General features: G+C 67.4%; 58 protein-coding genes (2 of these 58 running past the window's edge). 27 read left to right on the forward strand and 31 right to left on the reverse strand.

What is annotated here, in order from left to right:
* Positions 1-584, forward strand: the 3' portion of a protein-coding gene (locus LRH25_RS26165; protein WP_141289361.1) for a hypothetical protein. 451 nt of this gene lie to the left of the window's left edge; only the last 584 of its 1035 coding nucleotides appear in the window; the start codon falls outside the window, past its left edge; its stop codon occupies positions 582-584.
* Positions 585-760: 176 nt separating this feature from the next.
* Entirely contained in the window at positions 761-1105 is a 345-nt protein-coding gene (locus LRH25_RS26170) for a hypothetical protein (protein ID WP_141289362.1), read from the forward strand.
* 22 nt (positions 1106-1127) lie between these two features.
* On the opposite strand, the gene LRH25_RS26175 is transcribed toward LRH25_RS26170, so the two are convergent.
* From LRH25_RS26175 to LRH25_RS26210, 8 genes are all read right to left on the reverse strand, one after another.
* Positions 1128-2411 (reverse strand): MSMEG_0569 family flavin-dependent oxidoreductase, encoded by a 1284-nt coding sequence (locus LRH25_RS26175; RefSeq protein WP_141289363.1) that lies wholly within the window; start codon positions 2409-2411, stop codon positions 1128-1130.
* Between the two features lie 182 nt (positions 2412-2593).
* A complete protein-coding gene (locus LRH25_RS26180) occupies positions 2594-2878 on the reverse strand; it encodes an MSMEG_0570 family nitrogen starvation response protein (RefSeq protein WP_375140600.1) in 285 nt (94 codons plus the stop codon).
* Positions 2879-2909: 31 nt separating this feature from the next.
* A complete protein-coding gene (locus tag LRH25_RS26185; protein WP_231012831.1) occupies positions 2910-4145 on the reverse strand; it encodes an MSMEG_0565 family glycosyltransferase in 1236 nt (411 codons plus the stop codon).
* The gene (locus tag LRH25_RS26190) at positions 4142-5149 is read right to left on the reverse strand and encodes a sll0787 family AIR synthase-like protein (protein ID WP_231012832.1); all 1008 of its coding nucleotides are present in this window, start codon (positions 5147-5149) and stop codon (positions 4142-4144) included. The genes LRH25_RS26185 and LRH25_RS26190 overlap by 4 nt, the downstream gene beginning before the upstream one ends.
* Positions 5142-5738 (reverse strand): MSMEG_0567/Sll0786 family nitrogen starvation N-acetyltransferase, encoded by a 597-nt coding sequence (locus tag LRH25_RS26195; RefSeq protein WP_141290018.1) that lies wholly within the window; start codon positions 5736-5738, stop codon positions 5142-5144. The genes LRH25_RS26190 and LRH25_RS26195 overlap by 8 nt, the downstream gene beginning before the upstream one ends.
* 10 nt (positions 5739-5748) lie before the next feature.
* Positions 5749-6840, reverse strand: a complete 1092-nt coding sequence (locus LRH25_RS26200; protein WP_141290019.1) for an MSMEG_0568 family radical SAM protein — start codon at positions 6838-6840, stop codon at positions 5749-5751.
* 31 nt (positions 6841-6871) lie between these two features.
* Positions 6872-7864 carry a Nit6803 family nitrilase gene (locus LRH25_RS26205; RefSeq protein WP_141290017.1) on the reverse strand — a complete coding sequence of 331 codons (993 nt, stop codon included), beginning with the start codon at positions 7862-7864 and terminating at the stop codon, positions 6872-6874.
* Between the two features lie 115 nt (positions 7865-7979).
* On the reverse strand, positions 7980-8462 hold the full coding sequence (locus LRH25_RS26210) for an MSMEG_0572/Sll0783 family nitrogen starvation response protein (RefSeq protein ID WP_141290016.1): 483 nt from the start codon (positions 8460-8462) through the stop codon (positions 7980-7982).
* 311 nt (positions 8463-8773) lie between these two features.
* Between LRH25_RS26210 and LRH25_RS26215 the strand changes: the two genes are divergently transcribed.
* From LRH25_RS26215 to LRH25_RS26225, 3 genes are all read left to right on the forward strand, one after another.
* The gene (locus tag LRH25_RS26215; protein WP_231012833.1) at positions 8774-10153 is read left to right on the forward strand and encodes an aminotransferase-like domain-containing protein; all 1380 of its coding nucleotides are present in this window, start codon (positions 8774-8776) and stop codon (positions 10151-10153) included.
* Between the two features lie 52 nt (positions 10154-10205).
* A complete protein-coding gene (locus tag LRH25_RS26220; protein WP_211361540.1) occupies positions 10206-11303 on the forward strand; it encodes a proline iminopeptidase-family hydrolase in 1098 nt (365 codons plus the stop codon).
* A 114-nt stretch (positions 11304-11417) separates the two neighbouring features.
* Complete coding sequence (locus LRH25_RS26225; protein ID WP_211361541.1) at positions 11418-13469, forward strand: beta-galactosidase; 2052 nt, start codon at positions 11418-11420, stop codon at positions 13467-13469.
* A gap of 489 nt (positions 13470-13958) precedes the next feature.
* Here LRH25_RS26225 and LRH25_RS26230 read toward each other — a convergent pair whose 3' ends face one another.
* From LRH25_RS26230 to LRH25_RS26240, 3 genes are read right to left on the reverse strand one after another with little or no spacing between them, the layout of a single operon-like run.
* On the reverse strand, positions 13959-15344 hold the full coding sequence (locus LRH25_RS26230; protein WP_231012834.1) for an FUSC family protein: 1386 nt from the start codon (positions 15342-15344) through the stop codon (positions 13959-13961).
* 25 nt (positions 15345-15369) lie between these two features.
* Positions 15370-16017 carry an RES family NAD+ phosphorylase gene (locus LRH25_RS26235; RefSeq protein ID WP_141288423.1) on the reverse strand — a complete coding sequence of 216 codons (648 nt, stop codon included), beginning with the start codon at positions 16015-16017 and terminating at the stop codon, positions 15370-15372.
* Positions 16017-16661 carry a hypothetical protein gene (locus LRH25_RS26240; RefSeq protein WP_141288424.1) on the reverse strand — a complete coding sequence of 215 codons (645 nt, stop codon included), beginning with the start codon at positions 16659-16661 and terminating at the stop codon, positions 16017-16019. Before LRH25_RS26240 ends, LRH25_RS26235 begins: the two co-directional genes overlap by 1 nt.
* A gap of 389 nt (positions 16662-17050) precedes the next feature.
* On the opposite strand from LRH25_RS26240, the gene LRH25_RS26245 reads away from it, so the two are divergent.
* From LRH25_RS26245 to LRH25_RS26265, 5 genes are all read left to right on the forward strand, one after another.
* Complete coding sequence (locus LRH25_RS26245) at positions 17051-17509, forward strand: hypothetical protein (RefSeq protein ID WP_141288425.1); 459 nt, start codon at positions 17051-17053, stop codon at positions 17507-17509.
* Between the two features lie 122 nt (positions 17510-17631).
* Positions 17632-18261 carry a hypothetical protein gene (locus tag LRH25_RS26250; protein ID WP_141288426.1) on the forward strand — a complete coding sequence of 210 codons (630 nt, stop codon included), beginning with the start codon at positions 17632-17634 and terminating at the stop codon, positions 18259-18261.
* A gap of 157 nt (positions 18262-18418) precedes the next feature.
* Positions 18419-18583, forward strand: a complete 165-nt coding sequence (locus LRH25_RS26255) for a hypothetical protein (RefSeq protein WP_170200923.1) — start codon at positions 18419-18421, stop codon at positions 18581-18583.
* Positions 18584-19296: 713 nt separating this feature from the next.
* On the forward strand, positions 19297-20898 hold the full coding sequence (locus LRH25_RS26260) for a DUF2326 domain-containing protein (protein WP_141288427.1): 1602 nt from the start codon (positions 19297-19299) through the stop codon (positions 20896-20898).
* A gap of 292 nt (positions 20899-21190) precedes the next feature.
* Entirely contained in the window at positions 21191-21694 is a 504-nt protein-coding gene (locus LRH25_RS26265) for a DUF4124 domain-containing protein (RefSeq protein WP_231012835.1), read from the forward strand.
* 148 nt (positions 21695-21842) lie between these two features.
* Here LRH25_RS26265 and LRH25_RS26270 read toward each other — a convergent pair whose 3' ends face one another.
* The gene (locus LRH25_RS26270) at positions 21843-22730 is read right to left on the reverse strand and encodes an AraC family transcriptional regulator (RefSeq protein ID WP_141291084.1); all 888 of its coding nucleotides are present in this window, start codon (positions 22728-22730) and stop codon (positions 21843-21845) included.
* Between the two features lie 321 nt (positions 22731-23051).
* On the opposite strand from LRH25_RS26270, the gene LRH25_RS26275 reads away from it, so the two are divergent.
* The 4 genes from LRH25_RS26275 to LRH25_RS26290 all read left to right on the forward strand — a co-directional run bounded on the left by LRH25_RS26275 (position 23052) and on the right by LRH25_RS26290 (position 27593).
* Positions 23052-23525, forward strand: a complete 474-nt coding sequence (locus LRH25_RS26275) for a (2Fe-2S)-binding protein (protein WP_141291083.1) — start codon at positions 23052-23054, stop codon at positions 23523-23525.
* 13 nt (positions 23526-23538) lie between these two features.
* Positions 23539-25779 carry a xanthine dehydrogenase family protein molybdopterin-binding subunit gene (locus LRH25_RS26280; RefSeq protein ID WP_231012836.1) on the forward strand — a complete coding sequence of 747 codons (2241 nt, stop codon included), beginning with the start codon at positions 23539-23541 and terminating at the stop codon, positions 25777-25779.
* A gap of 8 nt (positions 25780-25787) precedes the next feature.
* Positions 25788-26864 carry an XdhC family protein gene (locus tag LRH25_RS26285; protein WP_141287328.1) on the forward strand — a complete coding sequence of 359 codons (1077 nt, stop codon included), beginning with the start codon at positions 25788-25790 and terminating at the stop codon, positions 26862-26864.
* A 273-nt stretch (positions 26865-27137) separates the two neighbouring features.
* Positions 27138-27593 carry a TerB family tellurite resistance protein gene (locus LRH25_RS26290; protein WP_141287329.1) on the forward strand — a complete coding sequence of 152 codons (456 nt, stop codon included), beginning with the start codon at positions 27138-27140 and terminating at the stop codon, positions 27591-27593.
* Between the two features lie 53 nt (positions 27594-27646).
* On the opposite strand, the gene LRH25_RS26295 is transcribed toward LRH25_RS26290, so the two are convergent.
* Positions 27647-28531, reverse strand: a complete 885-nt coding sequence (locus LRH25_RS26295) for a LysR family transcriptional regulator (RefSeq protein WP_141287330.1) — start codon at positions 28529-28531, stop codon at positions 27647-27649.
* Positions 28532-28703: 172 nt separating this feature from the next.
* On the opposite strand from LRH25_RS26295, the gene LRH25_RS26300 reads away from it, so the two are divergent.
* Positions 28704-29663, forward strand: coding sequence for a TerC family protein (locus tag LRH25_RS26300; RefSeq protein ID WP_141287331.1), 960 nt, complete (start codon positions 28704-28706; stop codon positions 29661-29663).
* A 39-nt stretch (positions 29664-29702) separates the two neighbouring features.
* On the opposite strand, the gene LRH25_RS26305 is transcribed toward LRH25_RS26300, so the two are convergent.
* The 10 genes from LRH25_RS26305 to LRH25_RS26350 form a co-directional block, all read right to left on the reverse strand.
* Positions 29703-30704: a branched-chain amino acid ABC transporter permease gene (locus LRH25_RS26305; protein WP_141287332.1), complete on the reverse strand. Its 1002-nt coding sequence runs from the start codon at positions 30702-30704 to the stop codon at positions 29703-29705.
* 166 nt (positions 30705-30870) lie between these two features.
* Positions 30871-31755, reverse strand: a complete 885-nt coding sequence (locus tag LRH25_RS26310; RefSeq protein ID WP_141287333.1) for a branched-chain amino acid ABC transporter permease — start codon at positions 31753-31755, stop codon at positions 30871-30873.
* A 195-nt stretch (positions 31756-31950) separates the two neighbouring features.
* Positions 31951-33153, reverse strand: a complete 1203-nt coding sequence (locus LRH25_RS26315; protein WP_141287334.1) for an ABC transporter substrate-binding protein — start codon at positions 33151-33153, stop codon at positions 31951-31953.
* A gap of 38 nt (positions 33154-33191) precedes the next feature.
* Positions 33192-33899 carry an ABC transporter ATP-binding protein gene (locus tag LRH25_RS26320; protein ID WP_141287335.1) on the reverse strand — a complete coding sequence of 236 codons (708 nt, stop codon included), beginning with the start codon at positions 33897-33899 and terminating at the stop codon, positions 33192-33194.
* 1 nt (position 33900) lies between these two features.
* Positions 33901-34668, reverse strand: a complete 768-nt coding sequence (locus LRH25_RS26325; protein WP_141287336.1) for an ABC transporter ATP-binding protein — start codon at positions 34666-34668, stop codon at positions 33901-33903.
* A gap of 129 nt (positions 34669-34797) precedes the next feature.
* Positions 34798-35127 carry a type II toxin-antitoxin system RelE/ParE family toxin gene (locus LRH25_RS26330; RefSeq protein WP_141287337.1) on the reverse strand — a complete coding sequence of 110 codons (330 nt, stop codon included), beginning with the start codon at positions 35125-35127 and terminating at the stop codon, positions 34798-34800.
* 85 nt (positions 35128-35212) lie between these two features.
* Positions 35213-35500 (reverse strand): YlcI/YnfO family protein, encoded by a 288-nt coding sequence (locus LRH25_RS26335; RefSeq protein ID WP_141287338.1) that lies wholly within the window; start codon positions 35498-35500, stop codon positions 35213-35215.
* A 40-nt stretch (positions 35501-35540) separates the two neighbouring features.
* The gene (locus LRH25_RS26340; RefSeq protein ID WP_375142187.1) at positions 35541-35984 is read right to left on the reverse strand and encodes a DUF6691 family protein; all 444 of its coding nucleotides are present in this window, start codon (positions 35982-35984) and stop codon (positions 35541-35543) included.
* Entirely contained in the window at positions 35981-36415 is a 435-nt protein-coding gene (locus tag LRH25_RS26345; protein WP_141291714.1) for a YeeE/YedE family protein, read from the reverse strand. Before LRH25_RS26345 ends, LRH25_RS26340 begins: the two co-directional genes overlap by 4 nt.
* 5 nt (positions 36416-36420) lie before the next feature.
* Positions 36421-36738, reverse strand: a complete 318-nt coding sequence (locus LRH25_RS26350) for an ArsR/SmtB family transcription factor (RefSeq protein WP_141291711.1) — start codon at positions 36736-36738, stop codon at positions 36421-36423.
* Positions 36739-36838: 100 nt separating this feature from the next.
* Between LRH25_RS26350 and LRH25_RS26355 the strand changes: the two genes are divergently transcribed.
* Positions 36839-37717 (forward strand): MBL fold metallo-hydrolase, encoded by an 879-nt coding sequence (locus tag LRH25_RS26355; protein WP_231012837.1) that lies wholly within the window; start codon positions 36839-36841, stop codon positions 37715-37717.
* A gap of 12 nt (positions 37718-37729) precedes the next feature.
* Here the strand turns inward: LRH25_RS26355 and LRH25_RS26360 are convergent, their stop codons facing one another.
* From LRH25_RS26360 to LRH25_RS26375, 4 genes are all read right to left on the reverse strand, one after another.
* Positions 37730-38440 (reverse strand): RES family NAD+ phosphorylase, encoded by a 711-nt coding sequence (locus LRH25_RS26360; RefSeq protein WP_231012838.1) that lies wholly within the window; start codon positions 38438-38440, stop codon positions 37730-37732.
* Complete coding sequence (locus LRH25_RS26365) at positions 38440-38874, reverse strand: MbcA/ParS/Xre antitoxin family protein (RefSeq protein WP_231012839.1); 435 nt, start codon at positions 38872-38874, stop codon at positions 38440-38442. Before LRH25_RS26365 ends, LRH25_RS26360 begins: the two co-directional genes overlap by 1 nt.
* Before the next feature lie 65 nt (positions 38875-38939).
* The gene (locus LRH25_RS26370) at positions 38940-39200 is read right to left on the reverse strand and encodes an oxidoreductase-like domain-containing protein (RefSeq protein WP_375142188.1); all 261 of its coding nucleotides are present in this window, start codon (positions 39198-39200) and stop codon (positions 38940-38942) included.
* The gene (locus LRH25_RS26375) at positions 39197-41020 is read right to left on the reverse strand and encodes a M14 family metallopeptidase (protein WP_231012840.1); all 1824 of its coding nucleotides are present in this window, start codon (positions 41018-41020) and stop codon (positions 39197-39199) included. Before LRH25_RS26375 ends, LRH25_RS26370 begins: the two co-directional genes overlap by 4 nt.
* 154 nt (positions 41021-41174) lie before the next feature.
* On the opposite strand from LRH25_RS26375, the gene LRH25_RS26380 reads away from it, so the two are divergent.
* Both LRH25_RS26380 and LRH25_RS26385 read left to right on the forward strand, forming a co-directional pair.
* Positions 41175-41864 carry a hypothetical protein gene (locus tag LRH25_RS26380; protein ID WP_141291268.1) on the forward strand — a complete coding sequence of 230 codons (690 nt, stop codon included), beginning with the start codon at positions 41175-41177 and terminating at the stop codon, positions 41862-41864.
* Positions 41865-41877: 13 nt separating this feature from the next.
* Complete coding sequence (locus LRH25_RS26385; RefSeq protein ID WP_231012841.1) at positions 41878-44685, forward strand: ATP-binding protein; 2808 nt, start codon at positions 41878-41880, stop codon at positions 44683-44685.
* On the opposite strand, the gene LRH25_RS26390 is transcribed toward LRH25_RS26385, so the two are convergent.
* Positions 44686-45033 carry a darcynin family protein gene (locus LRH25_RS26390; protein ID WP_141290949.1) on the reverse strand — a complete coding sequence of 116 codons (348 nt, stop codon included), beginning with the start codon at positions 45031-45033 and terminating at the stop codon, positions 44686-44688.
* Between the two features lie 140 nt (positions 45034-45173).
* Here LRH25_RS26390 and LRH25_RS26395 point away from each other — a divergent pair, with 140 nt between their 5' ends.
* Positions 45174-45800, forward strand: a complete 627-nt coding sequence (locus LRH25_RS26395; RefSeq protein WP_141290951.1) for a TetR/AcrR family transcriptional regulator — start codon at positions 45174-45176, stop codon at positions 45798-45800.
* Positions 45801-45830: 30 nt separating this feature from the next.
* The gene (locus LRH25_RS26400) at positions 45831-47021 is read left to right on the forward strand and encodes an ROK family protein (protein ID WP_231012842.1); all 1191 of its coding nucleotides are present in this window, start codon (positions 45831-45833) and stop codon (positions 47019-47021) included.
* Here LRH25_RS26400 and LRH25_RS26405 read toward each other — a convergent pair.
* Positions 47018-47617 (reverse strand): RES family NAD+ phosphorylase, encoded by a 600-nt coding sequence (locus tag LRH25_RS26405; RefSeq protein ID WP_170200895.1) that lies wholly within the window; start codon positions 47615-47617, stop codon positions 47018-47020. The two genes, LRH25_RS26400 and LRH25_RS26405, sit on opposite strands and share 4 nt — an antisense overlap.
* A complete protein-coding gene (locus LRH25_RS26410; RefSeq protein ID WP_231012843.1) occupies positions 47598-48233 on the reverse strand; it encodes a hypothetical protein in 636 nt (211 codons plus the stop codon). Before LRH25_RS26410 ends, LRH25_RS26405 begins: the two co-directional genes overlap by 20 nt.
* A 285-nt stretch (positions 48234-48518) precedes the next feature.
* Between LRH25_RS26410 and LRH25_RS26415 the strand changes: the two genes are divergently transcribed.
* From LRH25_RS26415 to vapC, 7 genes are all read left to right on the forward strand, one after another.
* Positions 48519-50006 carry a sugar ABC transporter ATP-binding protein gene (locus LRH25_RS26415; RefSeq protein WP_141288060.1) on the forward strand — a complete coding sequence of 496 codons (1488 nt, stop codon included), beginning with the start codon at positions 48519-48521 and terminating at the stop codon, positions 50004-50006.
* A 1-nt stretch (position 50007) separates the two neighbouring features.
* Entirely contained in the window at positions 50008-51000 is a 993-nt protein-coding gene (locus LRH25_RS26420) for an ABC transporter permease (RefSeq protein WP_141288059.1), read from the forward strand.
* A 78-nt stretch (positions 51001-51078) separates the two neighbouring features.
* On the forward strand, positions 51079-52056 hold the full coding sequence (locus LRH25_RS26425; protein WP_141288058.1) for a substrate-binding domain-containing protein: 978 nt from the start codon (positions 51079-51081) through the stop codon (positions 52054-52056).
* A 24-nt stretch (positions 52057-52080) separates the two neighbouring features.
* Positions 52081-53103, forward strand: coding sequence for a sugar phosphate isomerase/epimerase family protein (locus tag LRH25_RS26430; RefSeq protein ID WP_141288057.1), 1023 nt, complete (start codon positions 52081-52083; stop codon positions 53101-53103).
* On the forward strand, positions 53103-54296 hold the full coding sequence (locus tag LRH25_RS26435) for a Gfo/Idh/MocA family protein (protein WP_231012844.1): 1194 nt from the start codon (positions 53103-53105) through the stop codon (positions 54294-54296). The genes LRH25_RS26430 and LRH25_RS26435 overlap by 1 nt, the downstream gene beginning before the upstream one ends.
* Positions 54297-54397: 101 nt before the next feature.
* Complete coding sequence (gene vapB, locus LRH25_RS26440) at positions 54398-54631, forward strand: type II toxin-antitoxin system VapB family antitoxin (RefSeq protein ID WP_141289446.1); 234 nt, start codon at positions 54398-54400, stop codon at positions 54629-54631.
* 13 nt (positions 54632-54644) lie between these two features.
* Complete coding sequence (gene vapC / locus LRH25_RS26445) at positions 54645-55061, forward strand: type II toxin-antitoxin system tRNA(fMet)-specific endonuclease VapC (RefSeq protein WP_141289447.1); 417 nt, start codon at positions 54645-54647, stop codon at positions 55059-55061.
* 56 nt (positions 55062-55117) lie between these two features.
* On the opposite strand, the gene LRH25_RS26450 is transcribed toward vapC, so the two are convergent.
* Positions 55118-55242, reverse strand: the 3' end of a protein-coding gene (locus LRH25_RS26450) for a glutathione S-transferase family protein (protein ID WP_141289448.1). The gene runs 529 nt beyond the window's last position; only the last 125 of its 654 coding nucleotides appear in the window; its start codon lies beyond the right edge, outside the window; the stop codon is at positions 55118-55120.

The following is a 55242-nucleotide window of genomic DNA, read 5'->3' on the forward strand; positions in this document are numbered from 1 at the left end:
AGGGGCTGGTACTGGACGTGACCACCGGGAACGTGCAGACCCTGGCGGACTGGGGCGCGCGCATGACGCCCACGGACATCAACGACGAAGGCGTCGTCGTGGGCAGCGGTCATGTGACGGGCCCCCGCGTCGGCCGCGACCTGGCCTTCGTGAGCGAGCCGCCCTACACCCAGAGCGTCCCCTTGCACAACGTGAAGCTGGCCACGCAGAGCACCGCGATGGCGGTCAACCGGCAGGGGCGCATCGTGGGCCGATACCTGCTGCGGGGCACTGGCACCTCCCGGGCTTTCGCGGCCGAGCCGGGGTCGACCCTGCGCGACCTGAACCTGCCGCGGGATGCGCACACCTGGGCCGTGGACATCAACGACGACGGCGTGATCCTCGGCAAGATCGACTATCTCCACACACCCGAAATCGACGGCTTCATCTGTTCCGGCGATTGCAGCGACGTGCTGAAGCTGACGCCGGTGACCGCCCTGCCGGAGGGCGTGCGCATCACCAACGTGCAGCACATCAACAACCGCGGCCAGATCCTGGTCTACGGCAGCGACGAGCTCTACTACCTGCTCACGCGGGTCGACTGAGCCCCGGCGCCGAACTGGTTTCCCAGCGGTTTCGCGCAGACCTCACCCCCACAAAAAGGGCCGCAACAGCCCCGCTCTTCCGCGGAACCCGCGTCTCACCATCAGCCTACCCTGCAGGGGCTGTTCCTGTGCTCCCAGCTGCGGCCTGACCGCGGCGCCACCAGGAGGGTTTGGCGATGACGTCCTGTCTTGTTCTGCTGCTCGCGGCCGGCCTGGTGTGGCGCGTGCTCGCGCTGCAGCATGCCCTGGGGCGCTACGCGCTGGTGCGTCGGGAGCGCCACGGCTGGCGGAGCCAGGAATTGCGGCGCCGTTCGGCCAACGCCCGCATGCCGCATGACTCGCAACCTTACCCGCAGCCACGCGAGTTCCGCGTGCGCTGCCAGCGCTGGGCCGGCATCCCGGTCTGGCACGCGGAATCGGTGGTCAGCCTGCCGCCGAGCACGGCCGGATACGTCGAGCGCGTGGCCGCTGCGGACTACGACCATCTGTTCCCGGCGCCGTTTTCGCTGCGGGGGCACTGACGCAGACCGGCGGGCCCTGGCCTCAGGCAGCCATCGCCAGGTCCTGGGCCGCCCGGCCTGCCTGCGCTGCCGGCTGGAAGGCCTGGATGCGCTCGGCGAGGAAGGCCGCATCGCGCGCGACGCCCGAAAAACGGCCGGAGCCCCAGGTGTGCAGCCACGGCAGGCCCAGCACGTAGAGGCCTGGCACGGCGGTCACACCGCGTTCATGCACCGGGTGACCACGGCCGTTGAAGATCGGCGCGTCCAGCCATCGGAAGTCCGGTGAGAAGCCGATGCACCAGATGACCGAGGTGATGCCGGACGCCGCCAGCGAGAGCGTCTCGCGCTCGCCCTCCGGCTGCCACACCGGCGTGTAGACGCTGGGCGGCGGCGCGTCGAGGCCCTGCCGCGCGATGTGCTGGTCGATGCTGGCGTTGATGCCGTTGTAGGTGCGGTCAGCGCCGTCCAGCGCGGCCCGCAGCGTGGGCGCAAAGCGCAGCGTGTCGCCGTCCAGTGCCTGCAGCGAGCCGTAAAGCTGCATGCCTTCAAGGGCGAAGCGGCGCAGGTCAATGTCGCGCCCGCCGTCGCGGCCGGTCACGTAGTGGTTGGTGTTGTCGCGCACGCCTTCGCGCAGCGGGTGGGCAGTGACAGGCATGTCGTAGTAGCCCATGTCGGCCAGCCAGTCGACCACGTCGCGCCCGCGGTAGAAGCGCGCGCAGCGCGGCGCGTCGCCCACCGCCAGCACGACCTCGCGGCCGGCCAGGTGCAGGTCCTCGGCGATCTGCGCGCCGCTCTGCCCGGCGCCCACCACCAGCATCTTACCCGGCGGCAGCTGATCGGGGTTGCGGTAGTCGGCCGAATGCAGCTGCGTGACCGAGGCCGGCAAGCGCTCGGCCAGCCGCGGCACGATGGGCTGGTGGTAGCCGCCGGAAGCGACCACGACCTGGCCAGCCGTGTACTCGCCGTCACTGCTGCGGACCTGGAAGCCGCCACCGGGCAGCGGCCGAACCGAATCGACCGTCACGCCTTCGCGCAGCGGTGGCTGCAGCTTGGCCCGGAACCCGTCCAGGTAGGCCGCGATCTCGCCTTTGTTCATGAAGCCATGCGGATCGGGCCCGTCATACGGATGCCCCGGCAATGCACACTGCCAATTCGGCGTGACCAGCGTGAAACTGTCCCAGCGCTGCGTGCGCCAGGTGTGCATGGCCTTGTGCTTCTCCAGGATCAGATGGTCCACACCCGCGGCCTGCAGGTGATGGCTGAGCGACAGCCCGGCCTGACCGCCACCAACGATGAGCACGGAATGATGAGGGAGAGATACAGACATGGCGTGGCGCCTTTCCAGTGTGTTGACATGAAGATCTCACATTCCGTGGCAACACACACCGTTCGGGCTGAGCCTGTCGAAGCCGGCGCGCAGCTCGACGCGGGCACTTCGACAGGCTCAGTGCGAACGGGGAGGTCATCGCGGAAGTTGTAGGTCGGGTCGGATTCGATTAAAAAGATGCCTCAACCAGCCGGTCCAAAAGCCAGCAGTCTCACGCTGGCTTCCGGCGTCTGGGCAAACGTCTGGGCGCGACGCTCGGTGTCGCCCAATTGATCGCTGGCGCGCGAGCAGGTGAAGCCGAACTTGGCCTGCACACGTTCGTTGGCAATGGCCGTGGCTTCGCGCAGGCGGCGCAGGAATTCGGGTAGCGGGTAGTCCTGCTGCAGCGTGAAGAAGTCCTGGATCACCAGCGAAGGTGAGTAGCAGGTGGTCTCGCTGGCGTCGGGCCAGCGGACGGTGTAGTGCATGGCGGGCATCGTGGCTCCGGTCGGTTCAAGTTCAGGATGGGATGTCGCAGGACTGCGCGTCGCGCTCGGCCTGGTCGGCGCGGCTCACGCCCGTGCGCAACACGCGCCGCTGCAGCACGCGCTGGTACCAGCCTTGGTGCAGCGCCGCGCTGCGGGCCCAGCTGTGCGCCAGGCACACAGGCGGCGGCTGGTGCAATCGCTGCGCCAGTGCGGCCTGCTGCAGGCCGCGCGCGATGGAGCCGACGTCTTCCGGCTCGCACCAGGCCACCGCAGGCGCGCCAGCCAGGTGCTCGGTGAACGGGGCGCGGCGCGAAACCAGCACGGGCGTGCCGCAAGCCAGCGCCTCCAGCGCCACCAGCCCGAAGCCCTCGACCAGCGAAGGCATGGCCAGCAGGCGGGCGCGGCGCATCAGCGCGGGCAGCGCGGCATCTGCCACCGCGCCCAGGCGCTGCACCGGCTCGCCCGGTCCTTCGCCCAGGCCCAGCGCTGCCAAGGCCGCCTGCCAGCCACGCAAGGCGCTGCTGTGGTCCAGCAGGCTGGCGCCGCCAGCAATGACCAGGCGCGCATCGGCCCAGGCTGGATCGTTGGCGCGCAAAGCCCCGAAGGCCTGCAGCAGGCGCACGCTGTTCTTGCGCTGCTCCACGCCGCCAACGGCCAGGCAGATCGGCGTGTCGTCGAGCAGACCCAGCGCCGCGAGCTGCGCAGCGTCACGCGCGACGGGGCCGGGCCGGAAGCGGTCCAGGTTCACGCCGTTGAACATGCGGGCCGCGCGCAGGCCGTGCTCACGCAGCAGGCACTCGCACCAGGTGTCGCTGACGCAGGCCACCGCGTCGGCCGCCTGCCAGGCGCGGCGCTGCCAGTCCGCCAGCTGCGGCTGGGCGAAGCTGTCGAGGTGATGCACCGTGCGCACCCAGGCCGGCAGGTCAGCGCAGCGGCGGCGCAGCGTGGCCAGCGCGTTGCCGCTGAGGCTGTCCTGCGCATGCAGCAGGTCGAAGCGGCCGCGAAGCAGCGCTGGCAGGCCGCGCTCCAGGCCGGCAATGCGCTGGCCGACCTGCTGCACCAGGTCGCCGGTGACCTCGGGCAGCGGCAGCAATGCGACCTCGCAGCTCGTTCTGCGGAACAGCCGCTGCCCCGGCTCGGCCGGCGCCAGCACCGTCACCGCATGGCCGCGCGCATGCAGCGCCTCGGCCAGTTCCAAGGTGTGCACCACGCCGCCGCGCGGCAGCACGGAATGCGTGAGCAAGGCGATGCGCAAGGAATTGGTCATGCCACGCTCCCACTGCCGATGAACGGCGATTCGGCCAGGTCCCACAGCGTGGCTTCTGCGTCACCCAGGCTGAGCTGCAGCTGGGTGCCCGCCGTGACCTCGCCCACATCGGCACAGGCAATGCCATGCGCCGCAAACCGCGCCATGACTTCGACGGCATGTGCAGGCCGCACGCTGAGCACAAAGCCAAAGCTGGGGAATGCGCCCAGCCAGCGCAGCCGGGCGGCCTCTGCAGCGTCGCCCTCCACACGCCACGCGGGTGTACCGGGCGGCAGCGGCAAGCGGTCAAGCGCGATGCGCGCGCCCACGCCCGAACTCTCCAGCAGCATCAGCGTGGTGCCCAACACGCCGGCCATGCTGATGTCCTTGCCGGCGTCGCACAACCCGGCTTCGGCCAGCGCTGGCAACAGCGCCAGGTCTGCCCGCAGCCTGGCCGCAGGCGCCGAGGTGGACGCATTCCAGAACGGATGCGCGCCCTGCCACTCACCGCGCAGGTCCACCGCCATCAGCAGCCGGTCGCCCGGCTGGGCCGCGAAGCTGCTGATCAGCCGCTGCGCGCGACCCAGCACCGCCACCGCGAGTTGCGCGCTGGCGCTGTGCAGGTTGGTGTGGCCGCCAACCAGCGGCACGCCGTAGCGCTCGCAGGCGGCGCGCATGCCGGCCAGCACTTCGGCCGCGTCGGCCTCGTTGGCGCTCCACAGCGCGTCCACCACAGCCAGCGGCCGGCCACCCATCGCCGCAATGTCGCTGAGGTTGACCATCACTGCGCTGTAGCCGGCGAACCAGGGCATGGCCTCGACGAAGTCGGCCATCAAGCCTTCGATGGCGAACAGCAGGTGGCCGTCGCCCGCCGCATCGGGCAGCACCGCGCAATCGTCGCCATTCGGCACGGCGGTGTGGCCGGTGGTGGACTGCAGCCGGCCCAGGACCGCGGCGATGTCGCGCTTGTGAGCGAAGCCGCGGCTGGTGCGCAAGGCTTCAATGAGGCGATGTAGCTCAGTCATGACGGCACCCCTGCGCCAGCACGTAACCAGCGTACGGCGTCTCGCACGGCGGATAAAACGCCAGGTCCGCGCGCATCAGCGCATGCGGCCTGCCGTGCAGGATTTGCTCGTCCAGCACCCGCCAGTTCAGGCGCTGGAACAGCGGCACGTTCTGCGCCTGCACCTGGGCCAGGAACTCGCGGCAGCCCAGCGCATGCGCGCTGGACACGGCCAGGCGGATCAGCGTGCTGCCCAGGCGCCCATGCTGGCGCCAGCCGCGCTGCACCGCCAGCCGCGAGCCCCACCACAGCCCGGGCGCGGCTTCGTGGATGCGCACGGTGCCCAGCAACTCGTCCGGCTGGCCGCCCCAGCAGGACAGCGCGACCAGCAGCCGCGTGCTGGGATTGTCGCGGTCGATGGCGTCGATGTCGTCACCGTCGAACAGGCCTTGCTCGTCGCAGAACACCTGGCGGCGCAAAGCCAGCGCCTGGGCTTGCATCCACGGGTTGCTGGCCCACTGAACCCGAAACTCCTGCGGTTCAAAAGTCGTGGGCAGTTCACACCAGGGTGCGAGCGGCGGACGGGCGGCCAGGTGCGTCGCGAGGTTCATCGTCGTCTCCTCAGCTGGCGAGCAGCGCCTGGGGCGCTTCGTAGCGGGACAAGGTGGAGCAGGCCGCGCAACGGCCGCAGCCGGCTTTGATGTCGCCCGCCCGCATGTCGGCCACGTCCACCAGCGCACCCAGCGGCGCCAGCACCTCGCGCATGAACTCTGCAGACGGCGCAGGCTGGTCCTCCAGCGGCGTGCCGCTGATGGGCACGAAGGGCACGACAAAGGGGTAGACGCCCAGGGCCAGCAGGCGCTCGCTGGTGGCCAGCAAGGTGTCTGCGCTGTCGCCCAGGCCGGCGAGCAGATAGGTGCTGACCTGGCCGCGCCCAAAGACTTCGACGGCGGCCTCGAAGGCATCCCAGTAGCGGCTCATCGGCACCTCGGCCTTGCCAGGCAACAGGCGCTGGCGCAGGTCTTCGCCAATGACTTCCAGGTGCATGCCCAAGGTGTCCACGCCGCTGTCCTTCAGGCGCTGGAACCAGGCATCCGTGTCCGGCGGTTCGCACTGGGCCTGCAGCGGCAGGTCGACCGCGGCGCGGATGGCGGCGGCGCTTTCGCAGAGGATGGCAGCGCCCCGGTCCGGCGTGGGCGGCGTGCCGGTCGTCATCACCATGTGCTTCACGCCGTCCAGCTCGACGGCGGCCTTGGCCACTTCGGCCAGTTGCGCCGGCGTCTTGCGGGCGATGGTGCGGCCTGCCGCGAGCGACTGGCCGATCGCGCAGAACTTGCAAGCCTTGCGCCGACTCTCGTAGCGGATGCAGGTCTGCAGCACCGTGGTGGCCAGCACGTCGCTGCCGTGCAGCGTGGCAATGTGCGAATACGGCACGCCCTCGGCGGTCTGCCGGCTGTAGAACTTCGGTTGGCGCGGGAACTGGATCTGCGCGATGGGGATGGCGCCGCGGCGCAAGGTGCTGAGGCCGTCCGCGCCTGGCGCGTCGGCCACGAAGGGCGAGCTGAACGCGGTGGCGGTGTGCACCGGCACCATCAGCGTCACGCCGTCCACCGTCACGGCTTTGTGGTCCGACGGGCCGGCACCGCCACGGCGGCTGGCCGCGCCGGCGCTCGGGTCCACCAGGCGCAGACCTTGGGACTGCAGCTCGGTCATCAGGTCGCGGGCGTCTGGGCGGTTGGCGAGTTCAGGCATCGAAAGCTCCCGTCAGCGGTTCGGTGAAGGTGGGGGCGCTGCCTGCCGGCAAGGCCAGCGTGGTGGCCGCCGGTTCGCGGCGGATGGCCAGGCTCAGCAGCTCGGGCCGCGCGTAGTGGCCGACCGAATCCATCATGCGTTTGCGCTTGGCGATCAGCGCCATGTCCAGGTCGGCAATCACCAGGCCTTCGCCTTCGGTCAGCGGCTCGGCCAGGTACTTGCCTTCGGGCGAGACGATGGCCGTGTGGCAGCCGCCGCGCAAAGCGCCCTGCAGCTTCTCGTCCGGCGTGATGCTGCGGATCTGCTCGGGGTGCAACCAGCCGGTGGCGTTGACGACGAAGCAGCCGGCTTCCAGCGCGTGGTGGCGGATGGTCACGCCCATCTGGTCCGCGAAGATGGGGCCAACCAGCGAGCCGGGGAACTGCGCGCAGTGGATCTCCTCGTGCTCGGCCATCAGCGCGTAGCGCGCCAGCGGGTTGTAGTGCTCCCAGCAGGCCAGCGCGCCAACCCGGCCCACGCGCGTGTCCACCGCCGTCAGCCCGGCGCCGTCACCCTGGCCCCAGACCATGCGCTCGTGGTAGGTGGGCGTGATCTTGCGGCGCTTGAGCAGCAGGCGGCCGTCGGCGTCGAAGATCAGCTGGGTGTTGTAGAGGCTACCGTGGTCGCGCTCGTTCAGGCCCAGCACCACGACCATGCCCAGCTCGCGCGCAGCGGCGGCCACCGCATCCGTGGTCGGGCCGGGCACGGTCGGCGCACGGTCCATCAGCAGCAAATGCGGCGGGCCCTGCAGCACCGGGGGCAGCACGAAGGAGAAGTACGGGTAGTAGGGCAGGAAGGTCTCGGGGAAGACGATCAGCGCCACGCCCCGGCGCGCGGCGTCGCGCATGGTTTCGAGCACGCGGGCCAGCGTGCCGTCGGCGCTGTCCAGGTCGGGCGCGATCTGCGCCGCTGCAGCCCTCACCGTCCTCTTGGAAACGTGGTTCATGCGAATCCCCCAACACCACGGCAACCCAACCCAGCGGAGCCCGAGGAGCCGGCTCCGCCGGTCCTCTGGGCTCGCCCCCTCGAGGGGGCGCGCGAAGCGCGTAGGGGGTGGGCCATTACAAGGTCCAGGTGTCGAGGATGAAGGCGCCGGCTTTCCTGTGGAGGAGCACGATGTCAAGCACGTCCAGCGGGTTGATCGGCCGCACGCCTTCGATCAGCGCACCTTCGCCGTGGCCGTAGAGCGCCTGCAACGCAAAACGGCAGGCGTAGACCTTGCCGCCTTCGGCGATGAACTTGGTGATCTGGTTGTTGAAGTTCTGGTGGCCGGGGAAGGCCTCGTCGCCCAGCTTCGGAAAGCCGCGCTTGACGCCCAGCGTCACGCCCGGGCCGTAGAGCAGCACCGAGGTCTCGAAACCCTTGCGCTGCAGGCGCGTGGCCTGCAGCAGGTTGACCAGGCCGATGGAGCCTTCGAAGGCCACCGTGTGGAAGGTCACCAGGGCCTTCTCACCCGGCTCGGCCTTCACGTCCTCGAAGACCTTCTCTTCGTAGTCGACCAGGAAATCGCCCTTGTGGGCAACGGGGTGCGTGACTTTCGGCATGACAGTGTTCCTCGGGTGGTGGAAGGTGCCGGCACAGCGCCGGTCACGCCTTTCCTCTTGCGACGGATGTGCCACCGCGCTGCGCAGGTGGCCGATCAAGATGCGATCAACGGGGCGTCGATGCGCGGCCCGCCTCGCGTCAGCGCCGGCCCAGGTGGCCCGGCCTGCACCAAAGCGCATCGCCCGCCATGCAATCAAGGCACCCGATCAATGGCGCGCATGCACCGGGATGCGACGGGCTTTTCGTCGCACGGCGCATGCAATCAGGCCATGCAGCAGGCAAACTCCGGGCAGCCAAACCACGCCACTCGATGCCATTCACGCACTGGGTCCACCGCCTCAAGGGCAGCGCACTGCCGGCCTATCAGCTCATCCCCGAGCTGATCGCCGAGGACTTGCAGCAGGGCCGGCTCGCGCCGCGCGAACGCCTGCCGCCGCTGCGCGACCTGGCGGGCGTGCTGCAGCTGAACTACACCACCGTCGTGCGCGGCTTCGCGGCAGCGCGCGAGCGCGGGCTGATCGCCTCCCGTCCCGGCCTGGGCTCCTACGTGCGCGGCTCCTTCATCGGCCTGCCACTGCGGGCCGGCACCGGCGCCGAGATGACGATGAACCTGCCGCCGGAAATCGAGGACCACCCCGCGATGCAGGCGCTGCAGGAGCGTGCCGCAGCGCTGGTGACTGCCACGCCACTGCACGACCTGATGCGCTACCAGGACTTCGGCGGCACCGCGCGCGACCGCGAGCTGGCCGCGCAGTGGCTGGCGCCGATGGTGCCGGACGCGAGGGCCGATCGCGTGCTGGTCGCCCCGGGCATCCACAGCGTGCTGCTGGCGCTGGTCTCGCTGCTGGTCAAGCCGGGGCAGAGCCTGTGTGTGGAGGCCATGGTCTACCCCGGGCTGAAGGCGATTGCCGCGCAGCTGAACATTCAGCTGCACCCGCTGGCGATGGACGCCAACGGCCTGCTGCCGGACGAGTTCGAGGCGGCTTGCAAGAGCACCCACGTGGCCGCGCTCTACCTCTGCCCCAACCTGCACAACCCGACCACCGCCACGCTGCCCATCGCCCGCCGCGAGCGCCTGGCCGACATTGCGCTGCGCTACAGCATTCCCATCATCGAGGACGACGCCTACGGCATGTTGCCGGCCGCCGCGCCGCCCGCGCTGGCCGACTACGCACCGGGCCTGACTTACTACGTCAGCGGCATGTCCAAGTGGCTGGGCGCCGGCGTGCGCACCGCCTACGTGCTGGCGCCCAGCATCACCGCCACCCAGCGCCTGGCTGGTGCGTTGCGTGCGACCACTGTGATGGCCTCGCCGTTCATCGCCGCCATCGTCTCCGGCTGGCTGGCGCAAGGTTTGGGTGCGGACGTGCTGGCCGCTGTACGCGCCGAATGCGCCTGGCGCAGCGCGTTGATCCGCGAGCGCCTGGGCCCGCTGGGCGTGCGCACCCACCCGCACGGCTTCCATGCCTGGCTGCCGCTGCCGGTGCCCGACGACGGCCGCGCGCTGGCGCACGACCTGGCGGTGGACCTGCAGGCGCTGGGCGTGGCCGCGGTGGCAGGCAGTGCGTTTTCCACCGACCGCCAGCCGCCCGAGGGGCTGAGGCTGTGCCTGGGCGGTGGCTTGACGAGGGACGACTGCGGCCGCGCATTGCAGGCAGTGGCCGAGGCAGTCAACGCAAGCACGGCGTGAGGCCCGTGCTGGGCTAGCATGCGACGCACCTTGACCCCCATGTCGTTCCGTCATGCCACAACGCCTGCCCACCGCCACCAAACCCTCGCCCGAAATGCAAGCGCCTGATCCGGTCCGCCGCCTGTGTGTCGCCGCCCTGCCGGCCGCAGCGCTGGCCGGGCTGAGCTTGCCGATGGGTGCCAGCGCGGCCACGGCATCCAGCAAGCCCGCAGCACCGGCCGTGAAAACCGGCGGCGTGCAGATGGTGCCGATCCAGACGGCCAAGGGCACGTTCCGCGTCTGGACCAAGCGCGTGGGGCCCAGCACGGGCCATGCTCCGCGCATCCGCCTGCTGCTGCTGCACGGCGGCCCGGGCGCCACGCACGAATACTTCGAGGCCTTCGAGAGTTTCCTGCCGCAGGCCGGCATCGAGTTCATCTACTACGACCAGCTCGGCTCGGCCTACAGCGACCAGCCGGACGACCCTTCGCTGGTGGACCTGCCGCGCTATGTGGACGAGGTCGAACAGGTGCGGCGGGCGCTGGGCCTGGGGCCCAAGGACTTCTACCTGCTGGGCCACTCCTGGGGCGGCCTGCTGGCCGTCGAATACGCACTGCAGCACCAGCAGCACCTCAAGGGCCTGGTGATCTCCAACATGGTCGCCAGCATCCCCGAGTACAACCGCTACGCCCATGAGGTGCTGATGCCCGCGATGGACCAGGGTGCCCTCAAGCAGATCCTGGCGCTGGAGAAAGAAGGCCGCTTCGAGGACCCGCAGTACGAGGAATTGCTGATGAAGCACTTCTACGTGCAGCACGTGCTGCGCATGCCCGAAGACCAGTGGCCCGAGCCGGTGCTGCGCAGCTTCTCGCGCCTGAACCGCAAGATCTACGTGCCCATGCAAGGCCCCAGCGAAATGGGCGCCAGCGGCAAGCTCGAACGCTGGGACCGCATTGCCGACCTGCCCAGGATCCAGGTGCCCACGCTGGCCATTGGCGCCCAGCACGACACTATGGAGCCCGCACAGATGCAGCTCATCGCCAAGCGCGTGCGCCGCGGCCGCTACCTGCACTGCCCGAATGGCGCCCACATGGCGCTGTACGACGACCAGGCCACCTACATGACCGGGCTGATCCGCTTCCTGAAGGACGTGGACGCGGGACGTGCCTGAGCGGCCTGCGTCCAGCACTGCCAACTCCCCAACCCGGAACGCCCCATGCCACGACGTGCCGCCGCCAGTACCCGTTTGTCAAACATCGCTTGGCTGCTCGCAACGACTCTGGCATTGCCCCTCGCGCTGATCCCGCAAGCGCAGGCCCAGGCGACCCGCTACGCAGAAGCGCCGCCACTGCTGCTCGGCGCGGCCTGGTACCCCGAGCAATGGCCCGAAGCGCAATGGGAGCATGACCTCACGCTGATGGAGGCTGCGCACATCAAGCTGGTGCGCATCGGCGAGTTCGCCTGGAGCCGGATGGCGCCGCGCGAGGGCGAATACGACTTCGCCTGGCTGGACCACGCCATCGCCGCTGCGGCGCGCCACCACATGGTCGTGGTGCTGGGCACGCCGACCGCCGCGCCGCCTGCGTGGCTCACCCAGAAATACCCCGACACGCTGCGCATGACCGCGGACGGCGTGCGCGACGAGCACGGCAACCGCCAGCAGTTCTCGTTCGCCAGCCGGCGCTACCGCGGCTTCGCCCATGCCATCGCCGAACAAATGGCGCGGCGCTATGGACACAGCCCGAACGTGGTCGGCTGGCAGCTGGACAACGAATACGCCGAAGACTCGTTCGACCCCGAGGCCAAGCAGCAATTCCACGCCTGGCTGGCACGCAAATACGGCAGCATCGCCGCGCTCAACGAACGCTGGGCAACGGCCTACTGGAGCCAGACCTACAACGACTTCGCGCAGATCCCCGTGCGCGCGGCCGACGAGAACCCTGCCCTGCTGCTGGACTGGAAACGCTTCGTCAGCGAGACCTGGAAGGACTACTCGATCAACCAGGTCGATGCGATCCGCCCGCACGCCGACCCGCGCCAGTTCATCACCACCAACACCATGGGCTGGTTCGCCGGCTTCGATGCCTACACCGTGCACCAGGCGCTGGACATTGCCGCCTGGGACGACTACGTGGCCGGCGAGCGCTACGACTGGGTGGACAACGCGGCGCGCCACGACCTCACCCGAGGCTACAAGCAGCGCAACTTCTGGGTGATGGAAACCCAGCCCGGCTTCGTCAACTGGCGCGCCACCAACGTGGCGCTGCACAAGGGCGAGGTGCGCGCCATGGCCTGGCAGGCGGTCGGCCACGGTGCGGACGCGGTCGCCTACTGGCAGTGGCGCGCGGCACCCAACGGGCAGGAGGAGTACCACGGCACGCTGGTGGGTGCGGACGGCGAGCCCGTGCCGGTGTACAGCGAGATCCAGCAGGTCGGCGCCGAGTTCGCCCAGGCCGGCCAGGCCTTGGCCGGCACCACGCCGCAGGCCGACGTGGCACTGATCAACGACTTCGACAGCCGCTGGGCGCTCGGTTTCCAGAAGCACTCGGCCGAGTTCGATCCGGTGGCCGAAATGAAGGCCTTCTACCGGCCGCTGCGCGCGCAGGCACAGGTGGTCGACGTGGTCTCGGCACTGGCACCGCTGGCGCGCTACAAGCTCGTGGTCGCGCCCTCGCTCAACGTCCTCACCGATGCGCAGGCGGCCCTGCTGAAGGCCTATGTGGCGCAAGGCGGCCACCTGGTGCTCGGCCCGCGCAGCGCGATGAAGAACGCCGACAACGGCCTGCACCCGCAACGCCAGCCTGGCCCCCTGGCCGAGCTGCTCGGCGGCAAGGTGGCGCAGTTCTACGCGCTGGACAAGCCGGTACCGGTGGTCGGCGGCGAAGGTGCCGGCGACATGCCCGCCGGCAGCGCCAGCATCTGGGCCGAGCAACTGCAGGCCAACAACGCGCAAACCGAAGTGCGGCTGCGCTACGGCAAGTCCAACGGCTGGCTGGACGGCCAGCCCACGGTCCTGACCCGCCGTGTCGGCCAGGGCCGCATCACCTACGTGGGCGCCTGGCTGGACGAGGCCCTGCTGGACCGCCTCACGGCCGGATGGCTGCGCGAGGCTGCCGTCTCCGCGCCGATGCCCGGCGTGCCCGCCGAGGTTGAAGTCTGCGTGCGGGGCGACGCGACGCACCGCGTGGTCGTGCTGATCAACCACGGCCAGCAGTCGCAACAGGTGAAGCTACCGACGGCGATGAGCTCGTTGCTGGACCAACACAAGGACGGCGCCGCCACCAGCGAGGTGAACCTGGACGCCGAGGGCGTGGCGGTGCTGCAGGGCCAACGCTGAATCGGGCCCTTCGTCCATTGAGGAACCCTTATTCGAGACAGTTTTGAATCCGCTCTCAGTGAGACAGTTTTGAGTCCGTTCGCGCTGAGCCCATCGAAGTGCCTCTCACCCGTTCGCCCTGAGGGCCCCTTGCCCGTTCGTCCTGAGCTTGTCGAAGGACAGCTGGCTTCGACAAGCTCTGCCCGAACGGGGGGCTCAGCCCGAACGGGGGCTTGTGTCCCGAATTTTGAAGACATCAATTGGCGTGGCTGTACGACAACCAAACCACCGGCATGGCCGACACGCGTCCGCTTCCTGAAGGACGTGGACGCGGGCCGGGTCTGAAGCTCAGAAGCAGTGAATGAATCGGCCGGGCCCGAAGGGGTTGTCAAAACGAGCCCGATCTAGGCGCAAAGCACAGCTGTAGCTCGGGCTACAGCGAGCATTTGCAACGACGAGGGGGCGCGTTTTGGCGGCCCAGGCGGGTTCGGGTGATCCGTTCACAGCTTCTCAGGCCTGAGGCTTGACGGCCGCAGCAGCGTCCAGCGCTTGCAGCAGCGCAACCAGCGCCGGGCCGATCTCCGCCGGCTCGCGCATGGCCTTGCGGGCCGCAGCCAGGGCCTTGCGCACCTGGCCGGGCGCCTCGCCCTGGGCCAGCATCCGGCAAGCGGGAGCCTGGCAGGCGGCCAGTGTGTCGACCCAGTCGGCAGGCTGCAACGGGTGCCAGCGCCGTGTCAGCCGCCTCGTTGCACGGAAGGCCGGCGCCACCTTTTCCACGTTGGCGAGCTGGGCGAGGAAGGGCTGGGCTGAGCGCTCGGTTGCCGCCGGATCACCGGCCTCGGCCAGCGCGGCCAGGGCATCCGCGATGCGTCGCCTCAGCACATCGGTCGAACGCACCGGCAATACGAACCAGGCCGCCGCCACGCCAATCAACGCGCCGATGACGATCTCCGCCAGCCGCAGGCCCAGCACCTCCTGCGCTGGCAGCCCTTCGAAGCCTTGCAGCAGCGCCAGCGCCAGCGTCACGAACAACGCCCACCAGGCGTAGCCCAGCGGCCGCAGCCACAGGCCCAGGAAGACGGCCAGCAGGATCAGCGCCACCGTGCCGCGGTCATGCCCGCCCAGGCCACCGTTCGCGGCCAGCGCGATGACCGTGCCGGCTGCCGCGCCCAGCACGCGCAGCCCGCTCTTGTGGACCACGTCCAGCCGCCCCTGGTTGCCACTGCCGACGATGAACGCAGTCAACACGACCCAGGCCCAGTGCGGCCCGAAAAACAGATGCCCCACTGCGAAGCCCGCCGCCAGCGCCAGCCCCATCTGGATCGCCATCCTGCTGCTGGCAATGAGCCGCAGCCCGCCTGTCTGCGGTGCTGCAGGCAGCTTGGGCTCGGGCGGCACGCTGGGCAGGAAGCGCAGCCGCTGCGCCAGCGCATGCAGCAGGCCGACCCAGAACAGCGCCAGCAGCGCAACGACCACCGTGAGCAACCAGGCCGGCAGCGGGCCGCCTGGCGATGCCGGCAGGTGCGGCGTGATCAGCAGCACCACGAACGGCAGCGCGATCAGCCTTCCAGCCTTGCGCCCTGCATCGCCGAAGCGACGCAGCCAGATGGACGCCGAGATGACCAGCACGAAAGCGGTCGCCCCCCACCAGGGCCGTTCATGCAACAGCATAGCCACGCCAAACGCTGCCAGGCTGACCAGCGGCAAGGCAATGGCTGCTTCGATCCGGCCGCGCCGGTCGCGGTCCAGCTGGCTGCGCGAGAGAGACAGGCACAGCACCACGCCCAGCACCGCCGTGCCAGCCGCCGGCGCAAGGGCCAGCGCACAGCCCAAGGTGGCCAGGGCCGCCAGCATGGTGACGATGGCCTCCTTCAGCGAACGTGAGAGCAGGGTCATGGCGGTTTGCCGGTGTTTTGGCGTTTCACACCTCGTGCAGCTTGAGCGCCCGCACCAGCGCCAGCAACTCGGCGCGTCGCGGGCCCACCGCCAGCGGCTCTTCGGCCAGCACCTCGAAGGGCGGGTCGGGCAGGCGCTGCTTGAACAGCATCAGGCAGCGGCCCGCGTCGTGCCGGCGCGAGCCGTAGGCAATGGCCTGGGCTTGTGGGCATTGGGCGTAGGCGGCCTGGGCCCAGGCGCGCGTCTGGGGGTATTGCGCGGGCAGGCTGTCGACCAGCTGCGCGCGGCTGAGGCCCAGCGCCGGCAGGAACGGGGTGTGGAACTGCACGCAGGCGACGGAGGGCGGCAGCCGCAGCGTCACCAGGTGCAGGTGGCGCAGCGTGTCGACCTCGAACATGCCGGGCGGCTGCAGCACCACGTCGTGCAGCACCGATTCCATGTAGCAGGCTTGGCGGTCGCTGGCAGCGTAATAGGTGTGCACCGGCTCCCCCGGCGCGTGCTCAATCGGCGCGAAACGGGTGTCGCCCCAGCCTTGGGCGAAGCTGCGGGCGTGGGTTTGGGAAAAGCGCTGGGTGCTGTAGACGTGGTACCAGAGCGGCACCTCTTGCCGCGTGACCGGCAGCACGGTGAAAGCAGCCTCTGCAGGCGGCGCCGGCAATGGCAGGGCCGGCATCAAGCGTGGTAGGTGGCTTGGCGTTTTGCGGCCGCACCGAGCACAGCCTGCGCATGGTCCAGCGAATCCTTGGGCGCCTCGGCATTCAGCCAGCCATTCGGGAAGTGGAACCAACTGGCCAGCACCCACGGGTCCGCCGCCTCGCCCAGAGCCTTCAGCACCTCTTTGACGATGGGCAAGGGCTGGTAGAGCGCGTCGAACTGGTAGCGGGCGAAGTACTCCTTGCCGCCGTAGTTGACGCTGAAGATGCGCCCACGCCGCTTCCAGTCGCTGGCCGGGTGCGCCTTGTTGGCAGGCGGATCGAGCTGCAGCGCATTGATCTGCTCGGCCGTCAGCCAGTCACCCTGGCCAAACACCTCGTTGACCGTCTTCATGCGATGAACCCGGTCCTCCACCAGCTCCAGCTGCGGCTCCAGCAACCCGGTGGCCAACTCGGCCAGCCGGTCCGCACGGCTGAGCACCGTGATCTGCTGGCCGGTGTCCACCATCAAATGCAAGGCCTTCTCCAGCGCCGTGGTGAGCGAAGCCGCCATGGCCGGGTCCAGCTCCGCCGGCAAGACCAACGGCCAAGTCAACGCCGGCTGCCCGCCCAGGTGCGCACCCTTGTCGCCCGCCGCCTCAGGGGAAGTAGAACTGATCGCCATGTGCCGCACTCCTTGGGTTGCCAACATTGCCACCATCATAGTCTTCAGGAGCAAAATTGGCAAAACCCACTCACCCACCGCATGCCTTGAGAGGTAAGGCGACGGCGCTTGGCGCAAGACGGATGGCAACATGCACACTCCCTTGGCAATGCGACTGCGAGTCAGCAGAATCTGTAACAGACGCCGCTTTTGTCGCTAAATTTAATCCTGGATGGGCACCCAACCAATATGGAGGAAAAACCAGATGAATCAAGAATTTTCCCCACGCCAACCAAACCTGTTACACAGGCACTTTCAGCGCTGTCAGGCGCTGTGATGCCTGATACAACGCGTTAGGCAGCACCATGCGAGCGACTGCTCGAACTTGGATTTACAGCGTAGGCCCGCTGGTGATCGTGCTGGCCGCGCTCGCCTCGTACGCTTATCGATCTGCTGCGCACGACCGCGACGTAGAAGCAGAAGCAAAAGCAGAAGAATGGCAGTCCTATGAAAGAGCTCGTACTCTGGAAACCACGGGCAGCGTGCAGGGGGCGTATCGCTTATATGACGACTTGTGCCAAGACGGCAGTTTCGTTCACAACAATTTGCCGCGACGGGAGCAGCCTTGCATAAAGGCAACCGAACTCGCCGACGAAATTAGCGTCTCCTACGAGGCGACTATGGCGGCGCTTGAACGCTACCGCGCGATTCACGGGGTCTATCCTGACGATTTGAGTCCGGTGAAGGACGACATCCCGCTCAGTGCGACGCGCGCGTTTGCCGGCATGAAGTTGCACACAATCAGCGACGGGGGGATTGGCGTTGAAACGGGGATGTACAGCGCGGAAACTTTCAGGCTGGAGAAATGATGGTGCCTAACAGGTCGTTCGACATGGACACGCACCGGCAAGGCACCGCGAGTCGTGCGCGAGAGAATACGTCTCGCGGCGCCTTGCCGGTGTGTGCCGGTCAACTCCGACATTGACCTCACATGCCGCTACCCACCCGTCAGCGTATCCTCAAAGCAATGTGCCCCTCTGCATGGGACACTGCGAATCGCGTGCTGTACGATCTTTGTACAGCACATCCTGCGCATCTGCACAGTAGTGGAATACTTGCCAAAGTCTTATTCATCGGGCGCGTCTACGCTGCGGCAATTGAACGTCGCCGCAATAAGAATGATGACCACGACAATGATCGCTTCTACATTGACACTGTGGCTCCATCAATTCTTAAATCATGCATTGACGATTGGATTCATAAAGCCAGAGTCGCCACACCAGCAACTCCGGATGGGCTAAAAACCATGGTCCAAGTTCATGGTTTGGTTACTTCTTTATTTGGCGAAATTTCGGACCTTGAGAAGCGCTCACTTGCCTCAAAGTATCTTCACTTCCATGTGCCCCGCCTGTTCTACATCTATGACTCACGCTCCGTCAAGGCAATCCGGGAATTCTCTGATGTGTTGCCCCGAGCGAGTCGCTCGAAAGGCTGCGGCGACAACGAATACCGGAAGTTTGCAGAAAAGGCTACATCCCTTGTCAAGCACTGCGAAAGTGAATATGGCTTAGCTATGTCACCAAGGCAACTCGACAATCTGCTTCTCAAGATTAACGAATGAGGTCAACTGTCGGTTCAACGCGGACGCCAACACTGGCCATGCCTTCGGCATTCTTATGGTCAGTGTTGGCGCCCTGCGCGCTCCGCGCTCTGGCGCCGGTTAACATAGGCGTTAGCCCCCAGAATCCCGCCCTTCCGCCCTCCAACCAGAGACACCCATGCGCGAAATCCTTTCGATCCTTGCAGACATCGCCACCATAGTCACCGCTATCTGCGCAACCGGCATCTTGGTACGGATAAACATCCACTTGAGCAATAATGCAAGCAAGAACGCAAATCAGCGCGCCAGCGGAACAAGCAATAAGCAGAACATCAAGCAATGAGGCCGATAAAGCAGACAGCCATCGGAACGGGCAATACCCAGGTCACGAATGTTTTCAATCGTCCTTTCGACCCGGTAGACGTATGCGCCAGAAATATCTCACACATCCTGGAAAGGATCGCACACCTGGACTTTCTGAGTGTTTCGGCAAGTCGGCTCAGGCCACCAGATATTCTGACCAAAAACGCCATCAATTCCGTTGATGCCGCGAACTCAATCCAGATTGAACAAACATACGCGCTCTGGGATGAAATCACGGAATCCATAGGATCGGATGCAAGCGGCACAACCGCTGCAGACTACGCAAAGGCTTCGTACGTACTGAATCAGTTGTACTTAGCAAAATTCTAGAAGGACTTCCCAGGTTTCAAGATTCACGCGCTCGGCATCTACTGCGAGAACACAGGCGCCGAACTTGACGAGGCTCACGTTCTTGTTCACCTGATGAACTACATGTACCTAAGCTGTCAAATAGGGCTAGTCCCATGATTCGCATCGGCCAGTTCAGCACTCCTCAGAACAGTTCGCTCTTCCTTGCCAGTCGAATCGGACTGCATCTAAGAAATCAGAAATCAGAGCCCCTTTTGGCACTCCAGAAGAGGTTCTGCTCCGACGCCACACCGGGAATCCGAACCACATTCACCGAGAGCTTGCTACTTCTGTTCGCGCTTAACAAAATATCGTTTGACCTAGAAACTGATCGGGTGGTATTCAATGAAAATTCATGGAATCTCATCTGAAATACCGTTGTTTCGCACGGTTGAATTCAACAAGAACTTCTCTATCGTTCTTGGGGTAGCGAAAAGTCGAGGCGAAGGCAAGAGCCACAACCTCGGCAAAACAACGCTAATTGAACTAATTGATCACATCCTCTTCGGCTCGCGCGACTCAGAGCGCATAAAGGCGATAAAAGAGAATTTTCCAAATCCAGTCTTTACGGTCGAACTGCGCATGGGCAGCGAGACGCGAAAAATCGTTGCTGACTACACTAAAAAGAAGAAGGCCGCATTCTCCACAGAAGTCAAGCAGTCCTACGAGTACTTCATCCGATTCCAGGATGACTACAAGGATGAGTTCAGAAAGGTCTCCATCCGCGGCAAAGATCTGAGTTGGAAGCCCCTGCTCCTCAGACTAATGGGTTTCAACGAACGCCCCTTGGTAGAGAAGTATGAGATTGAATCGACAATTCAGGACTACGACAAATTCATTGAGATTGCCGCGAGTAGCGGCATGAAGAGAGAGGGGCGCGCTGAAGAGATTGCGCGCCTTGAAGCGCGCCGAACAGAGTTGATGAATGCCATCGCAAGTCTCAACTTTGGAAGCATCGAGGACTCAACCTCGGCTCAACTAGCATCCGAGGTGGACTCACGAATCCTCTACGCCAAGCGCGAGCTTTTCGTCCAACGCAAAGAACTCTCTGCCGTTACAGAGGCCCTTCGAAGCACCGCATTTGTACAGTTCACCCCAGAAAGAATAGAGCAGATATATGCAGATCTCAATATCTACTTCGGCGAGCAGGTTAAGCGAGATTTGTCGGACGTTCAGGAGTTCTTTGTTCAGGTCACCGAAAATCGTAGTACGGCTCTGAGCGCTATGAAGAAGCGCATACTAGAAAGTGTCTCGACTTTGGAACAAGAGCTGACGATTCTAAACGAGAAGCGTGCGCAATATCTTCAACTAATTGTGGCACCGGGTTCAATTGACCTTTATAGGCAGCTCTCTCCTCAGCTCGCGGAGACTGAGACGGAGCTCTCCCTCTTGAAGCAGGATGTCTATCGAGAGTCGATTCAAACAGCAACTGCAGAGCGCAATCTACTGAAGACACAGCAGTTGACTCTTGCAGCTCAGGTCGCTTCCGAGATCGATGAACATGACGCGACATTTCGAGAAATCAAGAGCCACTATCACCAGATAATGGCCGATGTAATGGACATTGATTCCGAACTTGTTATTGAGAAGAACTCGACAGGCAACCTCGACTTCAGAACCATTTCCTGGCGTGACCAAAGCCCCTCGCAGGAGCTCAAAGGCGAGATGGCCAAGAAGATCTCGTGCGCCGCATTCGATGTCGCGCTGCGCATTGTCAATAATGACGATTCCGGCTTCATTATTCATGACGGCGTCATTGATAACGCCGATAGGAATATAAAGAAGAAGTTCATCGAAGCGATGAAACGAAGATCGATTCAGTACAACTTTCAGTATATCATGACAGCTATCAGCGATGACTTGCCTGACTCTGTCGAGCATGAGGACATCGTCATAACCCTGAGTGACAAATCCGACAGAGAGCTTCTCCTTGGTCGGACTTTCTAGCATCCAAGCCTGGTCACGCTGGGGGCTAACCCGTCTACAGGGACTTCCCCGATGGACTCGAGGATCAGGGCTCCCATCCCCCCGCGCTTGGAGTGCACTGGCGCGCACTCCCTCAGGAAACACGCGCAAGCCGAGCAGGACCTGTCTCTTTCCGGCGTCTGGCCCGCATTACCGAGCACCGAAGCGAGGCGAAAGGGGAAATGGGAGCCCGGACCCGGATCGGGAGGCGACCGCCCCATCCCTTGCGCGATTACTTGTCTGCCGCCCCGGGCCGACCATCATCGCCCCCTCCATGCACCACCTTCGCGCCGCTTTAGCCGCCCTCACGTCCACGGCCCTGCTGCTGGCCGCAGCCGGCGCCGTGGCGGCGACGGTGTACCGCTGGGTGGATGAGAACGGGCAGGTTCACTATGGCGAAGTGGTGCCGGAGCAGTACCGCCGCACGGCCAAACCTGTGGAGATGTGGGCCAGCCCGCCTTCGGCCGAGCAGCAGCGCGAGGCGCAGGAGCGGGCCCAGAAGGAGAAGGCCAGGGCTGCCGCGCTGGCAGCCGAGCAGGATCGCCGGCAGCCGGCGGCGGGCGCTGCTCCGGCCGCGTCCCAGCCCGCGGGCAAGCGCCCCGCGCAGGTGCCGAACGACCAGACCGACTGCGACACCTGGCAGCGCTTGTATGCCGAAAGCATCGAGTGCTTTGGCCCGTATCGCACCGCGCGCGGCGCCACCAAGCCGGAGGGTTTCGAGGTGTGCAACGTGGTGCCGGAGCCGCCGCCCACGCGCTGCAGGCTCCGCATTCCATAGGGGGTGTTCAGCGTTGCTGTGGGCCACCCCTGCTCGCCGGGGGCCACCGACCAACACGCCATCACCACCAGGCAGGCGGCGCCGAGTCTGCCCAGTTTGCGCAAGCGACACCGAGTAGCCACCCAGCGCCTGGCTTGCCCGACGCTTCTCACGCCACCGGCTGCTCGCGCATGCGCTTGATGTCGCGCTGCGGTGGGGCGCCAAAAAGGCGGCTGTAGTCGCGGCTGAACTGCGAGGCGCTTTCGTAGCCTACGCGCACTGCCGTGCTGCTGGCGTCCAGATCGTGGTTCAGCATCAGTTGCCGCGCCTCTTGCAGGCGCAACTGTTTCTGGTACTGCACCGGGCTCATGCCGGTCAGGCCGCGAAAGTGCTGGCGGAAGGTCGAGGGGCTCATGTGCACGCGGGCAGCGAGCTGGTCGATCAACACGTCGCGGGTGAAGTTCTGCTTGAGCCAGGCCAGTGCGCGGGCGACCTGGTGGCTAGGCGAGCCTGCTGCCACCAGCTGCCGCAGCAAGGGGCCATGCGGGCCGCACAGCAAGCGCACCATGATTTCCTGCTGGACCAGCGGCGCAAGCGGTGCCAGCAGCGCGGGCTCGTGCAGCAGCCGCACCAGGCGGATCAAGGCCTCCAGCAGCGGCGCCTCCAGCGCACAACGCGAGATGGCCAGCGGCGAGTGCTCGCGCGCCACCGGCGGCAGGTCCAGCTCGGCGGCGACCTGCACCAGCGCGCGCGCGTCCAGCGCCAGCCAAAGGCCCAGATAGGGCTCGGCAGCGCCAGCCCGGGTGATGTGCGCCACCACGGGCAAGTCCACCGTGGTCAGCAGCGAATGGCCAGGCCCGTAGGCGATCACTTCCTCGCCCAACGCCACCTGCTTGGCACCCTGCGCCACCACGCCCAGCCCCAGCCCGTAGATGCAGGGCATGGGCTCGGAGTGGAGACTGCGTCGATACAGCGTCAGGCAGGGCAGTGCTGTCGTGCGCTCGCCATCATTTTGGGCAATCCGCCCGATCTCATGGGCCAGGGTATCGATGGACATCGATCGATCAGCACGGGGATGTGCCGGGGTAGAACAGAATGACCACGTCGCGAACATGCCCTGTGGCTGAGGCTGACGACGGGGACGGCCAGTACGCACTCTAATGCCGGCCAGGCGCGGCCTCCCATTCTTGACGACGATGTGTCGGATCAGGCAAGACAAGCGTCGAAAACGGCAATTGCCATCCCGGCCAAACAGGGACACTCTGTTGCGCCGACCCTGGGGCACCACCGCCTTCAGCATGAGGCGGCGGTGAAGCCGCGCCCCCTCACGCAGGTGCCCGCCCCAGCCCTCGCCCCTATACCTCTTGGAGAACCGCTCATGAACACGCTCAACGTCAACGGCCGGGAGCACACGGTCGACATCGACCCCAGCACCCCCATCCTCTGGACGCTGCGTGACACGCTGGGCATGACCGGCACCAAGTTCGGCTGCGGCGCGGCGCTGTGCGGCGCCTGCACGGTGCACCTGGACGGCAACGCCATCCGCTCCTGCATCACGCCCATCTCGGCCGCCGCCAGCGGCAAGATCACCACCATCGAGGCCATCACCGACGGCAGCGACAAGGTCGGCGCCGCCGTGCATGCGGCCTGGGTCAAGCATGACGTGGCCCAGTGCGGCTACTGCCAGAGCGGCCAGATCATGAGCGCCACGGCCTTCCTGAAGTCGCTGCCCAAGGGCAAGCAGCCCACGGCCGCTGAAATCGACGCGGCCATGGCCGGCAACATCTGCCGCTGTGGCACCTACGCGCGCATCCGTTCGGCCGTGGCCGATGCGGCCAAGCACATCGCCTGAAAGAGGATTCCCCATGCTGACCGAAGCTCATCGCCATGAACTGCCGCGTGCGCTGCAGGAAATCCTCAACCGCCAGCAAGCCGACGCGCCCGCCACGCTGCCGCGCCGCAGCTTCCTGAAGCTGGCCGGCGCAAGCGGCTTTGCGCTGGGCGCCTTTCCCACCCTGGGGCTGGCGCAGGCCGACGCCACTGCAGCCAAGCCGCTGGCGCCGACCCAGCAGCCTTCGGCCTTCGTCGAGATCGCCACCGACGGCACGGTCACCGTGATCATCAACCGGCTCGATTTCGGCCAGGGCGTGCAGACGGCGCTGCCGATGATCCTCGCCGAGGAACTTGATGCCGACTGGGCCAAGGTGAGCAGCCGCCACGGCAGCAACAACGGCGCCTATGTGGACCCGGTGATGGGCCTGCACCTGACCGGCGGCTCGAACTCGATCAAGAACAGCTTCACGCAATACCGCGAGCTCGGCGCCCGTGCGCGGGCCATGCTGGTGGCCGCGGCCGCCGCGCGCTGGCAGCTGGACCCGGCCAGCCTGCGCACGGCCGCCGGCGAAGTCATTGCGCCGGACGGGCGCAAGCTGGGCTACGGCGAGCTGGCCCAGGTGGCCATGGCGCAGCCTGTGCCCGAGAAGGTGGTGCTGAAAGACCCGAAGAATTTCCGCCTGATCGGCAAGGCCACCACCCGGCTGGACGCCAAGGCCAAGAGCAGCGGCCACCAGGACTACGGCATTGACATGCACCTGCCCGGCCAGCTCACGGCCGTGGTGCAGCGCCCGCCGGTGTTCGGCGCCAAGATCGCCTCGCTGGACGACAGCGCAGCGCGCGCCATCAAGGGCGTGAAGGCGGTGCTGCGGGTGCCGCTGGACCGAGGCGCCGAGGGCGTGGCCATCGTCGCCGACGGCTACTGGCCGGCCAAGCAGGGGCGCGATGCCCTGAAGGTGACCTGGAACACCGACGGCGTGGAGAAGGTCGACAGCACCAAGCTGCTGGCGCAGTACCGCGAGCTGGCAAACCAACCCGGCCCGCATTTCTACGAAGCAGACATGGCGCCGCTGGCCGGTGCCGCCAGGAAGATCGAGGCCGAGTTCTCGTTTCCGTACCTCGCCCATGCGCCCATGGAGCCGCTGAACTGCACCGTGCGCATCGGCGCAGACGGCGCCGAGCTGTGGGTGGGCAGCCAGATGCCGGGCCTGGACGGCATGAAGGCCGCCAGCGTGCTGGGTTTCAAGCCCGAGCAGGTGAAGGTCAACGTGCAGATGGCCGGCGGCGGCTTCGGCCGGCGGGCGATTGCCACCAGCGACTACGTCTACGAGGCCTGCGTGATCGCCAAGGCCGCGCGCGGCGCGGGGCTGGACGCACCGGTGCGCACGCTGTGGAGCCGCGAAGACGACATCCGCGGTGGCTACTACCGGCCGGCGCAACTGCACCGGGCGCGCATCGGCCTGGATGCGCAGGGCAAGGTGCTGGCCTGGGACCATGTGATCGTCGGCCAGTCCATCGTCACCGGCACGCCGTTTGAAGCCTTCATGGTGAAGAACGGCATCGACAGCACCGGCGTGGAAGGCATGCGCGAGCCCTACGACCTGCCGATGCGCCTCACCGCGCACCATCCCAAGGTCAACGTGCCCGTCCTCTGGTGGCGCAGCGTGGGCTCCACCCACACGGCCTTCGTGATGGAGACGCTGATCGACGAGATTGCCCGCGCCAACAAGCAGGACCCTGTCGCCTACCGCATGCAGCAGTTTGGCGACAAGCACCCGCGCTACCGGGCCGCCTTGCAGCTCGCGGTGGACAAGAGCGGCTACGGCAAGAAGAAGCTCGCCGCCGGCCGCGCCTGGGGCGTGGCGGTGCACGAGTCCTTCCAGACCGTGGTGGCCTATGTCGTCGAGGCTTCGGTCAAGGACGGTCAGCCGGTGCTGCACCGGGCCACGGCCGGCGTTCACTGCAACCTGGCGGTGAACCCGCGCACCGTCGAAACCCAGGTCCAGGGCGCCGCGCTGATGGGCCTGTCCATGTGCCTTCCCGGCGCGGCCATCACGCTGAAGGACGGCGTGGTCGAGCAAAGCAACTTCGGCGACTACGTCGTCCCGCGCATCACCCAGATGCCCGAGATCGCCGTGCACATCGTGCCCAGCGCAGAGCCGCCCACCGGCATGGGCGAACCCGGCCTGCCGCCGCTGGCCCCGGCCTTTGCCAATGCCGTGGCAAAGTTGACCAGCAAGCCGATTCGCGAACTGCCCTTCAAACTGGCCTGAGCCCTCCAGTGGAACCGCACAACACGACCGACGACCTCGACACGCTGGTGCTGCGCGGTGCGCTGCGCTGGCAGTCGGCCGGGCTGGCCGTGGTGCTGGTCACCGTGGCCAGAACCTGGGGTTCCTCGCCGCGTCCGCCCGGCTCGCTGATGGCCATCAACACGCGCGGCGAGACCGTCGGCTCGGTGTCAGGCGGCTGCATCGAGGACGACCTGGTTCAGCGCATCCGCGAAGGCGGGGTGCAGGCCGCATGCGCCAGCAACGTTCCCGCCGTTCTGCGCTACGGCATCTCGGCCGACCAGGCCCACCGCTTCGGCCTGCCCTGCGGCGGCACCGTGGAGCTGGTGCTGGAGCCGGTCACCGCCCGAAGCCGGCTGGCCGAACTGCTGCAGGCCTGCGAGCAGCGCCAGGGCACCGAGCGCGTGCTGGACCTGCAGACCGGCGAGGTGACGCTGCGCGAAGGCCAGCGCGACAGCCTGCCCCGGCTGGACGAACAGCAGCTCATCACCTGCTTTGGCCCGAAAGCGCGGCTCATCCTGATCGGCGCAGGCGACCTGTCCCGCTACATGAGCCAGATCGCGCTGACCGTGGGCTTCGAGGTCATCGTCTGCGACCCGCGCGAGGAGCAGCGCGCCAGCTGGCACCTGAGTGGCATGACAAGCGGCGTGACCCTCAGCCACGAAATGCCGGACGACCTGGTGCTGCGTCTCAAGCCCGACGCCCGCACCGCCGTCGTCGCCCTGACCCACGACCCCAAGCTCGACGACCTGGCCCTGATCGACGCGCTGCAGTCCCAGGCCTTCTACGTCGGCGCCATCGGCTCGCGCCGCAACAGCAGCCAGCGCCGCGAACGCATGCGCGAACACTTCGACCTGCCAGACGCCGCTCTCGACAGCCTGCACGGCCCCGCCGGCCTCTACATCGGCAGCAAAACCCCCGCCGAAATCGCCCTGTCCATCATGGCCGAGGTGGTGGCCGCCAAGAACGGCGTGCTGCTGCCCAAGGTGTCTGCCGAGGAACCACAGGCGGCGCTGCCGGTGGCCCAGGGCAAGCGGCAGCACGAGGATTTGCCGCACGCGGGTTGATGCGGGTCTCGCAGCCGCCCAGCGGCAGACCAGGTATCGCTTCAGCGAGGCCGCTCTGCGGGACACGACCAGCAAGAGGCCAACGCAGTCACGCTCCCGGGTTCTGGGTTCGGCCGAAGCTGCCATTCCAAACCTTCACCGCTGGTTTTCTCGAACACTCACTGCGACTGAACCTGCTTGTCGCCAGGGCGCCCCGGCTCGACAGTTGAACCAAGCTGGCACGGCACTTCGGGCCGCCGGCTCCTGCAACTCTCAGTCCCAGGAGGACATCCCATGCGCTCCCTGCCCCGCAACAGTCCCCAAGCCGCCGCTCGCCTGGTGGCGCTGGTGATCATCTCCGACGGTCACGCCTGCCGCTCGGAGTTTGATGGCCTGGCCGCGCTTCACGCGGAGCGCCGGCTGGGCTTGGCCCCAGGCGCACTGCCCATGGTGCTGCACCAGCTCTGCGAAGACTTGCTGGCCCACGCGCCCGGCAGCGCCGGCTTGGCGCAGGCCGTGGATGAAACCATGCTGCAGGCCCTGCTCGACGAGGTGGACGATCCGGCGCTGCAGCGCTTGGTATTCGAGCTGTCCATGGCCGCCACCCGTGCCGACGGCCATGCGGCCGAGGGTGAACTGTCGGTGCTGGGCTCGATGATCGTGCGCTGGGGCCTGTTCGAAGCGAGCGAGGCGCAGTCGAAGCAGCAGTTGGTCGCCCGGGCCGAGCACCTGGCCCAGGCGCCGGCCTGAGCGCGCGCCACGGGCGCAGCAGCCGCCCACAGGCGCCTGCGTCCACGGGATGGTCAGCCACGCGCCGCTGCAATGACCTGCTTCACCAGCGGGTGATGCAGGCCGCGGCGCGTTCGGATGGCGTGCACCTCTTCGAACACCTCAGGGGCGTCACCCAGCCACTTCAGACCGGGTGTTGCGGCCAGGTCGGCCGCGCCGGCGGCGCTGACCGGGAACACGCCCAAGCCACGTGCCGCGAACAGCGCCAGCAAGGCGCTGTCCTCGAACTCGCCCACCACCTGGGGCACCAGCCCATGGGCGTCAAACCACTGGGCCAGCCGCAGCCGCAACGGCGAATGCGCCGTGGGCAACAGCACTGGCAAATCACCCAGGCACCGGGGAAAGCCGGCCACCTCGCGCCGGCCCACCAGGTGAGCCGGCCCGTACCACTGGACAGGTGAAGACAGCAGGCGCTCGCTGGACAGCCTCAAGTTCGGGTTGGCAGGCGCGGCCTGGCCGGCCAGCACCAGGTCCAGATGGTGCAGCGCCAACTCGGCCAGCAACTGGTCTTGCTCGCCCTCGTGACAGATCAGGCGCAGCTGCGGCTCGGCCAACACCGGCGCCAACAATGCATGCGCGGCCAACTTGGAGATGCCATCGACCAGGCCCACCGCCAGGCGCTGCACCGGTGCGGTGGCAGCGGCCCGCACGTCGTCAACCATGCGCTGGCCAATCTGGAAGATCTCTTCGGCACGCGCGAAGGCGGCCTGCCCAGCTTCGGTGAGCACCACGCCACGGCCCGCGGGCTTGAGCAGTTGGTGGCCGAAGGATTTTTCGAGCTCGCGCACCTGCGCGCTGATGGTCTGCACCGCCATGTCCAGGCGCTCGGCAGCGCGCGTGAAGCCACCTTCCTTGGTGACCAGCCAGAAGTAGTACAGATGGCGGTAGTTCAGGGTCATGGGGGCGACCATTCGGCTTCAGGGCAAGGAGGCCACGGTATCTGGTTTTTTCGATGATTCACAGCGTTTTGATCGATAACAGCATCGACCTCCGTTGCGCAGAATGCGAATCGTCGGTCTTGCCGCAGGCCTGTGCTGGCCTCCCCTCCGTCTTCATTGCCAAGGAATGTCCGTGGACACCATTGCACCAACCTGGTTGTGGGTCTTCTTCATCGCCACCGTGCTGGTGGCTTTGTTCATCGATTTCGTGGTGCTGCGCAAGCAAGGCGCGCACGAGGTGTCCGTGCGGGAAGCGCTGCGCTGGTCCATCGTCTGGGTGGTGGCCAGCCTCGCCTTCAACGCGCTGTTCTGGTGGGCGGTGGCGCAGTCGCACGGTCAAGCGACGGCCAACGCCCGCGCTCTGGAGTTCCTGACGGGCTACCTGATCGAGAAGAGCCTGGCCGTCGACAACATCTTCGTGTTCCTGATGATCTTCACCTACTTCGCGGTGCCGCCGGCCTACCAGAAGCGAGTGCTGATGATCGGTATCGTCGGCGCCATCGTGCTGCGCAGCGTCATGATCCTCGCAGGCGCCTGGCTCATCACTCAGTTCCACTGGGTGCTGTACCTGTTCGGCGCGTTTCTGCTGATCACCGGCATCAAGATGTGGTGGGCGGCCGGCAAAGAGCCCAACCTGGCGGACAACCCCGCCCTCAAGCTGCTCAAGCGCTTGATTCCCGTGAGCCAGGGCTTCGATGGCGAGAAGTTCTTCACCCTGGAGAACAGCCGCCGTCTGGCCACGCCGCTGCTGCTGGTGGTGGCCCTGGTGGGCATCACCGACGTGATCTTCGCGGTCGACTCGATTCCGGCGATCTTCGCCATCACGACCGACCCGTTCATCGTGCTCACGTCGAACATCTTCGCCATCCTGGGCTTGCGGGCGATGTACTTCCTGCTGCAGGCGATGGCCAGCAAATTCCACCTGCTCAGCTACGGTCTGGCAGTGGTGCTGGGCTTCATCGGCAGCAAGATGATGCTGATCGATGTGGTGGAGATTCCGGTGTGGGTGTCGCTGGGCGTGGTCGTGGCCGTGCTTGGCGCCACCATGTGGCTATCCCTGCGAGCAGCGCCAAGGCGGCCGCAAGAGGCCTGAGAAGCTTTGGCGAGCAGAGCGGTTGACGCAGGCGCAGCGTCAGGCTTTGAGGTCCTTCGCCCTGCGCCGTTGCTGCCAAGCCAGCAGCTCGCCCACGAAGCCGCGGCGGAAGGCCACGACGCAGACCACGAAGGTGGCGCCGATGATGACAGTGACCCAGGAGCCGACGCGGTCGGCGAGCATGTCCTGCAGGCCGATCACGGTGATGGCGCCGAGGACCGGGCCGGCGAAGGTGCCCATGCCACCGAGCAAGGTCATCAGGATGACTTCGCCGGAGAGGCTCCAGTGCACGTCGGACAGTGTGGCGAAGCCCAGCACCAGGGTCTTGAGCGAACCGGCCAGGCCGGCCAGCGCACTGGACAGCACGAAGGCGAGCAGCTTGTAGCGGTCCACGTCGTAGCCCAGCGAGATGGCGCGAGGTTCGTTCTCGCGGATGGCCTTGAGCACCTGGCCGTAGGGCGAGTGCACCACGCGCAGCACGAACAGGAAGACGGCGACGAAGACGGCCAGCACGAAGAAGTACATCACCAGGTCATTGCCCAGCGGCAGCAAGCCCAGCAGCTTGCCGCGTGGCACGCCTTGCAGCCCGTCTTCGCCGCCGGTGAACGGCGCCTGCAGGCAGACGAAATAGACCATCTGCGCCATGGCCAGCGTGATCATCGCGAAGTAGATGCCTTGGCGGCGGATGGCGATCAGCCCGACCAGCAGGCCAATGCCGGCGCCCACCGCCATGCCGGCGAGGATGCCCAACTCGGGCGGCCAGCCGGCGCTGGTCACCAGCCAGCCGGTGGCGTAGGCCGCGCTGCCCAGGTAGGCGGCATGGCCGAAGGACAGCAGGCCAGTGAAGCCCAGCAGCAGGTTGAAGGCGCAGGCGAAGATCGCGAAGCACATGGCCTTCATCATGAAGACCGGATACAGGCCGATGAACGGCGCGATGGCCAGCAACAGCAGGCCCAGGCCCCAGGCCAGGCGCGCGGGCGTCCAGCGGGAGATCTCGTGAGAGAAGGTCCTGCTGCGGGTGGTGGGAATTTTGGCTTGCATCAGAGGCTGAGAGTTTTTCGGGCGTGCCAGAGCAGCGCGCCAGAAGGTTTCCGATCTAGGCGCAAAGCACAGCCATGGTTCAGGCCATGGCGAGCATTTGCAACGACGAGCGGGAGACTTATGGTGTGATGAGCGGGCATGTTCGAAAGACTCTCAGCCTCTTGGCTCACTTCTCTTTGCCGAACAGGCCGGCCGGGCGGATCATCAGCATGATGGCCATGATCACGAACACGACGATGTTCGAGGCCTCCGGATAAAACACCTTGGTCAGCCCCTCGACCAGGCCCAGCAGCAGCCCTGTGAGGATGGCGCCCATGATGGAGCCCATGCCGCCGATCACCACCACCGCGAAGACGACGATGATCAGGTTGCTGCCCATCAGCGGGGTGATCTGGATCACCGGCGCGGCCAGCACGCCGGCCACAGCCGCAAGGCCTGCGCCGGCCGCGTAGGTCAGCGCCACCATCATCGGCACGTTGACGCCGAAAGCCTGCACCAGCGCCGGGTTCTCGGTGCCGGCGCGCAGGTAGGCGCCGAGCCGGGTGCGCTCGATGATGAACCAGGTGCCCAGGCAGATGATGAGCGAGGCCAGCACCACGAAGGCGCGGTAGTTCGGCAGCACCATGAAGCCGAGGTTGGTCGCGCCGCGCAGCAATTCAGGTACCGCATATTGCTGGCCCGAAACGCCGAACTGGTCGCGGAACACGCCTTCGGCGATCAGCGCCAGGCCGAAGGTCAGCAGCAGGCCGTAGATCGGGTCGATCTTGTAGAGCCGCTTGAGCAGCGTGCGCTCGATCACCAGGCCGATGGCGCCAACGACGATGGGCGCCAGGATCAGCGCCCACCAGAAGCCGATCTGGAACTTCTCCATCAGCAGCCACGCCACGTACGCGCCCATCATGTAGAGCGCGCCGTGGGCGAAGTTGACGATGCCCAGCAGGCCGAAGATGACCGCCAGGCCCAGGCTGAGCACGGCATAGAACGAGCCGTTGACCAGCCCGAGCAGCAACTGCCCCAGAAAGGCCTGCAGGGGAACTCCAAAAATTTCCATCGACTTCTCGCGTGGCTCAGGCCGCGTTAACCAAGCGGGCGCCGCGGATCCGGCTCTGCCGGTCCGCTGGTGCCGCCCCTCGGACGAACCCCCCAGACCTGCCACGCAGCGGCAGGCCCCCCAAGGGGGTCGAATCGACTTGGGAACGGCCCATCATCGATTCGAGGGGGAGCGGCGCAGCCGCTCGGGGGTGGGTCACTTCCACAGTGCGCACTTGGACTCGGCCTTGGTGGTGAACGCCTGATCGCCCTTGATGGTCTCGACCACGTTGTAGTAGTCCCAGGGCTCGACCGACTTGTCCGGCGTCTTGACCTGCATCAGGTACATGTCGTGCACCATGCGGCCGTCCGGGCGAATGGTGCCGCCCTTGGCGAAGACGTCGTTGATGGGGGTCTTGCGCAGCTGGGTCAGCACCTTGTCGCCGTCGTCCGAGCCGGTGGCCTTGACGGCGGCCAGGTAGTTGCTCGCGACCGAGTAGTCGGCCGCCTGCAGCGACGAGGGCATGCGCTTGATCTTCTCGAAGAACTTGCGGCTCCAGGCGCGCGTCTCGGCGTCCTTGTTCCAGTACCAGCTGTCGGTCAGGTACATGCCCTGGGTCATCTTCAGGCCCAGCGAGTGGATGTCGTTGATGAAGACCAGCAGGCCGGCCAGCTTCATCGTGCTGGTGACACCGAATTCGTTGGCGGCCTTGATCGCGTTGATGGTATCGCCACCGGCATTCGCCAGGCCCAGGATCTGCGCCTTGCTGCCTTGCGCCTGCAGCAGGAAGGACGAGAAGTCACTGGCCGACAGCGGGTGCTTGACCGAGCCGACGACCGAGCCGCCTGCGGCCTTCACGACGTTGCTGGTGTCGTTCTGCAGCGCGGCGCCAAAGGCGTAGTCGGCCGTCAGGAAGTACCAGCTCTTGCCGCCCGCGCGCACCACGGCGCCGCCGGTGCCCTTGGCCAGCGCCATCGTGTCGTAGGCCCAGTGCACGGTGTAGGGCGTGCACTGTTCATTGGTCAGCGCCGAGGTGCCGGCGCCCACCGCGATGAACGGTTTCTTCTTCTCGGCCGCCACCTTGGCCATGGCCAGGCTGGTGCCCGAGTTGGTGCCGCCGATCAGCAGGTCCACGCCCTGCTGGTCGAACCACTCGCGGGCCTTGGCGCCGGCCACGTCGGCCTTGTTCTGGTGGTCGGCCACCAGCAGCTCGACCTTCTTGCCGGCCACCGCACCGCCGGCTTCAGCAATCGCCATGCGGATGGCCTCGGCGCCAGCGGGGCCGTCAATGTCGGAGTACAGGCCCGACATGTCGGTGATGAAGCCGATCTTGATCACGTCGCCCGACACCTGGGCCTGTGCGGCGCCCAGTGCAAAGAGCGAAGCGGCTGCGGCAGTGATGGCTTTGATTTTCTTCATCTTGGTCTCCTGTAACTCCATGGGAACTGAATGCGTTCTTAGACGCCGAGGTATTCGTGCAGGCGTTCGAGGCGCGAGGGCAGTTCGGCCTGCGTGAAGGACTGGATCACCTGGCCGTGTTCCATGACCATGAAACGGTCGGCCAGCGGGGCGGCGAAGCGGAAGTTCTGCTCCACCATCACGATGGTGTAGCCCTGGCGGCGCAGCGAGGTGACCATCTCGGCCAGCTTCTGCACGATGACCGGCGCCAGGCCTTCGGAAATTTCGTCGAGCAGCAGCAGCTTGGCGCCGGTGCGCAGGATGCGCGCGACCGCCAGCATCTGCTGCTCTCCGCCCGACAGCCGCGTGCCCTGGCTGCCGGCGCGCTCCTTCAGGTTCGGGAACATTTCGTAGATCTGCGGCACGCTCATGCCACCCTCTGCCAAGGTGGGCGGCAGCATCAGGTTCTCTTCGGTCGACAGGCTGGAGAAGATGCCGCGCTCCTCCGGGCAGTAGCCCACGCCCAGCCGCGCGATGCGGTGCGTGGCCATGCCCATGGTCTCGATGCCCTTGACCTTGATCGAGCCCTTGCGGCTGCCGATCAAACCCATGATGGCGCGCAGCGTGCTCGTGCGGCCGGCGCCATTGCGGCCCAGCAGCGTGACGACCTCGCCTTCATCGACGTGGAAGTCCACGCCATGCAGCACATGCGACTCGCCGTACCAGCCTTGCAGGCCGCGGATTTCGAGGAAGGGCGTCTTGCTCATCTCAGTGCGCGCCCACGAGTTCGGTCTGGGTCGAGCCCATGTAGGCCTCGATCACCGCCGGATTCTTCGAGACGACCTCGTACGGCCCCTCGGCCAGCGTGGCGCCCCGCTGCAGCACCGTGATCGTGTCGGCAATGCTGGAGACCACGCTCATGTTGTGCTCGACCATCAGCACCGTGCGGTCCGCCGCAACCTTCTTGATCAGCGCGCGGATGCGGTCCACGTCTTCCAGGCCCATGCCCTGCGTGGGCTCGTCCAGCAGCATCAGCTTGGGCGCCATGGCGAGCGTGGTGGCAATCTCCAGCGCGCGCTTGCGGCCGTAGCTCAGCTCCACCGCCTCCAGCGCCGCAAAGCGCTCCAGGTCGACCTCGCGCAGCAGGTGCATCGCGCGGTCATTCAGGTCAGCCAGCGAATGCTCGGAGCGCCAGAAGTGGTACGAGGTGGACAACTGGCGCTGCAGCGCCACTCGCACGTTTTCCAGCACGGTGAGGTGCGGGAAGACGGCCGAGATCTGGAACGAACGGATCACGCCGCGGCGCGCGATGCGCACCGGGCTTTCCTTGGTGATGTCCTCGCCGTCGAACAGGATCGTGCCCGAGGTGGGCGCGAGGAACTTGGTCAAAAGGTTGAAGCAGGTGGTCTTGCCGGCGCCGTTCGGGCCGATCAATGCATGAATGCTGCCGCGACGAACCTTCAGGTCCACCTTGTTGACGGCGACAAAGCCTTTGAATTCTTTGGTGAGCTGGCGCGTTTCCAGAATGCAATCCACGGATGCCTCTCTCCTGCCGGTGCTTCTCTTGTAGAGGCCGCAGGTTATGCAACTTGGATGCAAGTTGTAAGACGCGAGATTACGCAAGGGTTGCCCCGCATCGGGACAACCCGCGCGACCCCGTTGGGCTCAGTGATAGTCGTCTTCGAGCTGGTGCCGCACCGCCACCACCAACACGCTCGCGGCGTCCTCGATGTCGAAAAGCACCACGTAGCCGGCATGTGCGAATGAGATCACCAGCTCCCGCAAGAACGGGTCGCGGTCCGCCTTGCGGCAGGTGAACGGAGAGGATTTCAGCGTCTCAATGCCTGCCCTGATGGCCGACAGTGCCCGCTCGGCCAGTGCCAGGTCGCCACCCTCGCCTTCCAGCTCGCGCGCCAGTTCACGTTCGAGCACGAAATCGAACAGGCGCCCGAGGTCCGCCTCGGCCTCGCGCGTCAGGCGAACGGTGAAGGTCATGAGGGAACGCCGGGCCGTCCCAAGTTTTCTCGTCCCCCTTGCATGTTGTTCTGGGGCCTGACGCGAGGCGGCAGGTCTGGGGCACTCATTTGCCGGTCTTGGCTACCTTGGCCTTGGCGCGCGCCGCGTCGAGCTTGCGTTGCAGCCCCTCCAGCACCACATCGGCCGCGACGTAATCGCCGGTGCGGTGCGCTTCGTCGCGCGAGCGCAGGCCGCGGGCGATGAACTCGGACTGCAGGCGGCGGCGCTCCACGCTCGCGCGCAGCGCCGCTTCGACAAACTCGGTCAAGCTCTCGCCCTTTCCCAGCACCGCCTCGACTTCGGCTCGGAATTCGGGCTCGACACGGACGGAGGGAATGGTGGCGGTCTTCATGTCCCGCAATGTATCGCAAATGCGCGGCACGCCATAGGCTTCATGGACGCCGTCGCCTTTCCAGCCATTCGAACAAACCCATACCGCCCAACATCGCCAGCACGAACAGCGCCGCAGGCCCGCTGCCCGCGCCCAGCGCCACCAGCGCCGGCCCCGGGCACAGGCCCGCCAGGCCCCAGCCCACGCCGAACAGCAGGCTGCCCAGCACCAAGCGACGGTCGATCTGGCGCGCTTCTGGCAAGCGCATGGGCTCGCCCAGCAGGCTGGCCTGCTGCCCGGCCTGGCGGCGCTTGGCCCAGGCGAACGTGGGCAGGCCCACGGCGATGGCGCCGCCCATCACCAGCGCCAGCGAAGGGTCCCAGGCGCCCAGCAGGTCCAGGAAGCCCAGCACCTTGGCCGGCTGCACCATGCCGGAGACGATCAAGCCCAGGCCGAAGACCAGGCCCGATGCCAGTGCGGCCAACAGGATGCGGATGCGGTTCACAGCACACCTCCATGCCGCACCAGCGCGACGGTGACGAAGCCCGCGGCCATGAACACCAGCGTGGCCACCAGCGAGCGGCCCGAGAGCCGCGACAGCCCGCAGACGCCATGGCCACTGGTGCAGCCCGCACCGTAGCGCGTGCCCACGCCCACCAGCAAGCCGGCCACGATGAGCAGCCCGCTGGAGGCCTCGATCTTCAATGGCGGCATTGCCCCCGCCGCACGTACCAGCCAGGGCGCAAGCAACAACCCGATCAGGAAAGCCAGCCGCCAGCGGCTCTCTCCCGGCGACGGGCGCAAGAGCCCGCCGAGGATGCCGCTGATGCCGGCCACGCGGCCCAGCAGCAAGGCCATGGCCGCAGCGGCCAGGCCGATCAGGGCGCCACCGGCCAGCGCGGGCCAGGGCGTGAAGGAGGACCAGTCGATGTGCATGAGGCTTACTCCTTGGGACAGTAGAGGCGGTACATCACCGCCAGGATTTCCAGCAACCGCGCATCGGCCACCTGGTAATGGATGCGCTTGCCATCGCGCCGCGTGCTGACCACGCCTTCTGCGCGCAACACACCCAGCTGCTGCGACAGCGTGGGCTGGCGAATGCCCAGCCGCGCTTCGAGTTCACTCACGCTGCGCTCGCCCTGCGACAGCTCGCACAGCAGCAGCAGGCGGTCTTCATTGCCCAGCACCTTCAGGGCAGCCACGGCTTCGGCCGCGGCGCCTCGCAGGCGCTGGGGATCGATGCGGGACACGACAGACATCACGAACTCACCCGGGTTTGAGCCAGCGCAAACCCCTGCGCCGGTATTCATTATGTATTTGAATATATCATTGTTTTGTAAATTGTCATGGAGACACCGCATGTCCAAGTCCGCATCGCCCGTCGTGCAAGCCTTCTTCGATCCGGCCACGGCCACCGTCTCGTACGTGGTGCACGACCCGGCCACCCGCCGCGCCGCCGTGGTCGACCCGGTGCTGGACTTCGACGCCAAGTCCGGCCGCACCGGCACGCACTCGGCACAGGCACTGGTGGACTGGGTGCAGGCGCAGGCGCTGCAGGTGGACTGGATCCTGGAAACCCATGCGCATGCCGACCACCTCTCGGCCGCGCCCTGGGTGCGGGCACAGGTGGGCGGACGCATTGCCATCGGCGCGGCCATCCGCCGCGTGCAGGCCGCATTTGCGCCGCTGTTCAACCTGGGGCCGGACTTCCACCCGGACGGCCGCGACTTCGACCACCTGTTCGAGGACGACGAGGTTTTCGCAGTGGGCGAACTGACCGCCCGCGCGCTGGCCGTGCCGGGCCACACGCCGGCTGACATCGCCTTCCAGATCGGCGACGCGGTGTTCGTTGGCGACACCTTGTTCATGCCCGACGTGGGCACCGCGCGAGCCGACTTTCCCGGCGGTGATGCGACCCAGCTCTACCGCTCCATCCAGCGGCTGCTGGCCTTGCCGGCCGAGACCCGCCTGTTCGTCTGCCACGACTACCCGCCGGCCGGCCGCGAACCGCGCTGGCAGACCAACGTGGCCGAGCAGCGGGCGCACAACCTGCACGTGGGCGGCGGCCGCAGCGAGGCCGAGTTCGTCGCGCTGCGCCAGGCCCGGGACGCCACGCTGGAGGTGCCGGTGCTGATCCTGCCGTCACTGCAGGTCAACATCCGCGCCGGCCAACTGCCCGCACCGGCGGCCAACGGCCTGCGCTACCTGCAGCTGCCGCTGGACGCGTTGGGCGGCTGAAGCACCAGGGCCTCAATCCTTCGCCAGCGGCGCCAGGCTACGCAGCTCGGACTTACGGTACCAGCTCGCAATGCGCTCGCCGTCCCATTGCAGCGCAATGTGCGGCCCCTGGCGCACCGGCAGCGCCAGCGCCTTGGGGCGCAGCAGCGCCACGCAGCTGCCGCCTTCGAAGCGCACGCTGCGGTAGGCCAGGCCCCAGCTGCCTTCGGCGCGCAGCCGCCGCGCCAAGGCCTGCGAGGCGGTGTAGCTGTCGGGGTCGTGCACGGCACCAAAGGCCGCCGAACGCAGGTCGTGCAGCGGCTGCACCACGTCGGCCACGTAGCAGCGCAGGTCCAGCTCCACCGCCGGCTCCTGCGTCGCCTGCAGGAAGCGCGTGCGGTGGTGGCAGACCTCGGCAACCGCGGCGTCCAGCGAGTCGGCCGCGTAGTAGGCGCCCCAGCTGCCGTCGGAGAAGCGGCTGCCGCCCGGGTTCAGGTGGCAGAACGCGGCCATCACAGGCGTGCTGCCGTCGCCGCTCACCCGGTCTTCCGGCGCCACCTGCTGGATGTCGCCCACTTCCTGGCGCAGCCGCGGGTTAGTCAGCGCCTGCACCGCAAACACCGCGTCCAGTTCCTCGGGCCTGGCCACTCGGTCGAACAGGCTGACCGGCGGGAAGCGGCTGGGAATCAGCCGGTAGCAGGGGTTCCAGCCCAGCGCGGCCAGGACCGGATAGCCAGCCTCCATCACGAGAAGTCTCCGCCGCGTTGCGCGTCCAGGTACTGCGCCACCAGCATCAGGTCCCCCACCTGGCCGGCCAGCAGGCGCTGCAGCGCGGTGCCGCCGCCAAACAAGGGCGCGCTGTTGGGCTTCTTCAGCCAGGCCCGCGCGCGCTCGGGCACTGGCAGCAGGATTTCCAGCGCCGAGTAGATGCGCAGCAGGTAGCTCAGCCGCTCCAGCACCACCGCGTCCAACCCGGTCTTCACGCGGCCGGCCTTCCAGGCGAACAGCGTCGTTTTGCCCACGCCCAGCAGCACCTGCTCCTCGGCCGGGCTCAAGCCCCATTCGGCCGAGATGCGGAAGAACACCGCCAGCACCGCGGCCGCGGTGGCGGGTGAATCGACGGCCGGCAAGGCGGACGGGGATTCGGCGAGCGAGACGGCGTTGGGTTTGGCAGGCATGGCGCTCAGGGGCAACAGCAATGGGCGCAGCTTAGTTCAAAATAGAACCATTATGCAAATATGGTTCATTTATGAACCGACGCAGATGCACCCGCCAGCAGCGCCAGCGCTTGTTCCTGCCAATACCCCGCCGCGGCGTAGAAGCCTTCCCACACGCAGCCATTGCAGCCGCGGCCGCAGCAGGTCTGCGGCTCGGCCGGCGGTGCGCGCAGCGCCAGGCCGCGCGCCGCCAGCGCCTGCTGCAGCTGAGCAAAGACTTGCGCCGTGCGCTCACGCTCGACCAGCGGCGCGGCCAGCTCGGCCGCACTGAGCGGCGGCAGCGTCACAGCTTCGCGGCCGGCGGCGGCTGGTCCACGCGCAGCACCGGGTACAGGCCGTAACGCTCGTCCCAACTGCTGTGGCGGCGGTAGAAGAAGTCCAGCCGGGCCTGCGGGCTGGCGGCAAAGGCCGGGTCGTTGGCCAGCTTCTGCTGGAAGGCCTGGGCCAGCGCCGGGTCCGCCGCGAGTTGCGCGCGGGCGACCTCCTCGGCCACATAGGGCTCCATGTATTCCTTGTGCTCGAAGGCGTTGTTGAACACGCCCCAGCCCAGCAGCCCGTCCGGCGCCTGCGGTTCCAGCAGCGCGATGGCCAGCCGCGCGGCAGGCTGCGCAATGGGCACGAACAGCGAGCCCGGCGGCAGGCTGCGCGCCTCGCTGCGCCTGGCGCCCGGCGCACTCAGCCGCTGGCGGCCTTCGCTGGAGGTGGCCTCGAACTTCGGCTGCTCGCTGCGCCAGGTGCTGGTGGGCGCTTCGGCCCAGCCGGCAGGCAGGCGCTGGTAACGCACGCCATGCAGGTCCAGCCAACGCGCCACCGTGGCCGCCCAGGCGGCCGGCACCAGGTAGCCCGCGCCAGGTGCATTGACCACGGTTTTTGGCAACACCTCGTCGTACAGCGGCAGCTGCCAGACCTCGGGCTTGTTCTCGTCGTAGCGCGTCATCAGCGCACCGCTGATGTCCGACGGCGTGCGCGTGTAGGCATAGCCGCGGAACGGCACGATGCGCGCCTTGTCGGTGGCCGCGTAGTCCAGGGGCACAGGCTGGCCGGCGAGCTTCGCCGCCCGTTCGTCCGCCTCGTGCGCGATCTTCAACCAGGCCTGACCATGCTCGGCGATGCGGGCCAGCACCGATACGATGGTGTTGCGCATCACCCGCACCCGCGTCGGGTAGTCCTTCCACGAATGGGTCTCGACCAGCATCGCCAGCCGGTTGCGCAGCAGGAAATAGCCAGTGGAAAACCGCGGTGGCGAGACGCTGTCGCGCACGCCGGAGGCCGGGTCGTCCTCCACCTCGAAGCTGGGATAAAACGGTAGCGGCAGCGAGCCCTGCTGCGCCAGGTCGGCGATCACGCCGTCGCGCCAGGCGCGGCCCACGCTGCGCAGCGCCTCGTCGCCGGCGTTGACCGGCTCGACCATCACCGCCACGTCGTGCTCGAACTTCGCGCCGTCGGTCACGTGCAGGTCCACCGTGGCCAGCGGGTCCCAGTCGCGCACCAGGCCCAGCATGGCCTGCATCTCCGGCGCGTCGGCCTTCAGGTAGTCGCGGTTCAGGTTGTGGTTCTGGCCGGTGGTGCGCCAGCCCATTTCCTCCGGGCCGCGCTGGTTGGGTCGGTTCCAGGCGCCGAAGCGCTCGTGGCCATCGATGTTGAAGACCGGCACGAACAGCCACACCGCATGCTTCAACGCGCCCGGCGCGGCCTGCCCGTCCAGCACCTCGCGCAGCACCTGGAAGCCGGCGTCCTTGCCGTCGATCTCGCCGGCATGGATGCCGCTCTGGATCAGCACCACCGGCAGCCCGCGCTGGCGCGCTGCCTCGGGCGTCAGCGCACCGCTTTGCGAGATGGCCAGCGCCAGCATCGGCCGGCCTTCGGGCGTCTGGCCGAAGCGGATGCAGCGTACCGCCTTGGGCTGCGCCTGCTGCCAGGCCGCGCACAGGCGCTCGACCTCTTCGTAGCGCCCGGTGCGCAGGTAGCCGCTCTGCTCGGCCAGCGTGGGCTTGGGCCAGCTGGTTGCTGCGCCAGCCGGCAACACGGCCGCCACCAGCCCGGCTGCCGCGGCCAGGCGGTGCAGGGAACAAAAGGGCAGGAAGCGCCAGGGAAACGAACGGGGCATGGGAGGCAACGGGAAGTGGCGACGCGCCAGATTGTTGACCAGGGACAGCCAGCGCTGCGCAAAGCCACGGCCGCGCCGTTTTGCTCTGGTACGCTTTTGGTGACACCCCCATGCACAGCGGCGCACCCACAGCCCGCGCGAGGAGACCGACCCGATGTTCCTGACCCGCAGACGCCTGACCCTGGGCGCCGCTGCCTGCCTGGGCACCGGCCTGAGCGCCCTCGCCGGCTGCGCAGGCGACCCGCCCAAGCCAGCAGCCACCCCGGCACCGCCGCCCGACAGCGGCACCAGCGTCGTGCGCTACACCGAGACCATCTCTTCACTGCTGATCTCGCAGGACCGCAAGAACATCGTCGTCATCGGCAGCGGCTACCACTACATCTTCGACGCACCGCCCGGCCTGCTGGCCCTGCTCGCCTCGCCGCTGCATGCGCGCAGCAAGGGCAATCTGTCCAGCTTCCGGGTCGACGCCAAGGGCAAGATCCGCGGCCACTACACGCTGCAGATCGACAACCTGATCACCCCCTCCGAGCAGGACGCCGCGCGCAGCATGGGCTTCATTCGCGGCGCAGACCCGGCCAACCCCGAAGCCCATGTGCTGCGCGGCGAACTGGTCGGCCAGCGCTACCTGCAAAGCACGCTGGTCAGCGCCCGCGCCACCGAGAAGCTGAACCAGCGCTACGTGATCGAGGTGACGGCCGAACAGTCCACCGGCGACCGCGTGGCCGGCGCGCTGTCCACCCCGGTCACCGTGGCGACCGACGGCGTGCTGCTGCTCTACACCATCGTGCTGTCGCCCATCGTCGTGCCGCTGGTGGTGCTGACGCGCGAAAAGAAGAACTGACGGCCTTGTCCCAGTGTCCCCGCCGCCGGTGCCCCTCTCGCCAGCCTTGCCCGCCGCGCGCTGGCAGGTGCGGCTGCTGGGCGAGCTGTCGCTGCAGGACGGCCAGCGCACGCTGACCCGGCTGCCCAGCCGCGCGGCGGCGGCGCTGCTCGCTCGGCTCGCGCTGTGGCCCGAGCGGGCGCATGCGCGAGAGGAACTGGTCGAGTTGCTCTGGCCGGGCGTGGCGCTGGACGTGGGACGCAACAGGCTGCGGCAGACGCTGTCGGTGCTCAAGCAGCTGCTGGAAGCTGGCGGCGGGACTGTGATCCTTACCGAGCGCCAGCACCTGCGCGCAGCGCCCGGCGCGTTCGCTTGCGACGCCTTGCAGTTCGAGGCCGACTGCCGCGCCGGCCGCTTCGAGGCCGCACGTGCGCTGTACCGCGGAGAGCTGCTCCCCGGCTTCTACGACGACTGGGTGGACGACGAGCGCATGCGCCTGGCCGCACTGGCCGAGGCCTTGCCGGAAGCAAGGCTTGCGGCCCCGGTGCCCACCGGTCCCGCGCCCTTGCCTGCACCCTGGACCCCCGCGCTGCCGCTCTATCTCACCCCTGCCTTCGGCATGGCCGCTGCACGCGAGCGGCTGCGCCAGGCCTTGCGCCGGCAGCGCCTGGTCAGCATCGTCGGCCCCGGTGGCAGCGGCAAGACGCGACTGGCAGTGGAAGGCGCGCGTGAACTGGCCGAGGCAGGTGGCGACTGGCCCGGCTGGCTGCTGTTCGTGCCCATGGTGCAGTGTTTCGATGCAGCCCAGCTGGTGGACAGGCTGCTGATCACGCTACAGCTGGACAGCCATGCCGCCGAACCGCTTGAGCAAGTGCGCCAGGCCCTCGCCGGGCGCACCACGCTGCTGGTGCTGGACAACCTGGAGCAGGTCGCGCAGCCGGCCGCCGAGCTGGTGACCGAGCTGCTGGCCACGCTGCCGACGCTGCGCATCGTCACCACCACGCGCCAGGTGCTGGGCGTGGACGGCGAGCAGCTGCTGGCCGTCGAGCCGCTGCCTTTGCCCGCCGCGGGAGACAGCGCCGAGCAGATGGTCGCCAACCCCGCCGTGGCCTTGTTCGTGGACCGCGCCCGCGAACGCCGCAGCGACTTCCACCTGAACCCGCAGAACGCCGCGGCCATTGGCGAGCTGGTGCGGCTGCTCGAAGGCCACCCGCTGGCCATCGAGCTGGCAGCCGCGCGGGTGCGCAGCACGCCGCCGACCCAGTGGGTGCAACTGCTGGACAGTGCCCGCACGCAGGTCGCACTCGGCCGCGCCAGCAGCGACACGCTGGCCCTGCTGGCGCGCGCCGGCCCACGCGGTGCGGCCGACACCCGCCATGCCTCGATGCTGCAAGTCATCGCCTGGAGCTGGCGCCTGCTGGACGACGGCCAGCGCAGCCTGCTGGCCGCGCTGGCGGTGTTCGACGGCGGCTGCGACGCGGCGGCAGCACGCGCCGTGGCCGAACCTGAAGCCTCGCCGGCCCGTGTGCAGCAGACGCTGGACGAGCTGGTCGCCAGCTCGCTGATCGTCATGCACGAAGCACCCGGCGACGCCGCGCGCCCGCCGCGTTTTACACCCTACGAAGCTGTGCGCGAATACGCCGCGGCGCAGTTCGACGACGCCCAGCGTACCGCTTGGCGCAGCCGCCACCGCCAGTGGCTGTGCCACCTGCCCACGCTGGACGGGCCCACGCCTGACCTGGCCCGGCTGCGCCACGAACTGCCCAACCTGCTGCTGGCCCTGGCCAGCGCCGTGCACGACGTGCAGGCAGCAGAGGCCTGGGCCATCGTCTGGGCCCACCGTGCGGCGCTGACCGACCTGACGCTGCCCGCCACCGGCCTGGCCACACTGGAAGCTGCGCTGCAGGCCACGCCCGAACCCGCACTGCGCCTGCTGGGCCACGCGGTGCTCGCCGCGCACGGCTTCGAGGCCGGACTGCACGTGGCCGCACTCGCGCATGCGGACGCGGCGCTGGCACTGATCGGCACACCCGCCCAGGTCGCGCAAGCGCCCGAACTGCCCGCAGACCTCGTCGACCAACGCCCCGAGCCGCTGCCCGCCTGGGCTGTCGGTTGGGCGCTGCGGGTGCGCATGCGAGTGGGCCAGCCCATGGCCGAGGACGACGCCTGGCTGCTGGCGGCGCTGCAATCCGCCGAGGCGGTGAAGGCCGATTCATTGCACGCCCGGCTGCTGGGTCTGCAGGCCTCGCTGATCATGCGCAACCGCAATGACCATGCCGGTGCAGAACCGCTGCGCCGCCGCGTGCTGGCGCTGTGGACCGGCAGCGGCAACCGGCTGCGCGCCAACGAAGGCCGCATCGCGCTGGCCATCAACCTGGGCTTCCAGCGCCGCGTGGCCGAGCAACTGGTGCTGCTCGGCGAAGTGGAGGCCGAGGCGCGCGCGCTCGGCCAGTCGCGCCTGCTGTGCTTCACGCTCAGCGTGCGCGGCTATTGCCTGGGCGACCTGCGCCGCCACGCCGAAGCGCTGCAGGCCTTCCATGCCTGCCTGGAAGAAGCAGTCAAAGCGTTGGCCTGGCGCGAGCTGTTCTACGGCCTGTGGAACCTGCCACGCGCGCTGGCCCACCTGCGGCAGCCCGAACGCGCCGCCACCGTGATGGGTTTCGCGCAGGCATTTTTCGCCGAACGTTTTGGCGTGCTGGGCCCGGAAGACACCCGCGAAGCCCGCCGAACGCGCTGGCTGATCGCGCTGCAGATCGGCTGGCCGGCCACCGAAGCCGCTTGGCGCGCCGGTGCGGCCATGTCGCTGACGCAGGTGCTGGCGCTGGCGCTCAGCAAAGGCTGATCAGGCCCAGGCCTGGCCGCCGTTCCATTCGTATTCGCGCCAGTCGTCCGGCACGCTGGGAATCACGTCCAGCACGTCGAAATGGGCCTCGGAAAGGAAGGGATTGGCGCGCAGCGTGTCCGCTGCGGCGCGGTATTCCGGCAGGTCGGTGGTGTGCCACACCAGCACGTCCGAACAACGGCCATGGAAGGCGCCGGCGTTGAAGAAGCGCAGCCGCACCGAGGGGAAGCGGTTGTAGATCTCGGCCATCGCGTCGTCAGCAAGCGCATGCCGTTGCTCGGCCTCCAGCGCCAGCCAGCGGGTCGTGGCCTTCAGCAGCATGAACAAGGTGTAGGGGCGGGCGGGCATGTCAGGTCCAGTGCGGGGTCGTTCACGTTCGCACCCGGCGCAGCCGTCAATCGTGTTGACGCCACCCCGGGCACAGGCCCACACTATGCGAGTTCCTGCTCGTATTTCCAACTCGCATTTCTCGCCCACCAAGTCCGTCGATGAAAACCGCCGTTTCCCCACGCAAGGCGCCGCGCCAGGCGCGCTCTCAGGCCACCGTCACGGCCATCCTGGACGCCGCGGCTCGCGTTTTGGTCGAACGCGGCTACGCCGCCGCCAACACCAACCTGGTGGCCGAACGCGCCGGTGTCAGCGTCGGCTCGCTGTACCAGTACTTCCCGAACAAGGACGCGCTGATCACCGCGCTGCACGACCGGCATTCGCGCCAGATGGACGAGGTCATGGACCGCGCTTTCGCGCTGTCGCAAGACCTGCCGTTCGACGAAGCGCTGCAGCTCATCATCGAAGGCGTGGTCGAGGCCCATCGCGTGGAAGCCGGGCTGCACCGCGTGCTGGAAACCCAGCTGGCCGGGCTGGACATGCTCAGCAGCCACGAGGAAACCGAGGCCCGCATTGCCGAGCAGATGGGCTGCCTGCTCGCGCGCTACCCGGACCAGGTCCGCGTGCCCAACCTGCGCCTGGCGGTCTACATGCTGATGCACGCGCTGCACGCGCTGGTGCACGCGGTGGTCGCCACCCGGCCCAGCGGCGTCTCGCTGAAAACCGCCACACAGGAAATCGTCCGCATGACGCGGCTGTACCTCAGCTCGCCACCCACCGGCGGCTGAACGGAGGCCGCTGGCTATCATCGGCGCCCGATGCAACGCTGGCAGCTCTCCCGCAACGAAACCGCGCTGCTCGACCACATCTTCTGGTCGAGCGGGCTGTCGCGTGACGCGCTGTCCGGTCAGGCCTCGTTTTCGAAGAGCCGCACCAACGCGGCGGTCGCCGGGCTGCTGGCCCAGGGCGTGATCGAGACGACCGAGGAGCAGGTTGCCACCGGCGGGCGGCGGGCACAGACGCTGCGGCTGAGCCGCCGGCTGGGCGTGCTGATCTCGATCGCGATGGGCGCCACCGGCGTGGAGGTCGGCGTGCTGGCGCCGGACCTGACGCTGCTGGCCCACCACAGCGAGCCGGCCAATGTGCGCGACGGCCCTGCCCTGCTGCTGGCCCGCATCCGTGCGCTGATGAAGCATCTGCTGCAGCAATGCGGCGCCAAGGCGGCGGATGTGATCGCGATCGGCATTGGCGTGCCGGGGCCGGTGGACTTCGGGCTGGGCCAGTTGGTGAACGCACCGCTGATGCCCGAGTGGGACGGCTACCCGATCCGCGAGGACCTGAAGGCGGACTTCAGCGCGCCGGTGTTCGTCGACAACGACGTCAACGTGATGGCGCTGGGCGAGCTGTGGCGGCTGGGCCGCTCGCTGCCGAACTTCCTGGTGGTGAAGGTCGGCACAGGCGTGGGCTGCGGCATCGTCTGCCACGGTCAGGTCTACCGCGGCGCCAACGGCTCGGCTGGCGACGTGGGCCACATCTGCGTGGACCCGAACGGCCCGCGTTGCCATTGCGGCAACCTGGGCTGCGTCGAAACCATGGCCGCCGGGCCGGCGATGGTGCGCGCCGCCACCGAGGCGGCGGAAGCCGGCAAGAGCCCGCCGCTGACCAAGGCCCTGGAAAGCGGCAAGCCGCTGCGCCTGCAGGACGTGGCGCTGGCCAGCCGCGCGGGCGACGCCGCGGCCCATGCCATCGTGCAGCGCTCCGGCGCGCTGATCGGCCAGATGCTGGCCTCGGTGGTCAACTTCTACAACCCGTCACACGTCTTCATCGGCGGCGGCATCCAGCGCATCGGCCCGCTGTTCCTTGCCGCGGTGCGCCAAAGCGTCTACCACCGCTCACTGGCCCTCTCCACGCGCCACCTGGAAATCCAGTACACGCCGCTGGGCGAGCGCGCCGGCTTGATTGGCGCAGCGGCGCTGGCGATGCAGGAGACGCTTCGGCTGCCGGGTTAGATCGCCACGACGCGGAATTCGTTGCAAAGACTGTCGAGCAACTTGCCAGTGAGTTTTCGGCTGCGCAGCTTGGTGACACCGCTGCGCTCGAACAAGGCCACCGCGAACCCGCCGTTGTGCTGGCGAGAGACGTAGCGAATGCCATCCCACTTCGGGCCGGCCTCATGAATGGCCTTGGCCCATGCCATGGGCAGGGCGTAATCGCTGCCGGCGCTGATGTCGTTGTTGAGGCCCAGCCTCTTCAGAGGCTTGCCGGTGAGATCGGCCAGCACCAGGGTCGACCTCGCCGGCCGATGCAGTTGCACGACGTGCCGTGAAGTGAGGTCAGTCAGCGGTATTTCGTAGTGGCCGTTGCGGAACCACGCGCATTCGTGGATCACGGATTCACAAAACGCCACCGACACATCGTCGGCCGCGTAGCAACTGCCAAAGCTCTGTGATGCATCCGCCGGTGGGCCGTCGAACCGGTAGCGGCCACACGACCAGAAGGGCTCGGTTTTCGGAAACCGGGACAGCCGAAGCAGCGACTCGGCCGGCACCAGCGCCGCTTCGAGCAGGTGCTCGAAAGAACCCGGCTCAGGCAACCTCAACGCCATCGCGCTTGGGGTGAGCCTCTTCCGCCCACGACCGGGCCAACTGCACGACGCGTGCGAGCTGCGCGGCGTCATTCGTCGCCGTCAGCGCCTGCAGCACCGTCTTGCCACCAAGCCCACCGTGAGGACGCTTCCAGAAGACCAGCTTTTCAGTGGGCGACAGGCCGCTCAGCGCCTGAGCAACAGCGCCCACTGCGTGACGGTCAAGGTCCAGGAACTCGCGAGGGTAGTAGCGCTGGCGTTTGACCAGGATGGCGAACACTTCGCCTCGGTCCGCCGCCGGACCCAACGCCTGCGGCGTCAAGCCCCAATGGTCAGCCAGCAGCTTGGCCGGCACAACCTCACCCGATTGGACCCATTCCACCTTGGCCGCCTCGCCGCGCGCCACGGCGGCGGCGAGTCCGGTCGCCGTGGCCGGCGCATCGTTGGCTGCAGGGCGAGGTGAAGCGCTCCTGCCCTGCCGGCGCTGCACCTTGCCAACCGGCAGGACGATGCCCTGACGCCGCATTTCGGAAACCAGCAGGCCCAGCGTGCCCTTGAGCTCGGAAACCGTGTGCTCAAGCTGCTCGATGCGCTGGTGAGCCTGGGAGGACAGGTGTCTCATGTCGGAATTGGCCATCTGGAAAGTCTAGCAGCGCGGCGAAAACGACGCAAACAGCGAAATTAGCGAAATCGACGCAAACAGCGAAAGGCGTCACCCGGCCGAGCCAGCAAAAGATCAAGTTCGACCCAATTTAGGTCTAATTTCGATCTTGCTGGGCCGAAGCTGGGCTCCTAGCATCGGTTCCATGAGGAAACGCCGGGCCGCCCCAAGTTCCTCACCCCCTCTGGGGGCCTGACGCCTTGCGGCAGGTTTGGGGCCCCATGAAAAAAGCGCCGGCTTCCGACCGGCGCGAGGAGACCCATGCTGGCGCTTTCGTTTCAGGACGTCGTCAAGGCGTTTGGCCCGGTGCAGGTGCTGCACGGGGTCAGCTTTTCGCTGGACGCGGGGCGCATCTACGGCCTGCTGGGCGAAAACGGCGCTGGCAAGTCAACGCTGATGAAGATTGCCTCGGGCTACGAGGCGGCAACGAGCGGCCAGCTGTGCCTGGACGGGCAGCCGGTGCGCTTTGCGAACTCGCGGGACGCCGAGGCCGCCGGCATCGTGCTGATCCACCAGGAATTCAACCTGGCCGAGGACCTGACGATTGCGCAGAACATCTTCCTCGGCCACGAGAAGAAAAAGCGCGGCGGCTGGCTGGACGACGCAGCGATGCGGCGCGAGGCCGCAGCGGTGCTGCAGCGCGTGGGCCTGGACCGCGACCCGGACACCCGGCTGCGTCAGCTGATCGTGGCCGAGAAACAGCTGGTCGAGATAGCCAAGGCGCTGGCGCGCAACGCCCGCCTGCTGATCATGGACGAACCCACCGCGACGCTGACGCCCGGCGAGACCGAGCGCCTGTTCGCGCTGATGGCCCAGCTCAAGGCCGGCGGCACCACCATCCTCTACATCTCGCACAAGCTCGACGAGGTGGAGCGCATCACCGACGAGGTCGTCGTGATGCGCGACGGGCGCTTCATCACCCGCGCCGCCACCCGCAGCTTGAGCCGCGCGCAGATGGCCAACCTGATGGTGGGCCGCGAACTGTCGGACCTGTTCCCGGCCAAGCAGCTGCCGCCGACTGATGCGCCGGTGCGGCTGCGCGTGCAGGACCTCAGCGTGCCCGGCTGGGCCGAGCAGGCCAGCTTCGAGGTGCGGGCCGGCGAGATCCTGGGTTTCGCCGGGCTGGTCGGCGCCGGCCGCACCGAGCTGTTCGAGGGCCTGCTGGGCTTGCGCAGCAGCAGCGCCGGGCGCGTGGAGATCGACGGCCAGGCCGTCGCCCTGCGCAGCCCGCGCGAGGCCGCCGACCTGGGCCTCACCTACCTCAGCGAAGACCGCAAGGGCAAGGGCCTGCACGTGGCCATGGGCCTGACCGAGAACCTGACGCTGATGAACCTGCGCCAGTACGCCAAGCCCTGGCTGCGCAAGGACCAGGAGCGCCAGGCGCTGGGCGATGCAGTGCGCGAGTTCGGCATCCGCACCGGCTCGCTGTCGCTGCGCGCTTCGTCGCTGTCTGGCGGCAACCAGCAGAAGCTGGCGCTGGCCAAGGTGCTGCAGCCCGGCCCCAAGGTCGTCGTGCTGGACGAGCCGACGCGCGGCGTGGACGTGGGCGCCAAGCGCGACCTCTATGTGCTGATCCACCGGCTCGCCGCGCAGGGCTGCGGCGTGATCGTCATCTCGTCCGAACTGATCGAGCTGATCGGCCTGTGCCACCGCGTGGCGGTGATGCGGGCCGGCCGGCTCACCACCACCCTGCAGGCGGATCGCCTGAGCGAAGAGGCCTTGATCGCCCATGCAACCGGCACGCACTGAAATGACCCCGAGCAGCGCCCCGGCAAGCGACTGGCGCACCCACTGGCACCGGCTGCGAAGCATCGGCCCGGTGCTGGGCCTGGTGCTGCTGTGCATTGCCGGCACGCTGCTGAACAGCGAGTTCGCCTCGCTGGACAACGCGATGAACGTGCTGACCCGCACCGCCTTCATCGGCATCATCGCGGTGGGCATGTGCTTCGTCATCATCTCGGGCGGCATCGACCTGTCGGTCGGCTCGATGGCCGCGCTGATCGCCGGCTGCATGATCCTGCTGATGAACGCGCTGGCCGCCAAAGGCTGGTCGCCGCTGGCCAGCGTGGGCGCCGGCATGGTGTTCGCGGTCGTGCTGGGCGCAGGCTTCGGGCTGGCGCACGGGCTGCTGATCACCCGCGGCCGCATCGAGCCCTTCATCGTCACGCTGGGCACGCTGGGCATCTTCCGCGCCTACCTGACCTACTTCGCCGACGGCGGCGCCATCACGCTGGACAACGCGCTGTCCGACGTCTACAGCCCTGTCTACTACGCCAGCTGGCTGGGCGTGCCCATCCCCGTCTGGGTTTTCGGCGTGGTCGCGGTCATCGGCAGCCTGATCCTGAACCACAGCGCCTTCGGCCGCTACGTGCAGGCCATCGGCTCGAACGAGCAGGTGGCGCGCTACGCGGCGGTGAACGTGGACCGCATCAAGGTGCTGACCTACATGCTGCTGGGCGTGTGCGTGGGCATGGCCACGCTGCTGTACGTGCCGCGGCTGGGCTCGGCCTCGCCCACCACCGGCCTGCTGTGGGAGCTGGAAGCGATTGCCGCGGTCATCGTCGGCGGCACCGCGCTGCGCGGCGGTGCCGGCAGCGTGGTCGGCACCGTGATCGGCGCGGTGCTGCTCTCGGTGATCGGCAACATCCTGAACCTGACCAACATCATCAGCGTGTACCTGAATGCCGCCGTGCAGGGCTTCGTGATCATCGCCGTCGCGTTCACGCAGCGGCGCCGGCCGTAGACACACAGGCACCTCTTTCTCGTTCCCTTCGGCAGCCACCAGAAGGCTGTCTTGCCCAACCACAACAGGAGACATGACATGAAATTCCGCACCCCTGCACGCATTCGGTTGCTGGGCCTGGCCGCAGCCGCCAGCCTGGCCTTCGTCGGCCAGGCCGCACTGGCGCAAGCCGCGCCTGTCAACCTCGGCGTCGTGATCCCGTCGGCCACGCACAGCTTCACCGCCGGCATCGTGTTCTGGGCCAACCAGGCCAAGAAAGACCTGGAGGCCGCGCACCCGGGCCTGAAGGTCACGGTGAAGACTGCAGGCGGCGCGCCCGAGCAGGCCAACCAGCTGCAGGACCTGGTCACCGTCACCAAGATCAATGCGCTGGTGATCTTCCCGTTCGAATCGGCTGCACTCACCAAACCGGTCGCCCAGGTCAAGGCCAAGGGCGTCTACGTCACCGTAGTTGACCGCGGGCTGACCGACACCTCGGCGCAGGACGCCTACGTGGCCGGCGACAACACCGCCTTCGGCCGCATCCCCGGCGAATACCTGGGCAAGGCGCTGGGCGGCAAGGGCAACATCGTCGCGCTGCGCGGCATCCCGACCACCATCGACAACGAGCGCATGGACGCGTTCAACGCTGCGCTGAAGGCCTACCCAGGCATCAAGCTGCTGGACGCCAAGCCCGGCAACTGGAACCGGGACGATGCCTTCAAGGTCATGCAGGACTTCCTGACCCGCTTCAAGCAGATCGACGCCGTGTGGGCGGCCGACGACGACATGGCCATCGGCGTGCTGAAGGCCATCGAGCAGGCCAAGCGCAGCGACATCAAGATCGTCTTCGGCGGCGCCGGCGCCAAGGGCATGGTCAAGACGCTGATGGACGGCAGCAACCCGCTGATCCAGGCCAACGTCTCGTACTCGCCGAAGTTCATCTACGACGCGATCAAGCTCACCGCCGAGGCGCGGCTGAAGGGCGAGAAGCTGCCGCCCAACACCATCATTCCTTCGGTGCTGATCACCAAGGACAACGCCAAGCAGTTCTATTTCCCCGATTCCCCGTTCTGAGCAATTGGCGCAGGAGAGCCCACCATGGCCAGACCCATCACCTTGTTCACCGGCCAGTGGGCCGACCTCCCACTGGCCGAGCTTGCGCCGCTGGCCAAGCGCATGGGCTACGACGGCCTGGAGCTGGCCTGCTGGGGCGACCACTTCGACGTGCAGGCCGCGCTGGCGTCGCCGCGCTACGTGGAGCGCAAGCGCGAGCTGCTGGCCGACCACGGCCTGCAGTGCTTCGCCATTGGCAACCACCTGACCGGCCAGGCGGTGTGCGACCGCATCGACGAGCGGCACCAGGCCATCCTGCCGCAGCACGTGTGGGGCGACGGCGACCCCGAAGGCGTTCGCCAGCGCGCCGCGCGCGAGATGCAGGACACCGCGCGCGCCGCGGCCAACTTCGGCGTCAAGACCGTCACCGGCTTCACCGGCTCGGCCATCTGGCACGCGATGTACGCCTTCCCGCCCACCTCGCAGGCCTACATCGAGCGCGGGTTCACTGACTTCGCCGCCCGCTGGACACCCATCCTCGACAGCTTCGAAAAACACGACGTGGACTTCGCGCTGGAAGTGCACCCGACCGAGATCGCTTTCGACACCGCCTCGGCCCAGCGCGCGCTGGAGGCCGTGAAGCAGCACCGCCGCTTCGGCTTCAATTTCGACCCCAGCCACCTCGCCTACCAGGGCGTGGACTACATCGGTTTCATCCGAAGGTTCGGCAAGCGCATCTTCAATGCGCACATGAAGGACGTGTGGTGGGCCAAGGGTGACGGCACCGTGGGCACCTTCGGTGGCCACACCGCCTTTGGCGATGCACGCCGCAGCTGGGACTTCCGCAGCGTGGGCCGCGGCATGATCGACTTCGAATCGCTGATCGTCGCGCTCAACGACGTGGGCTACGCCGGCCCGCTCAGCGTCGAATGGGAAGATAGCCGCATGGACCGCGTGCATGGCGCCACCGAGAGTGCCGCCTACTGCCGCCGGCTGGATTTCGCGCCCGCCGGTGGCGACTTCGACGCCGCCTTCGCTCGGGACGCCCAAGGCGGAATGGCCGGCTGATGGCACAAACTTCTCCCCGCAAGCTGCGCTACGCCATGGTCGGCGGCGGGCGCGACGCCTTCATCGGCCAGGTTCACCGCGCCGCGATGGCGCTGGACGGCCGCTACGAGCTGGTCGCCGGCGCGCTGTCGTCCCAGCCGGACAAGGCCATCGCCTCCGGCCGCGACCTGGGCCTGGCCGCTGCACGCAACCACGGCAGTTGGCAGGACCTGCTGGCGCACGAGCTGAGCCTGCCGGCCGAGCAGCGCGTCGACCTGGTCAGCATCGTCACGCCCAACCACGTGCACCACGAGGTCGCCCGGGCATTCGCCGACGCCGGCCTGCACGTGGTCTGCGACAAGCCGCTGGTGCACACCAGCGCCCAGGCCGGGGACCTGGTGCGCGTGGTCGCCCAGCGCGGCACCGTGTTCGGCGTGACCTACAACTACACCGGCTACCCGATGGTCCGTCAAGCCCGCGAGATGGTGCGCCAGGGCGTGATCGGCGAAGTCCGCAAGGTCGTCGTCGAATACCACCAGGGCTGGCTCGCCAAGCGCGTGGAAGGCGGCCAGAACAAGCAGGCCGACTGGCGCACCGACCCGGCCCGCAGCGGCATCGCCGGCGCGATGGGCGACATCGGCTCGCACGCCGAGAACCTGATCGCCACCGTCACCGGCCTGGAGGCAGAACGCCTCTGCGCCGACCTGACCGCCTTCGTGCCCGGCCGCCAGCTGGACGACGACGCCAGCCTGCTGCTGCGCTTCCACGGCGGCGCGCGCGGCGTGCTGCTGGCGTCCCAGATCGCCGCCGGCTTCGAGAATGACCTGCGCTTGCGCGTGTTCGGCAGCGAAGGCAGCCTGGACTGGCGCCAGGAAGACCCGAACCAGCTCGTGCACGCCCCGCTGGACGCCCCGCGCCGCGTGCTGACGCGCGGCTCGCCGTGGCTCTGCGAATCCGCCCGCCGCGCCAGCCGCCTGCCGACTGGCCACCCCGAAGCCTTCCTGGAAGCGTTTGCCAACGTCTACCTTGGCGTGGCCGAGGACATTCACGCGCGGCTGGCCGGCCAGCCGGCCGACCCGCTGGCGGCGGACTATCCACGGGTGGAGGATGGCGCCCGCGGGGTGCGGTTCATCGAGGCGACCGTGGCTTCGGCGGCGAGTGAGCAGAAGTGGACGGCGTTTGAAGGTCTTGGCGACCACCGTGCGACGGACTGAACTGTCCGCACTGCATCAGAAGCAGCGACCGCCGACGGCTTGACATCCGTCATCCGCCGGATGGCATATACTTCCGCCATATCCCATTCAAGTGCCACGCAATGAGCATCACCACCGTCTTCACCAACAACCGGTCCCAGGCCGTGCGTTTGCCAGCAGACGTTCGCCTCCCAGAAGGCGTCAAGAAAGTACAGGTGCGCGCCCGGGGCGTTGACCGCATCATCTCACCGGTAGGGCACACCTGGGACGAGTTCTTCCTGAACGGACCGCGGGCGTCAGAGGACTTCATGGCTGAGCGTGGCGAGCAGCAGCAGGCCGAACGCGAAGGCTTCTGACGTCGAAGCTGTCATGCTCAAGTACCTGCTCGACACCAACATCGTCATCTACGTCATCAAGCGGCGTCCGATAGAGGTGATGGGCGTATTCAACGAAAACGCTGGCCGTATGGCGATTTCTGCCATCAGCTTGAGCGAGCTTTACCACGGCGCCGAGAAGAGCGCCAAAGTCGCGCAGAACCTGGCGGTGGTGGAAGAGTTCTCCAGCTTGCTTGAGGTGCTGCCCTACACCGCGAAGGCCTCACTGCACTACGGCACCATCCGCAGCGCCTTGGAAAAGGTGGGGCGACCCATCGGGGTGAACGATCTGCACATCGCAGCCCACGCCCGCAGTGAGGGACTTACGCTTGTCACCAACAACATCGGTGAGTTCGAGCGGGTGCCCGGCCTCTTGCTGCAGAACTGGGTCGCCAACCCGTCCGGAGGCTGAACGAACTCGTCGGCCATGTAGCGGGGGCGCGTCAACTGGCACAAGCCCTGCCCTTGTCAACCGCCGGCCGACTGCGCCGTGAACACCGCCAACTGCGCAGCAAACGCCCGCTGGTAGGCCGGTCGGGCTTCGCCGCGGGCGACGTAGGCAGACAGCCTGGGGAATTCGTCCAGCAAGCCTG

The sequence above is a fragment of the Ideonella azotifigens genome, from assembly GCF_021043325.1.
Lineage (GTDB): Bacteria > Pseudomonadota > Gammaproteobacteria > Burkholderiales > Burkholderiaceae_C > Ideonella > Ideonella azotifigens.

Coding starts and splice junctions, on each gene's coding strand:
- LRH25_RS26170 (WP_141289362.1), top strand. CDS start 761: ATGACGTCCTGTCTTGTTCTGCTGCTCGCGGCCGGCCTGGTGTGGCGC.
- LRH25_RS26175 (WP_141289363.1), bottom strand. CDS start 2,411: ATGTCTGTATCTCTCCCTCATCATTCCGTGCTCATCGTTGGTGGCGGT.
- LRH25_RS26180 (WP_375140600.1), bottom strand. CDS start 2,878: ATGCACTACACCGTCCGCTGGCCCGACGCCAGCGAGACCACCTGCTAC.
- LRH25_RS26185 (WP_231012831.1), bottom strand. CDS start 4,145: ATGACCAATTCCTTGCGCATCGCCTTGCTCACGCATTCCGTGCTGCCG.
- LRH25_RS26190 (WP_231012832.1), bottom strand. CDS start 5,149: ATGACTGAGCTACATCGCCTCATTGAAGCCTTGCGCACCAGCCGCGGC.
- LRH25_RS26195 (WP_141290018.1), bottom strand. CDS start 5,738: ATGAACCTCGCGACGCACCTGGCCGCCCGTCCGCCGCTCGCACCCTGG.
- LRH25_RS26200 (WP_141290019.1), bottom strand. CDS start 6,840: ATGACCGAGCTGCAGTCCCAAGGTCTGCGCCTGGTGGACCCGAGCGCC.
- LRH25_RS26205 (WP_141290017.1), bottom strand. CDS start 7,864: ATGAACCACGTTTCCAAGAGGACGGTGAGGGCTGCAGCGGCGCAGATC.
- LRH25_RS26210 (WP_141290016.1), bottom strand. CDS start 8,462: ATGCCGAAAGTCACGCACCCCGTTGCCCACAAGGGCGATTTCCTGGTC.
- LRH25_RS26215 (WP_231012833.1), top strand. CDS start 8,774: ATGCCATTCACGCACTGGGTCCACCGCCTCAAGGGCAGCGCACTGCCG.
- LRH25_RS26220 (WP_211361540.1), top strand. CDS start 10,206: ATGCCACAACGCCTGCCCACCGCCACCAAACCCTCGCCCGAAATGCAA.
- LRH25_RS26230 (WP_231012834.1), bottom strand. CDS start 15,344: ATGACCCTGCTCTCACGTTCGCTGAAGGAGGCCATCGTCACCATGCTG.
- LRH25_RS26235 (WP_141288423.1), bottom strand. CDS start 16,017: ATGCCGGCCCTGCCATTGCCGGCGCCGCCTGCAGAGGCTGCTTTCACC.
- LRH25_RS26240 (WP_141288424.1), bottom strand. CDS start 16,661: ATGGCGATCAGTTCTACTTCCCCTGAGGCGGCGGGCGACAAGGGTGCG.
- LRH25_RS26250 (WP_141288426.1), top strand. CDS start 17,632: ATGCCGCTACCCACCCGTCAGCGTATCCTCAAAGCAATGTGCCCCTCT.
- LRH25_RS26255 (WP_170200923.1), top strand. CDS start 18,419: ATGCGCGAAATCCTTTCGATCCTTGCAGACATCGCCACCATAGTCACC.
- LRH25_RS26260 (WP_141288427.1), top strand. CDS start 19,297: ATGAAAATTCATGGAATCTCATCTGAAATACCGTTGTTTCGCACGGTT.
- LRH25_RS26265 (WP_231012835.1), top strand. CDS start 21,191: ATGCACCACCTTCGCGCCGCTTTAGCCGCCCTCACGTCCACGGCCCTG.
- LRH25_RS26270 (WP_141291084.1), bottom strand. CDS start 22,730: ATGTCCATCGATACCCTGGCCCATGAGATCGGGCGGATTGCCCAAAAT.
- LRH25_RS26275 (WP_141291083.1), top strand. CDS start 23,052: ATGAACACGCTCAACGTCAACGGCCGGGAGCACACGGTCGACATCGAC.
- LRH25_RS26280 (WP_231012836.1), top strand. CDS start 23,539: ATGCTGACCGAAGCTCATCGCCATGAACTGCCGCGTGCGCTGCAGGAA.
- LRH25_RS26290 (WP_141287329.1), top strand. CDS start 27,138: ATGCGCTCCCTGCCCCGCAACAGTCCCCAAGCCGCCGCTCGCCTGGTG.
- LRH25_RS26295 (WP_141287330.1), bottom strand. CDS start 28,531: ATGACCCTGAACTACCGCCATCTGTACTACTTCTGGCTGGTCACCAAG.
- LRH25_RS26305 (WP_141287332.1), bottom strand. CDS start 30,704: ATGCAAGCCAAAATTCCCACCACCCGCAGCAGGACCTTCTCTCACGAG.
- LRH25_RS26310 (WP_141287333.1), bottom strand. CDS start 31,755: ATGGAAATTTTTGGAGTTCCCCTGCAGGCCTTTCTGGGGCAGTTGCTG.
- LRH25_RS26315 (WP_141287334.1), bottom strand. CDS start 33,153: ATGAAGAAAATCAAAGCCATCACTGCCGCAGCCGCTTCGCTCTTTGCA.
- LRH25_RS26320 (WP_141287335.1), bottom strand. CDS start 33,899: ATGAGCAAGACGCCCTTCCTCGAAATCCGCGGCCTGCAAGGCTGGTAC.
- LRH25_RS26330 (WP_141287337.1), bottom strand. CDS start 35,127: ATGACCTTCACCGTTCGCCTGACGCGCGAGGCCGAGGCGGACCTCGGG.
- LRH25_RS26335 (WP_141287338.1), bottom strand. CDS start 35,500: ATGAAGACCGCCACCATTCCCTCCGTCCGTGTCGAGCCCGAATTCCGA.
- LRH25_RS26345 (WP_141291714.1), bottom strand. CDS start 36,415: ATGCACATCGACTGGTCCTCCTTCACGCCCTGGCCCGCGCTGGCCGGT.
- LRH25_RS26350 (WP_141291711.1), bottom strand. CDS start 36,738: ATGTCTGTCGTGTCCCGCATCGATCCCCAGCGCCTGCGAGGCGCCGCG.
- LRH25_RS26355 (WP_231012837.1), top strand. CDS start 36,839: ATGTCCAAGTCCGCATCGCCCGTCGTGCAAGCCTTCTTCGATCCGGCC.
- LRH25_RS26360 (WP_231012838.1), bottom strand. CDS start 38,440: ATGGAGGCTGGCTATCCGGTCCTGGCCGCGCTGGGCTGGAACCCCTGC.
- LRH25_RS26365 (WP_231012839.1), bottom strand. CDS start 38,874: ATGCCTGCCAAACCCAACGCCGTCTCGCTCGCCGAATCCCCGTCCGCC.
- LRH25_RS26375 (WP_231012840.1), bottom strand. CDS start 41,020: ATGCCCCGTTCGTTTCCCTGGCGCTTCCTGCCCTTTTGTTCCCTGCAC.
- LRH25_RS26380 (WP_141291268.1), top strand. CDS start 41,175: ATGTTCCTGACCCGCAGACGCCTGACCCTGGGCGCCGCTGCCTGCCTG.
- LRH25_RS26390 (WP_141290949.1), bottom strand. CDS start 45,033: ATGCCCGCCCGCCCCTACACCTTGTTCATGCTGCTGAAGGCCACGACC.
- LRH25_RS26395 (WP_141290951.1), top strand. CDS start 45,174: ATGAAAACCGCCGTTTCCCCACGCAAGGCGCCGCGCCAGGCGCGCTCT.
- LRH25_RS26400 (WP_231012842.1), top strand. CDS start 45,831: ATGCAACGCTGGCAGCTCTCCCGCAACGAAACCGCGCTGCTCGACCAC.
- LRH25_RS26405 (WP_170200895.1), bottom strand. CDS start 47,617: ATGGCGTTGAGGTTGCCTGAGCCGGGTTCTTTCGAGCACCTGCTCGAA.
- LRH25_RS26410 (WP_231012843.1), bottom strand. CDS start 48,233: ATGGCCAATTCCGACATGAGACACCTGTCCTCCCAGGCTCACCAGCGC.
- LRH25_RS26415 (WP_141288060.1), top strand. CDS start 48,519: ATGCTGGCGCTTTCGTTTCAGGACGTCGTCAAGGCGTTTGGCCCGGTG.
- LRH25_RS26420 (WP_141288059.1), top strand. CDS start 50,008: ATGACCCCGAGCAGCGCCCCGGCAAGCGACTGGCGCACCCACTGGCAC.
- LRH25_RS26425 (WP_141288058.1), top strand. CDS start 51,079: ATGAAATTCCGCACCCCTGCACGCATTCGGTTGCTGGGCCTGGCCGCA.
- LRH25_RS26430 (WP_141288057.1), top strand. CDS start 52,081: ATGGCCAGACCCATCACCTTGTTCACCGGCCAGTGGGCCGACCTCCCA.
- LRH25_RS26435 (WP_231012844.1), top strand. CDS start 53,103: ATGGCACAAACTTCTCCCCGCAAGCTGCGCTACGCCATGGTCGGCGGC.
- vapB (WP_141289446.1), top strand. CDS start 54,398: ATGAGCATCACCACCGTCTTCACCAACAACCGGTCCCAGGCCGTGCGT.
- vapC (WP_141289447.1), top strand. CDS start 54,645: ATGCTCAAGTACCTGCTCGACACCAACATCGTCATCTACGTCATCAAG.